The organism is Kitasatospora sp. NPDC018058 (assembly GCF_044327205.1).
Lineage (GTDB): Bacteria > Actinomycetota > Actinomycetes > Streptomycetales > Streptomycetaceae > Kitasatospora.
In genome coordinates, this window is sequence record NZ_JBIRFA010000042.1 from 1 (window position 1) to 56658 (window position 56658).

52 protein-coding genes and 1 tRNA gene (1 of these 53 only partly in view) are annotated in these 56658 nt (G+C 71.8%); 18 read left to right on the forward strand and 35 right to left on the reverse strand.

Going from position 1 to position 56658, the window contains the following annotated elements:
• Nucleotides 1-235 precede the first annotated feature (235 nt).
• Nucleotides 236-2920, reverse strand: a complete 2685-nt coding sequence (polA, locus tag ACH4E7_RS36625; protein ID WP_396253561.1) for a DNA polymerase I — start codon at nt 2918-2920, stop codon at nt 236-238.
• 244 nt (nt 2921-3164) lie between these two features.
• Here polA and ACH4E7_RS36630 point away from each other — a divergent pair, with 244 nt between their 5' ends.
• The 6 genes from ACH4E7_RS36630 (at nt 3165) to ACH4E7_RS36655 (ending at nt 10039) form a co-directional block, all read left to right on the forward strand.
• Nucleotides 3165-3629, forward strand: a complete 465-nt coding sequence (locus tag ACH4E7_RS36630; protein WP_396253513.1) for a PaaI family thioesterase — start codon at nt 3165-3167, stop codon at nt 3627-3629.
• Nucleotides 3630-4246: 617 nt separating this feature from the next.
• Nucleotides 4247-5488 carry a branched-chain amino acid ABC transporter substrate-binding protein gene (locus ACH4E7_RS36635; RefSeq protein WP_396253514.1) on the forward strand — a complete coding sequence of 414 codons (1242 nt, stop codon included), beginning with the start codon at nt 4247-4249 and terminating at the stop codon, nt 5486-5488.
• Between the two features lie 111 nt (nt 5489-5599).
• Complete coding sequence (locus ACH4E7_RS36640; protein WP_396253515.1) at nt 5600-6529, forward strand: branched-chain amino acid ABC transporter permease; 930 nt, start codon at nt 5600-5602, stop codon at nt 6527-6529.
• Between the two features lie 5 nt (nt 6530-6534).
• On the forward strand, nt 6535-8466 hold the full coding sequence (locus ACH4E7_RS36645; RefSeq protein ID WP_396253562.1) for a branched-chain amino acid ABC transporter permease: 1932 nt from the start codon (nt 6535-6537) through the stop codon (nt 8464-8466).
• A gap of 8 nt (nt 8467-8474) precedes the next feature.
• The gene (locus ACH4E7_RS36650) at nt 8475-9326 is read left to right on the forward strand and encodes an ABC transporter ATP-binding protein (protein WP_396253563.1); all 852 of its coding nucleotides are present in this window, start codon (nt 8475-8477) and stop codon (nt 9324-9326) included.
• Nucleotides 9323-10039 carry an ABC transporter ATP-binding protein gene (locus ACH4E7_RS36655; protein WP_396253516.1) on the forward strand — a complete coding sequence of 239 codons (717 nt, stop codon included), beginning with the start codon at nt 9323-9325 and terminating at the stop codon, nt 10037-10039. The genes ACH4E7_RS36650 and ACH4E7_RS36655 overlap by 4 nt, the downstream gene beginning before the upstream one ends.
• Before the next feature lie 54 nt (nt 10040-10093).
• Here ACH4E7_RS36655 and ACH4E7_RS36660 read toward each other — a convergent pair whose 3' ends face one another.
• Nucleotides 10094-10750 carry an ANTAR domain-containing response regulator gene (locus tag ACH4E7_RS36660; RefSeq protein ID WP_396253517.1) on the reverse strand — a complete coding sequence of 219 codons (657 nt, stop codon included), beginning with the start codon at nt 10748-10750 and terminating at the stop codon, nt 10094-10096.
• A gap of 94 nt (nt 10751-10844) precedes the next feature.
• On the opposite strand from ACH4E7_RS36660, the gene ACH4E7_RS36665 reads away from it, so the two are divergent.
• Both ACH4E7_RS36665 and ACH4E7_RS36670 read left to right on the forward strand, forming a co-directional pair.
• A tRNA-Leu gene (locus ACH4E7_RS36665) sits at nt 10845-10930 on the forward strand.
• A gap of 101 nt (nt 10931-11031) precedes the next feature.
• Nucleotides 11032-11820 carry a helix-turn-helix domain-containing protein gene (locus ACH4E7_RS36670; RefSeq protein ID WP_396253518.1) on the forward strand — a complete coding sequence of 263 codons (789 nt, stop codon included), beginning with the start codon at nt 11032-11034 and terminating at the stop codon, nt 11818-11820.
• A 46-nt stretch (nt 11821-11866) separates the two neighbouring features.
• Here ACH4E7_RS36670 and pyk read toward each other — a convergent pair whose 3' ends face one another.
• Entirely contained in the window at nt 11867-13297 is a 1431-nt protein-coding gene (pyk, locus tag ACH4E7_RS36675; protein ID WP_396253519.1) for a pyruvate kinase, read from the reverse strand.
• Nucleotides 13298-13577: 280 nt separating this feature from the next.
• Between pyk and ACH4E7_RS36680 the strand changes: the two genes are divergently transcribed.
• The 4 genes from ACH4E7_RS36680 (at nt 13578) to ACH4E7_RS36695 (ending at nt 18966) form a co-directional block, all read left to right on the forward strand.
• A complete protein-coding gene (locus tag ACH4E7_RS36680) occupies nt 13578-14675 on the forward strand; it encodes a substrate-binding domain-containing protein (RefSeq protein ID WP_396253520.1) in 1098 nt (365 codons plus the stop codon).
• Nucleotides 14672-16324 (forward strand): extracellular solute-binding protein, encoded by a 1653-nt coding sequence (locus ACH4E7_RS36685; RefSeq protein ID WP_396253521.1) that lies wholly within the window; start codon nt 14672-14674, stop codon nt 16322-16324. The genes ACH4E7_RS36680 and ACH4E7_RS36685 overlap by 4 nt, the downstream gene beginning before the upstream one ends.
• Nucleotides 16311-16817 (forward strand): hypothetical protein, encoded by a 507-nt coding sequence (locus tag ACH4E7_RS36690; protein WP_396253522.1) that lies wholly within the window; start codon nt 16311-16313, stop codon nt 16815-16817. The genes ACH4E7_RS36685 and ACH4E7_RS36690 overlap by 14 nt, the downstream gene beginning before the upstream one ends.
• Nucleotides 16818-17130: 313 nt before the next feature.
• Nucleotides 17131-18966, forward strand: a complete 1836-nt coding sequence (locus ACH4E7_RS36695; RefSeq protein ID WP_396253523.1) for a bifunctional metallophosphatase/5'-nucleotidase — start codon at nt 17131-17133, stop codon at nt 18964-18966.
• A 394-nt stretch (nt 18967-19360) separates the two neighbouring features.
• Here ACH4E7_RS36695 and ACH4E7_RS36700 read toward each other — a convergent pair whose 3' ends face one another.
• The 19 genes from ACH4E7_RS36700 to hisI all read right to left on the reverse strand — a co-directional run bounded on the left by ACH4E7_RS36700 (nt 19361) and on the right by hisI (nt 40062).
• Nucleotides 19361-20818 carry an aldehyde dehydrogenase family protein gene (locus tag ACH4E7_RS36700; protein WP_396253524.1) on the reverse strand — a complete coding sequence of 486 codons (1458 nt, stop codon included), beginning with the start codon at nt 20816-20818 and terminating at the stop codon, nt 19361-19363.
• 48 nt (nt 20819-20866) lie between these two features.
• Complete coding sequence (locus tag ACH4E7_RS36705) at nt 20867-21739, reverse strand: helix-turn-helix domain-containing protein (protein WP_396253525.1); 873 nt, start codon at nt 21737-21739, stop codon at nt 20867-20869.
• A gap of 394 nt (nt 21740-22133) precedes the next feature.
• Nucleotides 22134-23594, reverse strand: coding sequence for a glutamate synthase subunit beta (locus ACH4E7_RS36710; RefSeq protein ID WP_396253526.1), 1461 nt, complete (start codon nt 23592-23594; stop codon nt 22134-22136).
• Nucleotides 23587-28188, reverse strand: a complete 4602-nt coding sequence (gltB, locus tag ACH4E7_RS36715; RefSeq protein ID WP_396253564.1) for a glutamate synthase large subunit — start codon at nt 28186-28188, stop codon at nt 23587-23589. The genes ACH4E7_RS36710 and gltB overlap by 8 nt, the downstream gene beginning before the upstream one ends.
• 463 nt (nt 28189-28651) lie before the next feature.
• The gene (locus tag ACH4E7_RS36720) at nt 28652-29374 is read right to left on the reverse strand and encodes a VIT1/CCC1 transporter family protein (RefSeq protein WP_396253565.1); all 723 of its coding nucleotides are present in this window, start codon (nt 29372-29374) and stop codon (nt 28652-28654) included.
• 162 nt (nt 29375-29536) lie between these two features.
• Entirely contained in the window at nt 29537-30565 is a 1029-nt protein-coding gene (lgt, locus tag ACH4E7_RS36725; protein WP_396253527.1) for a prolipoprotein diacylglyceryl transferase, read from the reverse strand.
• A 176-nt stretch (nt 30566-30741) separates the two neighbouring features.
• Nucleotides 30742-31605, reverse strand: a complete 864-nt coding sequence (locus tag ACH4E7_RS36730) for a DsbA family protein (protein WP_396253528.1) — start codon at nt 31603-31605, stop codon at nt 30742-30744.
• A 65-nt stretch (nt 31606-31670) separates the two neighbouring features.
• Complete coding sequence (locus tag ACH4E7_RS36735; RefSeq protein WP_396253529.1) at nt 31671-32189, reverse strand: MauE/DoxX family redox-associated membrane protein; 519 nt, start codon at nt 32187-32189, stop codon at nt 31671-31673.
• 138 nt (nt 32190-32327) lie between these two features.
• A complete protein-coding gene (locus ACH4E7_RS36740) occupies nt 32328-32573 on the reverse strand; it encodes a hypothetical protein (RefSeq protein ID WP_396253530.1) in 246 nt (81 codons plus the stop codon).
• A gap of 209 nt (nt 32574-32782) precedes the next feature.
• Nucleotides 32783-33607: a tryptophan synthase subunit alpha gene (gene trpA, locus ACH4E7_RS36745; RefSeq protein ID WP_396253531.1), complete on the reverse strand. Its 825-nt coding sequence runs from the start codon at nt 33605-33607 to the stop codon at nt 32783-32785.
• A 2-nt stretch (nt 33608-33609) separates the two neighbouring features.
• Nucleotides 33610-34860, reverse strand: a complete 1251-nt coding sequence (gene trpB / locus ACH4E7_RS36750) for a tryptophan synthase subunit beta (RefSeq protein ID WP_355673187.1) — start codon at nt 34858-34860, stop codon at nt 33610-33612.
• A 52-nt stretch (nt 34861-34912) separates the two neighbouring features.
• Nucleotides 34913-35062 carry a tryptophan biosynthesis modulator TrpM gene (gene trpM / locus ACH4E7_RS36755; protein WP_355673186.1) on the reverse strand — a complete coding sequence of 50 codons (150 nt, stop codon included), beginning with the start codon at nt 35060-35062 and terminating at the stop codon, nt 34913-34915.
• Between the two features lie 9 nt (nt 35063-35071).
• Nucleotides 35072-35878 (reverse strand): indole-3-glycerol phosphate synthase TrpC, encoded by an 807-nt coding sequence (gene trpC / locus ACH4E7_RS36760; RefSeq protein ID WP_355673185.1) that lies wholly within the window; start codon nt 35876-35878, stop codon nt 35072-35074.
• 182 nt (nt 35879-36060) lie between these two features.
• Entirely contained in the window at nt 36061-36501 is a 441-nt protein-coding gene (locus ACH4E7_RS36765; protein ID WP_396253532.1) for a DUF2752 domain-containing protein, read from the reverse strand.
• 105 nt (nt 36502-36606) lie between these two features.
• On the reverse strand, nt 36607-36885 hold the full coding sequence (locus ACH4E7_RS36770) for an HGxxPAAW family protein (protein ID WP_396253533.1): 279 nt from the start codon (nt 36883-36885) through the stop codon (nt 36607-36609).
• A 132-nt stretch (nt 36886-37017) separates the two neighbouring features.
• On the reverse strand, nt 37018-37608 hold the full coding sequence (locus ACH4E7_RS36775; RefSeq protein ID WP_396253534.1) for a TIGR02234 family membrane protein: 591 nt from the start codon (nt 37606-37608) through the stop codon (nt 37018-37020).
• Nucleotides 37605-38096, reverse strand: coding sequence for a Uma2 family endonuclease (locus ACH4E7_RS36780; RefSeq protein WP_396253535.1), 492 nt, complete (start codon nt 38094-38096; stop codon nt 37605-37607). Before ACH4E7_RS36780 ends, ACH4E7_RS36775 begins: the two co-directional genes overlap by 4 nt.
• A gap of 20 nt (nt 38097-38116) precedes the next feature.
• Entirely contained in the window at nt 38117-39640 is a 1524-nt protein-coding gene (locus tag ACH4E7_RS36785; protein WP_396253536.1) for an anthranilate synthase component I, read from the reverse strand.
• Nucleotides 39641-39690: 50 nt separating this feature from the next.
• Nucleotides 39691-40062: a phosphoribosyl-AMP cyclohydrolase gene (gene hisI, locus ACH4E7_RS36790; RefSeq protein ID WP_355673179.1), complete on the reverse strand. Its 372-nt coding sequence runs from the start codon at nt 40060-40062 to the stop codon at nt 39691-39693.
• 148 nt (nt 40063-40210) lie between these two features.
• On the opposite strand from hisI, the gene ACH4E7_RS36795 reads away from it, so the two are divergent.
• From ACH4E7_RS36795 to ACH4E7_RS36805, 3 genes are all read left to right on the forward strand, one after another.
• Nucleotides 40211-40792 (forward strand): hypothetical protein, encoded by a 582-nt coding sequence (locus ACH4E7_RS36795; RefSeq protein WP_396253537.1) that lies wholly within the window; start codon nt 40211-40213, stop codon nt 40790-40792.
• Nucleotides 40793-40801: 9 nt separating this feature from the next.
• Entirely contained in the window at nt 40802-41446 is a 645-nt protein-coding gene (locus ACH4E7_RS36800) for a TIGR03085 family metal-binding protein (protein WP_396253538.1), read from the forward strand.
• A 202-nt stretch (nt 41447-41648) separates the two neighbouring features.
• Nucleotides 41649-42428: a VOC family protein gene (locus tag ACH4E7_RS36805; RefSeq protein WP_396253539.1), complete on the forward strand. Its 780-nt coding sequence runs from the start codon at nt 41649-41651 to the stop codon at nt 42426-42428.
• A gap of 53 nt (nt 42429-42481) precedes the next feature.
• On the opposite strand, the gene hisF is transcribed toward ACH4E7_RS36805, so the two are convergent.
• Genes hisF through hisD form a run of 8 tightly spaced genes read right to left on the reverse strand, consistent with a single transcriptional unit; the run spans nt 42482 to nt 48352 of the window.
• Nucleotides 42482-43252: an imidazole glycerol phosphate synthase subunit HisF gene (gene hisF, locus ACH4E7_RS36810; RefSeq protein WP_396253540.1), complete on the reverse strand. Its 771-nt coding sequence runs from the start codon at nt 43250-43252 to the stop codon at nt 42482-42484.
• Nucleotides 43249-43695 (reverse strand): RidA family protein, encoded by a 447-nt coding sequence (locus ACH4E7_RS36815; protein WP_396253541.1) that lies wholly within the window; start codon nt 43693-43695, stop codon nt 43249-43251. Before ACH4E7_RS36815 ends, hisF begins: the two co-directional genes overlap by 4 nt.
• Nucleotides 43692-44417: a bifunctional 1-(5-phosphoribosyl)-5-((5-phosphoribosylamino)methylideneamino)imidazole-4-carboxamide isomerase/phosphoribosylanthranilate isomerase PriA gene (gene priA / locus ACH4E7_RS36820; protein WP_380609355.1), complete on the reverse strand. Its 726-nt coding sequence runs from the start codon at nt 44415-44417 to the stop codon at nt 43692-43694. Before priA ends, ACH4E7_RS36815 begins: the two co-directional genes overlap by 4 nt.
• Nucleotides 44418-44439: 22 nt before the next feature.
• Entirely contained in the window at nt 44440-45075 is a 636-nt protein-coding gene (hisH, locus tag ACH4E7_RS36825; protein WP_207815371.1) for an imidazole glycerol phosphate synthase subunit HisH, read from the reverse strand.
• A 39-nt stretch (nt 45076-45114) separates the two neighbouring features.
• Nucleotides 45115-45267, reverse strand: a complete 153-nt coding sequence (locus ACH4E7_RS36830; protein ID WP_396253566.1) for a hypothetical protein — start codon at nt 45265-45267, stop codon at nt 45115-45117.
• Entirely contained in the window at nt 45264-45857 is a 594-nt protein-coding gene (hisB, locus tag ACH4E7_RS36835) for an imidazoleglycerol-phosphate dehydratase HisB (protein WP_380609353.1), read from the reverse strand. Before hisB ends, ACH4E7_RS36830 begins: the two co-directional genes overlap by 4 nt.
• Nucleotides 45858-45863: 6 nt before the next feature.
• Nucleotides 45864-47048, reverse strand: coding sequence for a histidinol-phosphate transaminase (locus ACH4E7_RS36840; protein ID WP_396253542.1), 1185 nt, complete (start codon nt 47046-47048; stop codon nt 45864-45866).
• Nucleotides 47045-48352, reverse strand: coding sequence for a histidinol dehydrogenase (gene hisD / locus ACH4E7_RS36845; RefSeq protein WP_396253543.1), 1308 nt, complete (start codon nt 48350-48352; stop codon nt 47045-47047). Before hisD ends, ACH4E7_RS36840 begins: the two co-directional genes overlap by 4 nt.
• Before the next feature lie 90 nt (nt 48353-48442).
• Between hisD and ACH4E7_RS36850 the strand changes: the two genes are divergently transcribed.
• The 3 genes from ACH4E7_RS36850 to ybaK all read left to right on the forward strand — a co-directional run bounded on the left by ACH4E7_RS36850 (nt 48443) and on the right by ybaK (nt 51332).
• Nucleotides 48443-50020 (forward strand): oxidoreductase, encoded by a 1578-nt coding sequence (locus tag ACH4E7_RS36850; protein ID WP_396253544.1) that lies wholly within the window; start codon nt 48443-48445, stop codon nt 50018-50020.
• Nucleotides 50021-50092: 72 nt separating this feature from the next.
• Nucleotides 50093-50821, forward strand: coding sequence for an LON peptidase substrate-binding domain-containing protein (locus tag ACH4E7_RS36855; protein ID WP_396253545.1), 729 nt, complete (start codon nt 50093-50095; stop codon nt 50819-50821).
• Between the two features lie 16 nt (nt 50822-50837).
• A complete protein-coding gene (gene ybaK, locus ACH4E7_RS36860) occupies nt 50838-51332 on the forward strand; it encodes a Cys-tRNA(Pro) deacylase (RefSeq protein WP_396253546.1) in 495 nt (164 codons plus the stop codon).
• A gap of 115 nt (nt 51333-51447) precedes the next feature.
• On the opposite strand, the gene ACH4E7_RS36865 is transcribed toward ybaK, so the two are convergent.
• The 5 genes from ACH4E7_RS36865 to ACH4E7_RS36885 form a co-directional block, all read right to left on the reverse strand.
• Nucleotides 51448-52191, reverse strand: coding sequence for a hypothetical protein (locus ACH4E7_RS36865; RefSeq protein WP_396253547.1), 744 nt, complete (start codon nt 52189-52191; stop codon nt 51448-51450).
• A 54-nt stretch (nt 52192-52245) separates the two neighbouring features.
• On the reverse strand, nt 52246-53055 hold the full coding sequence (locus tag ACH4E7_RS36870; protein WP_396253548.1) for an ABC transporter permease: 810 nt from the start codon (nt 53053-53055) through the stop codon (nt 52246-52248).
• A complete protein-coding gene (locus tag ACH4E7_RS36875; RefSeq protein ID WP_396253549.1) occupies nt 53052-54050 on the reverse strand; it encodes an ABC transporter ATP-binding protein in 999 nt (332 codons plus the stop codon). The genes ACH4E7_RS36870 and ACH4E7_RS36875 overlap by 4 nt, the downstream gene beginning before the upstream one ends.
• A 97-nt stretch (nt 54051-54147) precedes the next feature.
• Nucleotides 54148-55410: an NYN domain-containing protein gene (locus ACH4E7_RS36880; protein ID WP_396253550.1), complete on the reverse strand. Its 1263-nt coding sequence runs from the start codon at nt 55408-55410 to the stop codon at nt 54148-54150.
• A 276-nt stretch (nt 55411-55686) separates the two neighbouring features.
• On the reverse strand, nt 55687-56658 hold the 3' portion of the coding sequence (locus tag ACH4E7_RS36885) for an aspartate-semialdehyde dehydrogenase (protein WP_396253551.1). The gene runs 57 nt beyond the window's last position; 972 of the gene's 1029 nt are visible here — the last part of the coding sequence; the start codon falls outside the window, past its right edge; its stop codon occupies nt 55687-55689.

The window sequence follows — 56658 nt, forward strand, 5'->3', positions numbered from 1 at the left end:
CCTACGACCCCGACACCCACCAGGCCAACAGCAAGATCAAAACGACTCCCGAGACCACTCTGGCGGCATAGGGGTTGACTCAGGAAACTCATCGCCGTTCCCCCGGCCACGCCGCCGCGCCCACTGCACAGCGGACCGCCAGATCGTAGCGGCGGGCCCGGCCACCCCCCGTGTCCGGGCCCGCCGCCGGTGACCACCCGGCCTCACCGCGTCACCGCATCGCCTTGTCACCGCGTCAGTGCGCGGCGGCCTCCCAGTCGGCGCCGACGCCGACGGAGACGTCCAGCGGGGCGCGCAGCGGGTAGGCGCCGGCCATCTGCTCGCGGACGATGGCCTCGACCTGCTCGCGCTCGCCGGGGACCAGCTCCAGGACGATTTCGTCGTGGACCTGGAGCAGCATCCGGCTGGTGAGGCCGGCGGCGCGCAGGGCCTCGTCCACCCGGAGCATGGCGATCTTGACGATGTCGGCGGCCGAGCCCTGGATCGGGGCGTTGAGGGCCATCCGCTCGGCCATCTCGCGGCGCTGGCGGTTGTCGCTGTTGAGGTCCGGCAGGTAGCGGCGGCGGCCGAGCAGGGTCTCGGTGTAGCCGGTCGCGCGGGCCTCGTCGACGACGCGGCGCAGGTAGTCGCGCACGCCGCCGAAGCGCTCGAAGTAGGTGTCCATCAGGCCCTGGGCCTCGGCGGGCTTGATGCCGAGCTGCTGCGAGAGCCCGTACGCGGACAGCCCGTAGGCCAGGCCGTAGGACATCGCCTTGATCTTGCGGCGCATCTCGGCGTCGACCGCGGCGCCGGGGACCTCGAAGACCTGGGAGGCGACGGTGGTGTGCAGGTCCTCGCCGGAGGCGAAGGCCTCGATCAGCGCCTCGTCCTCGGACAGGTGCGCCATGATCCGCAGTTCGATCTGCGAGTAGTCGGCGGTGAGCAGCGACTCGTAGCCCTCGCCGACGATGAAGGCGCGGCGGATCGCGCGGCCCTCCTCGGTGCGGACCGGGATGTTCTGCAGGTTCGGGTCCTGCGAGGAGAGCCGGCCGGTGGCGGCGACCATCTGGTTGAAGGTGGTGTGGATCCGGCCCTTGGACGAGACCGTCTTGAGCAGGCCCTCGACGGTGGTGCGCAGCTTGGCCTGGTCGCGGTGGCGCAGCAGGATGACCGGCAGCTCGTTGTCGGTCTGGGTGGCCAGCCAGGTGAGCGCGTCGGCGTCGGTGGTGTAGCCGGTCTTGATCTTCTTGGTCTTCGGGAGGGCGAGTTCGCCGAAGAGGATCTCCTGGAGCTGCTTGGGCGAGCCGAGGTTGAACTCGTGCCCGGCGGCGGCGTGCGCCTCCTCGACGCAGCGCTGGATCTCGGCGGCGAACTGCGACTCGAGCCGGGTCAGCCACTCGCGGTCGGCGGCGATGCCGTAGCGCTCCATGCGGGCGAGCAGGGCGGCGATGGGCAGTTCCATGTCGTGCATCAGCCCGGCGGCGCCGACCTCGGCGAGGCGGGTGTCGAAGAGCGCGGCGAGGTCGAGTACGGCGCGGGCCTGGAGCATGAGCGCCTGGGCGTGCGCGGTTTCGTCCTCCTCCGGTGCGTCGAAGGCGAGTTGGCCGCTCTCGGCGGCGGGGGCCGGGGTGAGTGAGCGGGCCAGGTACTCCTCTGCGAGCACCTCCAGGGTGAAGGTGCGGCGGCCGGGCTTCTCCAGGTAGGCGGCGAGGGCGGTGTCGGCGACGACGCCCTCGACGGTCCAGCCGCGCTCGGCGAAGGCGCGCATGACCTGCTTGGCGATGTGCAGGGCCTTGGGGGCGGCCGGGTCGGCGAGCCAGCCGGCGAAGGCCCGCTCGTCCTCCTCGGCGAGCAGCGCCGGGTCGAACCAGGCGGCGGACTCCCCTGCGGCGAGGGCGACTTCGGTGACCTCGCCGGTGCCGAGCGCCCACTGGTAGACGGCGGCCAGGGCGACGGTGGTCTTGCCGTCACAGGCGTGCTCGCGCAGCCAGGCGGCCAGCGTGCCCGGGTCGGTGAGCAGTTCGCCGTCGACCTCGACGCCGGGGGCGAGTTCGGCGGCCTCCTCCTCGCCGGTGGTCGGGTCGATGCCGAAGACGCGGTCGCGGAAGTTGGCGTTGCGGAACTCCAGCGACTCCATCAGGGTGCCGACGGCGGTCTTGTCGAAGGCCTGGCGGGCCAGGTCGGCGACGCCCAGCGGGAGTTCGACGTCGCGGACCAGCTCGGTGAGCACCCGGTTGCGCTTGACCGAGTCGAGGTTGTCGCGCAGCTTCTCGCCGATCTTGCCCTTCACCTCGTCGGCGCGGGAGACGAGTTCGTCGAAGGAGCCGAACTGGTTGACCCACTTGGCGGCGGTCTTCTCGCCGACGCCGGGGATGCCGGGCAGGTTGTCGGACGGGTCGCCGCGCAGGGCCGCGAGGTCGGGGTACTGGCGGGGGGTGACGCCGTACTTCTCGGTCACCTTCTCCGGGGTGAAGCGGGTGAGCTCGGAGACGCCCTTGGTCGGGTAGAGCACGGTGATGTGGTCGGTGACCAGCTGGAGCGAGTCGCGGTCGCCGGTGACGATGTCGACGTCGTAGCCGGCCGCCTCGGCGGCGGTGGCCAGGGTGGCGATGATGTCGTCGGCCTCGAAGCCCTCGACGGTGAGCCGGGGGATGTTCATGGCGTCGAGCAGTTCGCCGATCAGGCCGATCTGGCTGCGGAACTCGTCCGGCGTCTTGGCGCGGTTGGCCTTGTAGTCGGGGAACTCGACGGAGCGGAAGGTCTGCCGGGAGAGGTCGAAGGCGACGGCGAGGTGGGTGGGGGCCTCGTCCCGGACGGTGTTGGCGAGCATCGAGGCGAAGCCGTAGACCGCGTTGGTGGGCTGTCCGGTGGAGGTGTTGAAGTTCTCCACGGGCAGGGCGTAGAAGGCCCGGTAGGCCATCGAGTGCCCGTCGAGCAGCATCAGCCGGGGTCGCGGGCCGGCCCCGCCGCCACCCGTCGCGCCCTTGTCCGTACTCTGCGTAGCCACGTCAACGTCCGTTCCTGCCGATTCCACTACCGGCCACCGATCCTATGGCCCGGCACCGACAAAAGGGGCACCGGCGAAACCCGCGCCCGGGCGGCGGCGCGGGCACTACCAGCGAGTAGGACGGTCGTACGATCACAGGCAGCACGACCCGTGACCCCCGAGCGGCAGGAGTTTCCCCATGACCGACGCGGCCCCCGACACCGCCCCCGTCCTGAAGGTCCCGCAGGACGTACTGGACCACTTCGCCAAGCTCGGGGTGGCCCCGGAGACCTTCTCCGGCGGCCACCTCGGCGAGAAGCTCGGCATCCGGATCGTCGAGGCCTCCGGCGACCGCGTGGTCGGCACCATGCCGGTGGAGGGCAACCAGCAGCCGTACGGGCTGCTGCACGGCGGCGCGTCGGCGGCGCTGGCCGAGACGCTGGGCTCGATCGGCGCGATGCTGCACGCGGGCCCCGGCCGGTACGCGGTGGGCGTGGACCTCAACGCCACCCACCACCGTTCGGCCACCTCCGGCCTGATCACCGGGGTGGCGACAGCGGTGTTCAAGGGCCGCACCGCCGCTACCTACGAGATCGCGATCACCGACGACACCGGCAAGCGGATCACCAGCTGCCGACTGACGTGCATGCTGCGCGACTTGTGATCCCGCGGTAATCCCGCGCGATACCGGAGCGACAAAAACCCTACGACCACTAACAGTTACGGCCGGGACACCATCAAATCCCTTCCCCGCCCCCTTGTTTGACCTTCCGCCGCCCTGGGCAGGCGTTGGTCTGGACAAGGGGGCGGCGGCATGTCCGGGGGCGGTTGACGCGACCCCCGCACTTGTGACGCTGCGTAACAAGTAGGGAATCCCGGCAAACGGCGGCTCCACGGCCCCCAGTCGCCCCGGAACCCCGCCGCCACACCCTCCCTGTCCGAAATTCGGACGCGCACGGCCGAAAGCAGCACACCGGACGCTCACGTCCGATTATCGACGACGCCAGCCGCAACCCCCATTTCTGGCCCTTACATGGCTCTACCAGCGAGTAAGCGCCCGACAGTTCAGGGTCGGTCGAGCCGGAACGACCACATGCTGAGACAATTGCTCCGTGTGCTCATAACAAGAGAATCACAGCCTGCTCACACCACTGCCCGAGCCGCCCAACGAGGCCTAGAGTCACGGCCAGTCACCGCGCCATCCGGAATGGACCCGGCCCTCCGCGCACCCCGGCTCCCGCCACTCAGGCGCGGGCGCCTCCTGAACCGAAGGGGACCCTCGTGCGTCATCGTTCTGCAGTTGTCGTGAGCATTGCCGTGATCGGCGCCCTCAGCCTCAGCGCCTGCGGCTCCCGCGGGTCCAAGTCCGGCGACGGCGCCGGCAGCAAGGACAACAGCGCCTCCACCACCGTCGTCATCGGCGTCGACGCCCCGCTCACCGGCGACCTCTCCGCCCTCGGCCTCGGCATCCGCAACTCCGTGGACCTCGCCGTCAAGAAGGCCAACGAAACCAACGAGGTCCCCGGCGTCAAGTTCGAGATCAAGGCCCTCGACGACACCGGCAAGCCCGCCCCCGGCCAGCAGAACGCCACCCAGCTGGTCGCCGACGACAAGGTCCTCGGCGTCGTCGGCCCGCTCAACTCCAGCGTCGCGCAGTCCATGCAGCAGATCTTCGACGACAAGAACCTGGTCGAGATCTCCCCCGCCAACACCGGCGTCGCCCTCAGCCAGGGCGAGAAGTGGGCCAGCGGCGACAAGAAGCGCCCCTTCAAGTCCTACTTCCGCACCGCCACCACCGACGCCGTCCAGGGCCCCTTCGCCGCCCAGTTCCTCTACAACGACGCCAAGAAGACCAAGGTCTTCCTCATCGACGACCAGAAGACCTACGGCGCCGGCCTCGCCGCCACCTTCAAGGGCGAGTTCACCAAGCTCGGCGGCACCCTCGCCGGCGAGGAGCACGTCAACCCCGATGACCGCGACTTCGCCGCCATCGTCACCAAGGTCAAGAGCTCCGGCGCCGACGCCGTCTACTACGGCGGCGAGTACCCCGCGGCCGGCCCGCTCTCCCTCCAGCTCAAGGAGGCCGGCGTCAACATCCCGCTGATGGGCGGCGACGGCATCCAGAGCGGCGACTTCATCAAGCTCAACCCCAAGAGCCAGGGCGACTTCGCCACCGCCGTCGGCCTGCCCGTCGAGTCCCTCGACACCGCCAAGAAGTACATCGCCGACTACAAGGCGGCCAACTACAAGGACGCCTACGAGACCTACGGCGGCTACTCCTACGACAGCGCCTGGGCCATCATCCAGGCCGTCAAGAACGTCGTGAAGGACAAGGGCAAGCTCCCCACCGGCGCCGACGCCCGCACCGCCGTCCGCGACGCCGTCCAGAACGTCTCCTTCGACGGCGTCACCGGCAAGGTCTCCTTCGACGAGTTCGGCGACACCACCAACAAGCAGCTCACCGTCTACACCGTCAAGGACGGCAAGTGGGCCGTGGAGAAGTCCGGCACCTTCAGCGGCTGACGGGCCCCGGAAACAGCTCCACCAGCGCGCGGGGGCGCCACGAGTGCCCCCGCGCGCCCCCACATCCACCACCCACGCGGACACCCCCGAACGCACTACGGAGGCCCAGCGGTGCACGACCTACCGCAGCAGCTGGCCAACGGCCTGATCCTCGGCGCCCTCTACGGACTCGTCGCGATCGGCTACACGATGGTCTACGGCATCGTCCAGCTCATCAACTTCGCCCACGGCGAGATCGTCATGGTCGGCGGCTTCGGCGCCCTGACCGCCTACCTCGCCCTCCCCGGCGGCACCACCCTGTGGCTGGCCCTACCACTCATGCTGATCGCCGGCATCCTGGTCTCCACCCTCACCGCCGTCGCCGCCGAGCGCTTCGCCTACCGGCCGCTGCGCAACGCCCCCCGGCTCGCCCCGCTCATCACCGCCATCGGGCTGTCCATCTTCCTGCAGCAGCTCGTCTTCTCCTTCTACCCCGACGCCAAGAAGGCCCGGGTCTTCCCCAAGATCCCCGGCGACCCCTTCAGCCTCGGCTCCGTCACCATCCAGCGCAGCGACCTCTTCCTGATCATCGCCGCCCCGCTGTGCATGCTCGCCCTCGGCTGGTTCGTCACCCGCACCCGCTCCGGCCGCGCCATGCAGGCCACCAGCCAGGACCCCGACACCGCCAAGCTGATGGGCATCGACACCGACCGCATCATCGTGCTGGCCTTCGCCATCGGCGCCGCCTTCGCCGCCGTCGCGGCCGTCGCCTACGGACTGCGCAGCGGCCAGGTCGACTTCCGCATGGGCTTCATCCTCGGCCTCAAGGCCTTCACCGCCGCCGTCCTCGGCGGCATCGGCAACATCTACGGCGCCATGCTCGGCGGCATCGCCCTCGGCCTCGCCGAAGCCCTCGCCACCGGCTACATCCAGCACCTGCCCGGCATGGACCTCTTCGGAGGCGGCGCCTGGAAGGACGTCTGGGCCTTCGTACTCCTCATCCTCGTGCTCCTCGTCCGGCCCCAAGGCCTGCTCGGCGAGCGCGTCGCGGACAGGGCGTGACCACCATGACCACCACCAGCACCGAGACCACCCCGGTCATCCCCCTGCCGACCCGCGCCGCCGTCGCCCTCACCGGCCTCGGCGCCCTCGCCACCGCCGTCTCCGCCGCCATGTCCTGGACCTGGACCAGCGACTTCCCCGGCGACCTCACCCACTTCGGCTCCCCCGCCGGCCTGCAGTGGCTCGCGATCGTCGCCGGCGTCCTCACCCTGCTGCTGCTCCTCGCCGTCCAGGGCACCCCCGGCCTGCGCTGGGCCGCCCCCGCCCGCAGCAACAACGCCGTCCTCTACGCCGCCACCGGCGCCCTGGCCGTCGCCGCCTACTCCGTCGCCGCCATCTCGGTCGAACTCGGCGGCCTGGCCAACCTCGAACCCGGCGGCTGGGTCCTCGCCGCCGGCGGCCTGATCACCGTCCTCGGCGCCCTCGGCCTCCCGCTCGACCGCCGCACCCACGTCCCGCTGCGGATCCTCGACAAGCGGCTCTTCCTGCTCGTCCCCGCCGCCCCGATCGGCTGGTTCGCCGCCCACGCCATCCCCGACGACCAGCCGGTCGCCCCGGTGATGACCGCCCTGTCCGGCGCCCTCGCCATCGCCACCGGCGCCGTCCTGCTGCTCCAACTCGGCCACCTCGCCAACAGCCGGCTGCGCCTGGGCAAGATCGACCGCCCGCTGGACGCGCCGCGCCAACTCCCCTCCTGGGTCGAGGTCCTGATCATCGTGCTGGCCTTCGGACTCGGCCTCTACGCGATCACCTTCGGCATCGACACCGAGTACGGCGAACTCTTCACCGGCTACCTGCTGCTGGCCGGCTTCGTGGCCGCCGCGCTCGGCAGGTCCGGCCTGCTCGCCCGACTGCGCGCCCTGACCGTCAAGCACCGCCCGGTCACCACCGGCGCCGCCTTCGCCGCCGCGGCCAGCTTCCCCTTCACCCAGAGCAGCGACCAGTACACCTCGGTCGCCACCAACATCCTGATCTTCGCCACCGTCGCCCTCGGCCTCAACATCGTCGTCGGCCTGGCCGGCCTGCTCGACCTCGGGTACGTCGCCTTCCTCGGCGTCGGCGCCTACGCCGCCGCCCTGGTCTCCGGCTCCCCCGCCTCACCCATCCACGTCCAGTTCCCGTTCTGGGCCGCGATGCTCACCGGCGCCGTCGTCTCGATGATCTTCGGCGTGCTGATCGGCGCCCCCACCCTGCGGCTGCGCGGCGACTACCTCGCCATCGTCACCCTCGGCTTCGGCGAGATCTTCCGCATCACCATGCTCAACCTCAACGGCACCACCGGCCCCAAGATCACCAACGGCTCCAACGGCATCCCGCGCATCCCCGACCTGGAGATCCTCGGCTTCGACCTCGGCAAGACCCACACCGTCGCCGGCATCGAACTCGGCCGCTTCTCCAACTACTACCTGCTGATGCTGCTCGTCACCGCCCTCGTCGTCCTGGTCTTCGCCCGGGTCGGCAACTCCCGCATCGGCCGCGCCTGGGTCGCCATCCGCGAGGACGAGACCGCCGCCGAGGCCATGGGCATCAACGGCTTCCGCCTCAAGCTCCTCGCCTTCGCCATGGGCGCCTGCCTGGCCGGCCTGGCCGGCACCGTCCAGGCCCATGTCAGCTACACCGTCACCCCTGACCAGTACACCTTCGCCGAAGCCCTGCCGCCCAACTCCGCCTTCCTGCTCGCCGCCGTCATCCTCGGCGGCATGGGCACCATCAGCGGCCCGCTGGCCGGCGCCACCCTCCTCTTCCTCATCCCCAAGAAGCTCGAATTCCTCTCCGACTACCAGCTCCTCGCCTTCGGCGCCGCCCTCATCGTCCTGATGCGCGTGCGCCCCGAAGGCCTCATCCCCAACCGGCGCCAGCAGCTGGAATTCCACGAGGCCGCCATCCCGGCCCAGCCCACCGGCGAGCCGACCGCACTCACCAAGGCAGGGGCGTGACCCACGCGATGACCACCGCTGCTGCTCCCCTGAACGCGACGCCCCAAGGCGTCAAGCCCCTCCTCGAAGTCACCGGCGTCACCATGCGCTTCGGCGGCCTCACCGCCGTCAACGACGTCTCCCTGACCGTCGGCGAGGGCGAGATCATCGGCCTGATCGGCCCCAACGGCGCCGGCAAGACCACCTTCTTCAACTGCCTCACCGGCCTGTACGTCCCCACCGAGGGCACCGTCCGCTACCGCGACACCCTGCTGCCGCCCAAGCCCCACCTGGTCACCCAGGCCGGCATCGCCCGCACCTTCCAGAACATCCGGCTCTTCGCCAACATGACCGTCCTGGAGAACGTCCTCGTCGGCCGCCACACCCGCACCAAGGAAGGCATCTTCTCCGCCATCCTGCGCGGCCCCGGCTACCACCGCGCCGAAGCCGAGAGCCGCGCCAAGGCCATGGAACTGCTCGCCTTCACCGGCCTCGCCGACAAGGCCGACCACCTCGCCCGCAACCTCCCCTACGGCGAACAGCGCAAGCTGGAGATCGCCCGCGCCCTCGCCTCCGACCCCGGGCTGCTCCTGCTGGACGAGCCCACCGCGGGCATGAACCCGCAGGAGACCCGGGCCGCCGAGGAGCTCGTCTTCGCCATCCGCGACAAGGGCATCTCGATCCTCGTCATCGAGCACGACATGCGCTTCATCTTCAACCTCTGCGACCGGACCGCCGTCCTGGTCCAGGGCCAGAAGATCGTCGAAGGCGACCGCGAGACCGTCCAGAACGACGAACGCGTCATCACCGCCTACCTCGGCGCCCCGCTCGAAGGCACCACCCCGGCCGCGCCGGAGACCGTTACGGAGACCGACCAGTGACCGCACTCCTCGAGGTCGAGGACCTCCGCGTCGCCTACGGCAAGATCGAGGCCGTCAAGGGCATCAGCTTCACCGTCAACCAGGGCGAGGTCACCACCCTGATCGGCACCAACGGCGCCGGCAAGACCACCACCCTGCGCACCCTCTCCGGCCTGCTCAAGCCCACCGCCGGCCGGATCACCTTCGACGGCCAGGACCTGAGTACGGTGCCCGCGCACAAGATCGTCGCCCTGGGCCTGGCCCACTCCCCCGAGGGCCGGCACATCTTCCCCCGGATGACGATCGAGGAGAACCTCCTCCTCGGCGCCTTCCTGCGCACCGACACGGCCGGCATCACCGCCGACGTGGAACGGGCCTACGGCCTCTTCCCCATCCTCGGCGAACGCCGCAAGCAGGCGGCGGGCACGCTGTCGGGCGGTGAGCAGCAGATGCTGGCGATGGGTCGGGCGCTGATGTCCCAGCCCAAGCTGCTGATGCTGGACGAGCCCTCGATGGGGCTCTCCCCGCTGATGATGCAGAAGATCATGTCCACCATCGTCGAGCTCAAGTCGAGCGGTACGACCATCCTGCTGGTCGAGCAGAACGCCCAGGCCGCCCTGTCGCTGTCCGACCGCGGTTACGTCATGGAGACCGGCCGCATCGTCCTCTCCGGCACCGGCACCGACCTGTTGCACGACGAGTCGGTCCGGAAGGCCTACCTCGGCGAGGACTGACATACGTCGAAGGGCCCGGCGGAATCATCCGCCGGGCCCTTCCCCATGTCCGTGTTACTCGGACTTGCCCTCTTCCGCCTTCTTGCGGTCCTGGGCCTCGCCCTCCTCGATGACCGCCTCGGCCACCGCCGCCATCGTCATCCGCCGGTCCATCGAGGTCTTCTGGATCCACCGGAACGCGGCCGGCTCGGTCAGCCCGAACTTCGTCTGCAGCACGCCCTTCGCCCGGTCCACCAGCTTCCGGGTCTCCAGCCGCTGGGTGAGGTCCCCGATCTCCTTCTCCAGCGCCCGCATCTCGGTGTACCGCGACACCGCCATCTCGATCGCCGGCACCAGGTCCGACTTGGAGAACGGCTTCACGATGTACGCCATCGCCCCGGCGTCGCGGGCCCGGTCCACCAGCTCCCGCTGCGAGAACGCGGTCAGCATGAGGACCGGCGCCAGGTGCTTCTCGTGGATCTGCTCAGCCGCGGAGAGCCCGTCCAGGACCGGCATCTTCACATCGAAGATCGCCAGGTCCGGCTTCAGCTCCTCGACGAGCCGCACCGCCGTCTCCCCGTCCCCCGCCTCGCCGACGACGGTGTACCCCTCCTCTTCGAGCATCTCCTTCAGGTCGAGGCGGATCAGCGCCTCGTCCTCGGCGATCACAATCCGAGTGATCTGGGGCGAATCGGTCTCAAGCGGCTGTGCCTGCTCGTCGGCGGTGCTCACGGGGCTCCTAGTTCCGGCGGGGTCCTGCAGTAATTGAGGGTACCTAGCAGCGGCCAACCACACACAGCCGGTATGCTCTGTCGGGACTGACCCCGCCGGGTTGGTGGAACGGCATACACGGATGTCTCAAACACATCTGCCCGAGAGGGCTTGCGGGTTCGAATCCCGCACCCGGCACCAGAATCTTCCTTATGTTCCCAGATCGCAGGGAATTCACCTCATCTAGTGGACCACGCCCAAAGCGTCCACCATCCGACTTGACTCGCCTCACTCTGGCGCACATGACCACTCTCTCCGTGCGCGAACAGGCTGTCCACCTCCTGCGTCGAGGCATCAGCAATGCCGAGGTCGCCCGCCGCCTCCGCGTCCCGAAGGGCACAGTCTCATGGTGGAAGCACCAGGACCTCGCCAAACGCAACGAGCTCCCCGGCCGTAAGCGCTCTGCGTGTATGCACTGCTACGGCGACGAGCTGAACCGCCCCGCCTACGCCTACCTACTTGGCCTGTACCTCGGTGACGGCCACATCCTGCTACCCAACGAATACCGCAGGACCCAGAGTCTCCAGATCACCTGTGACGACAAGTGGCCGGGCATCACGGACTCCGTCGAACAGGCCATGCGCCAGGTCCTCCCAAACAACAAGCCCTGCCGGGTACGGCGCACCGGATGCCACGACGTCAAGGTCTATTCGAACCACCTGACCTGCCACTTCCCCCAGCACGGCCCCGGCAAGAAGCACGAGCGCACCATAGCCCTGGAACCCTGGCAGCAGGAGATCGTCGATGCGCATCCCTGGGAGTTCCTGCGCGGCCTTATCCACTCCGACGGCACCCGGATCACCAACTGGGCGACCCGCACGGTCGGCGGCATCACGAAGCGCTACGAGTACCCGCGTTACTTCTTCACCAACACCTCGACCGACATCATCGGCCTCTTCGCCGCCACCCTCGACGCCGTCGGCGTCCAGTGGAAGGCCTCGCTCCCGCGCCCCACGGGCCAGGTCAACATCTCCATCGCCCGCAAGGACTCCGTCGCCCTCATGGACGCCCACATCGGCCCCAAGTACTGACGGCGGTGCGGCCCTCCCCTGGAAGGGCCGCGCCGCGCAAGGAGCGTCAGACGTCCAGCGTCCCCACGTGGTGGACGCGGACGAGGTTGGTGGAGCCGGCGAGGCCGGGCGGGGAGCCTGCGGTGATGACGACGATGTCGCCCTTCTGGCAGCGGCCCAGCGACAACAGCGCCGCGTCGACCTGTTCGACCATCTGGTCCGTCGTCGGGGCGAACGGGCCGAGGAAGGTCTCGACGCCCCAGGTGAGGGCGAGTTGGCTGCGCACCGCCGGTTCGTAGGTGAAGGCGAGCACCGGGATCGGCGAGCGGTAGCGGGTCAGCCGGCGGGCGGTGTCGCCGGACTGGGTGAACGCGATCAGGTACTTCGCGTGCAGGAAGTCGCCGATCTCGGCGGCCGCGCGGGCGACGGCGCCGCCCTGGGTCCGCGGCTTGCTGCCGGCGGTCAGCGGGGGCAGTCCGGCCGCCAGGATGTCGTTCTCGGCGGCCTCGATGATCCGGCCCATGGTCTTGACCGTCTCGACCGGGTACTTGCCGACCGAGGTCTCCCCGGAGAGCATCACCGCGTCCGTCCCGTCCAGGACGGCGTTGGCGACGTCGGAGGCCTCGGCGCGGGTGGGCCGGGAGGCGTTGATCATCGAGTCGAGCATCTGGGTCGCGACGATGACCGGCTTGGCGTTGCGCCTGGCGAGCTTGATGGCGCGCTTCTGGACGAGCGGGACCTGTTCGAGGGGCATCTCCACGCCCAGGTCCCCGCGGGCCACCATGATGCCGTCGAAGGCGTCCACGATGGAGTCCAGGTTCTCGACCGCCTGCGGCTTCTCGATCTTGGCGATGACCGGGACGTGCCGCCCTTCCTCGGCCATCACCCGGTGCACGTCCTCGATGTCGCGCCCGCTCCGCACGAAGGAGAGCGCGACCAGGTCGGCCCCTGTGCGCAGCGCCCATCGCAGGTCGGCGACGTCCTTGTCGCTGAGTGCGGGGACGGAGACGGCGACGCCGGGGAGGTTGAGGCCCTTGTGGTCGGAGACGAGCCCGCCCTCGATGACGAGACATCGCACCCGGGGTCCGTCGACGGCGACGACCTCCAGGGTGACACGTCCGTCGTCGACGAGGATGCGTTCGCCCCGGCCGACGTCGCCGGCGAGGCCGGCGTAGGTGGTGCCGCAGTTGTCCTTGTCCCCCACGACGCCCTTGTCGGTGGAGATGGTGAACTCGTCGCCGCGTTCGAGAAGTACCGGCCCGTGGGCGAAGGTGTCGAGCCGGATCTTCGGGCCCTGAAGGTCGACGAGGACGCCGACGCTCCGGCCGGTCTCGTCGGCGGCCTTGCGGACGCGGCGGTAGCGTTCCTCGTGTTCGGCCTGGGTGCCGTGGCTGAGGTTGAATCGGGCGACGTCCATCCCGGCGTCGACCAGGGACTTGATCTGGTCGTACGAGTCCGCGGCGGGCCCGAGGGTGCAGACGATTTTTGCTCGGCGCATACAGCTGAGGGTAGGTATTACCGGCGCGTAACCACGACGCGGGTCCGGGCCGCGGGATGACCGTTACGGAAAGGCGAGTTGAACAATCTGACGCACCCTCGGACCGGTGTGCGACGGCCGTACTGACACCCCCTCCGGATCCTCCGTCGATGCGATTCCGTGAAGCGGTGTTCACCCCCGGTTCACCGTCCCTTCCGTCCGTGCTCCCTGCCCGGCGGGACGCTCGTCACCTCCGGGTGACCACCCGGACGAGGGAGCGGACGAGGGGGAGGCGCTCGGCATGAGACGCGCTCTGGGGGTGCTCGCGGCCTTAGTGCTGTTGGGCGGGGTGACGTACGCACTGATCCCGGACGACGGGACGGACCCGAAGAAGCCGGTGACGGTGACCGGACTGATCGGCTCGGAGAAGCGCGCCTTCTTCGAAAGCCCTGAGGTGAAGGCCGAGTTGGCCAAGCAGGGTCTGGAGGTGCACACCGACTCGACCGGCTCGTGGACGATGAGCGAGCAGGCGGGGAACAGCTCCGTGCTGGACTTCGCGTTCCCGGCGAGCACCGCGCCGGCCCGCGAGATCCAGCGCAACTGGGGGCAGCAGGACTCCCCGCTGGTGCCGTTCTACTCGCCGCTGGTGGTGGTGGCGCACGCGCCGGTGGCGCAGATCCTCAAGGACAACAAGCTGGCCGCCCAGGACGCTGATTCGGGCGTCTGGACGTTCAAGATGGACGAGTACGTCAAGGACCTGAGGGCGAACAGCAAGTGGCAGGACCTGGCGAAGACCGAGGGCCACGGTGAACTGTCCGGCCCGATCTTCGTCACCGCCACCGACCCGGAGAGCTCCTCCTCGGGTGCGCTGTACATCGCGCTGCTGTCGTTCGTCCTGAACAACGACCTGGTGGTCTCCGACGACGCGGGCGTCGACGCCGCCCGGACCGTCCTGCACCGGGCGACCGCGCTGCAGGGCGGCCAGAAGAGCAGCAGCGACGAGCCGTTCCGGGACTTCCTCGCGGGTGTCGGCAATCCGCTGATCTTCGGCTACGAGTCCCAGGTCGCCGCGATGGCGGTCCAGGGCCAGCCGACCGGGGACATGGTGGTGATGTACCCGGACACCACCGCCTACTCCGACCACACCATCATCGCCCGCACCGAGAACGGGCGGAAGCTGGCCGGCCTGCTCCAGAACGACGAGGCGCTGCGCGCCCTGGAGGTGAGGTTCGGCTTCCGCCCGCAGGCCAGTAGCGGCGCCTTCGCGGATCGGGTGAAGGACATCAGGCAGCCGGTCTTCGCCCAGGACCTGAACGCGGCGAAGGTGAAGCAGTCGCCCGTGCCGTCCCTGGACAACCTGCTCAAGCTGACCGCCGCGGCGAAGGGGAGCCCGAAGTGAACGTCCGGATGAAGCACCGCGGTTGGGCGGCGGCGGCGCTGGCGGCCGTGCTCGCGGCGGCCTCCGCCTGCACCTCCTCCGGCCCCGCGCCCGCCCCGAACCCCAGCCCCACGCCCAACGAGAGCGCCCGTCCCGGGGTGCTGCGTATCCTGGCGGGCAGTGAACTGCAGGACCTGGCCCCGATCCTGGACGAGGCCAGGAAGGCCACCGGGGTGACGGTGCAGTTCGCCTGGACGGGCACCCTGGACGGCGCGGACGCCGTCTCCTCGGGCCGGGCGGACGGCAAGTACGACGCGGTCTGGTTCCCGTCCAACCAGTACCTGCGCCTGGACCCGACCGGGAAGTCCAAGGTGCTCTCGGAGACCCCGGTGATGGTCTCGCCGGTGGCCGTCGGCGTGCGCTCCTCCGTGCTGAACGACCTCGGCTGGGGCGACGGTTCGAAGGTCACCTGGGCGCAGATCGGCGACGCGGCCGCGGCCGGGAAGCTGTCGTACGGGATGTCCGACCCCTCGCGTTCCAACTCCGGCTTCTCCACCCTGGTCGCGGTGGCGGCCGCCTTCTCCGGCGCGGGGGCGGCGCTCACCGAGGAGGACGTGCAGAAGGCGACCCCGCAGCTGAAGCAGTTCTTCACCGGCCAGAAGCTGACCTCCGGCTCCTCCGGCTGGCTGGCGCAGGCGTACACCAAGGCCGAGCCCGGCAAGGTCGGCGCCCTGGTCAACTACGAGTCGGTGCTGCTGTCGCTGAACAAGACGCTGCCGCCCGAGCAGCGGCTCACCGTGGTGCGCCCGCAGGACGGCGTGGTCTCGGCGGACTACCCGCTGTCGCTGCTGTCCTCGGCGGCGCCGAGCGAGCGCGATTCCTTCCAGAAGCTGACCTCCTACCTGCTGAAGCCGGAGGTGCAGCAGCGCATCTCCGAGGTGACGCTGCGCCGCCCGGTGACGGCCGGCACCGCCCCGGCGGCCGGGCTGCCCGCCGACCGCCGTCGCGAGCTGCCGTTCCCGGGCACCAGGGCGGTCGCGGACGGCCTGCTGGCCTCGTACCAGAACGAGCTGCGCCGCCCGTCCCGGACGGTGTACGTGTTGGACACCTCGGGTTCGATGGAGGGCTCCCGGCTGGCCTCGCTGAAGGCGGCGCTGAGCCGGCTGACCGGCACGGACGACACCCGCGGGGTGCGTCGTTTCCGGGACCGCGAGGAGGTGACGCTGATCTCCTTCGCCTCCAGCGTGAAGTGGGCCAAGACGCACGCCGTCCCGGCCTCGGGCGGCCAGCCGGGCCCGCAGGCGGAGCTGGCGTCGATCAACGCGGACGTGCAGTCGCTGTCGGCCTCGGGCGGCACCGCGCTGTACGACTCGCTGGAGGAGGCGTACCGGGTGATCGAGCGTCAGCAGAAGGCGGCGAACGACGACCGGTTCACCTCGATCGTGCTGATGACCGACGGGGAGAGCAACGAGGGCGCCACGGACGGCGATTTCAAGCGCTTCCACGACGGGCTGCCGGCCGCCGAGAAGTCGATCCCGGTGTTCCCGATCAAGTTCGGCGAGGCGGCGGTCGGCCAGCTGCAGGGGGTCGCGGACATCAGCGGCGGCAAGCTGTTCGACGGCGGCGGCTCGCTGGACGGGGTGTTCGAGGAGATCCGTGGCTACCAGTGACGGGTTCGGCCGGCAGGCGCTGCGCTACCTGGAGTCGGCCCGGAACCTGGTCGGCTGCGCGGGCGGGGCCGTAGGCCTGGGACTGCACTTCGCCGGGCTGGGCGGGGCCTGGTGGCCGGGCGTGGTGGCCGGGTTGTACGGGGCCGGCGCACTGCTGACCCCGGGCCCGTCGGACCCGTCACCGCCCCCGCCACCGCCCCCGCCACCGCCGCCTCCGAAGCCGGACGAGCCGAGGCCCGAACTGGACGCGCTCGCCGCCTACCTGGACACGGTCCCGCTGCCGCCCTCCGCCGGGGTGGACGCCCTGCTGGCCGCGCTGCGCGAGGCCGGCCCCGGCCCGGTGGCGGAGCGGATCGTCCGGCACGGTCTGCCGGTCGCGGTGGACGGCTACCTGCGGGCGCGCACCTGGCTGCCCTGGGCGAGCCCGGACGCGCCGGACCCGGCAGCGGAGCTCGGCCGCGAGGTGAAGCAGCTCTCCTCCGACCTCGGCTGACCGGACGCGACCGACCCGACGGCGACCGGCCCGGGTCCGGTTGGCCGGAACCCGGCCAACCGGACCCCGAGTGGCCCGATTTCGACCGTCCCGCCCGTATACCACCCCCTTTCCCGCCCACCTCGGTCACGAACGAGTCGCCAAGATCTCACCTGTTGGAAACGTCCAGGGGCTACCCATCGCACCGGCCCGCACGGCAGACTTCTACGCGCGTCCTTCTACGCGCGTCACCGCATCGCGCGCGCGTCACGCACCTCGTACGTACACACGTTGACGGTCCATCCGCCGTCGTTCCCACTCGGGAGAGTCGTCCATGTCCCTGAACCGCCGTGACTTCGTCACCCGGTCCGCAGCCACCGCCGCCGGCGCCGCCCTGGCCGGCGGAGCCGTCGTCGCCGCCGCCCCCGCCGCCGCGGCCGCCGAGCCGGACACGGCGGCCGCGAAGGGCAACAAGCACCAGCCCCGCCGCCAGGCCTTCACCGTCATGGGCACCACCGACCTGCACGGCCGGGTGCTCAACTGGGACTACTTCACCGACGCCGAGTACGTCGACAAGGCCCACAACGCGGTCGGCCTCGCCAAGATCTCCACCCTGGCCAACCAGGTGCGCGAGGAGAAGGGCTGGGACCGCTGCCTGCTGATCGACTCGGGTGACATCATCCAGGGCACCCAGCTGACCTACTACTACGCCCGGGTCGAGCCGATCGCCACCGACGGCGACAACGTGCCGGACCACCCGATGGCCGTCGCCATGAACCTCATGGGCTACGACGCCGCCGCGCTCGGCAACCACGAGTTCAACTACGGCATCCCGACCGTGAAGGCCTTCGAGGACCAGCTGGAGTTCCCGCTGCTGGGCGCCAACGCGCTGCACGCGAAGAACGAGAAGCCGGCCTTCAAGCCGTACGTGATCAAGGAGGTGTGGCTGGACGAGGACACCCCGCTGAAGGTCGGCATCCTCGGCCTGACCAACCCGGGCATCGCGATCTGGGACAAGGCCAACGTCAGCGGCAAGATGGTCTTCCCGGGCATCGTGGAGACCGCCGCCAAGTACGTGCCCCGGATGAAGGCGGCCGGCGCGGACGTCATCGTCGTCTCCGCCCACTCCGGCATCGACGAGCCGACCACCTACGGCGACCAGCTGCCCTGGCCCGAGGACGCCTCCGGCGAGATGGCCGAGACCGTCCCGGACATCGACGCGGTGCTGGTGGGTCACACCCACAAGGAGGTCGCGCAGCGCCTCATCGTCAACAAGAAGACCGGCAAGACCGTCGTGCTCTCCGAGCCGCTGTGCTGGGGCCAGCGCCTGAGCTGCTTCGACTTCGAGGTCGAGTTCGTCGACGGCCACTGGAAGGTCGCCTCGGTCTCCTCCCGGGTGCTGAACTCCAACTCCGTGCCGGAGAACCCGGAGATCTCCAACGCCATCGTCGGCCAGCACAAGAAGGTCGTGGCGTACGTCAACCAGAACATCGGCACCAGCAAGATCGAGCTGTCGATCGCCGAGGCCCGGTTCAAGGCCACCCCGATCATCGACCTGATCGGCAAGGTCCAGGCCGACGCTGTGAAGGCCGCGTTGGCGGGCGGGCAGTACGCCAACCTCCCGGTCCTGGCCCAGGCCGCCCCGTTCAACCGGACCGCGCTGATCCCGGCCGGCCAGGTCAAGCTGCGCGACGCGGCGGGCCTGTACATCTACGAGAACACCCTGGAGGCCCGCATCCTGACGGGCGCCCAGCTCAAGGACTACCTGGAGTTCTCGGCGAAGTACTACTACCAGCTCGCCCCGGGCGCCCCGGTCGACAAGGACGCCATGACCGGCGCCGAGACCACCCCGGACTACAACTACGACTCGGTCTACGGCCTGAGCTACGACATCGACATCGCCCAGCCCAAGGGCCAGCGGATCGTCAACCTCAGCTTCCAGGGCAAGCCGATCGACCCGGCCGCGCAGTTCGTGTTCGCCGTCAACAACTACCGCGCCAACGGCGGCGGCAACTTCCCGCACGTCGCCAACGCCAAGCTGGTCTGGTCGAACTCCGACGAGATCCGCAACACGATGATCGCCTGGGTCAAGGCCAAGGGCGTCATCGACCCCGCCGACTTCTTCACCAACTCCTGGCGCCTGGTCCGCGCCGGCCAGCCGGTGTTCTAGTCGCACCGTTCCTACTGACTGTGCATGAGTTGCACGGCCGGACGCCCCGAACGGTCTTGGGTGTCCTGGTCTCCCGCGTTCGCTCCCCCGGTCGGCGGCGCGCATCGTGTGCGCGGTCCGGGTAGGGGAGGGCGGGTTCCCTCGCGCTCCCGGTCGCCGGTTCGGGCCTGGGCGGTCCGATGCCCACCGCGATCGCTCTGGTCGTGGTGGGGCGGTGCCGTCCGACGCCTGATCCGGTGTCCGAGGGCGCGTCGTCCGATCGCCACGGCCGCCGCCTGGTGACGGGTGACGGGGCGCGAAGGCCTTCAAGCGGGAGTTCGGCCAGGCCCCCGGCGGCTACCGCCGGGGGCCCGCGCCGCATAGCATCGGCGCGCCGTGCGATTCCGGGGAAGGCCTAGAACGGGAACGGCGCCCGCCCGTGCTGCACCGAGATCCACTTCACCGTGGTGAAGGCGTCCACCGTGGACTCCCCGTTGAGCCGCCCGACCCCGGAGTTCTTCTCCCCGCCGAACGGCACCCCCGGCTCGTCCGCGATGGTCCCGCCGTTGACGTGGATCATGCCGGTGTCGATCCGCTGGGCGACCCGCACGCCGCGCTCGAGGTCCGCGGTGTGCACCGCGCCGCTGAGCCCGAAGGGCGTGTGGTTGGCCAGCCGGACCGCCTCGTCCTCCCCGTCGAAGGGCACCAACAGCACGACCGGGCCGAAGATCTCGCGCTGCAGGATGGGCGCGTCCTCGGCCAGGTCGGTGAGCACCGTCGGCGCCATCAGGCTGCCGGTGGTGGCGCCGCGCAGCAGCGCGGTGGCGCCGTCGGCGATGGCCTGGTCGACCTGGGCGCCGATCGCGTCGGCCTGGACGGAGTTGATCAGCGGGCCGATGTGGGTGGCCGGGTCCTTGGGGTCGCCGACGGTCAGCGAGGCGACCTTGGCGACGAACTTCTCGGTGAACTCGGCGAGCACGGCGCGGTCGACGAGCACCCGGTTGGCGGCCATGCAGACCTGGCCCTGGTGGACGAAGCGGCTGAACACGGCCGCGTCCACGGCGTAGTCGAGGTCGGCGTCGTCGAGCACGATCAGCGCGCTGTTGCCGCCGAGCTCCAGCACCGAGCGCTTGAAGTGCGCGGCGGCCACGGTGGCGACGTGCCGGCCGACCTGGTCGGAGCCGGTGAAGGAGATCACCTTGGGCACCGGGTGCTCGATGAAGCTGTCGCCGATCTCCGCGATGTCGGTGATCACCACGTTCAGCAGGCCGGCCGGCAGGCCCGCGTCCTCGAAGATCCTGGCGATCAGGCTGCCGCCGACCACCGGGGTCTCCTGGTGCGGCTTGAGGACGACGCCGTTGCCGAGCGCGAGCGCCGGGGCGACGGCCTTGAGGGCGAGGAACAGCGGGAAGTTGAAGGGGCTGATCACGCCGACCACACCGACCGGCAGCCGGTAGAGCCGGTTCTCCTTGCCCTGCGCGGGCGAGGGCAGCAGCCGGCCCTCCGCGGCCACCGACAGGTGCAGGCACTCGCGCAGCATGTCCTTGACGAGGGACAGCTCGAAGCCCGCCTTCAGTGCCGTGCCGCCGAGCTCGGCCGTGATCGCCCGGACGATCTCCCCCTCGCGCTCCTCCACCAGCCGCAGCGCGCGCTCGAAGACGAGCCGGCGCTGGTACGGGTTGGTGGCGGCCCAGCCGCGCTGGGCGCGCTCGGCGGCGCGGTAGGCCCGGTCGACCTCGGCGACGGTGGCGACGGTGATGGTGGCCAGCTTGTCGCCGGTGTAGGGGTCGACGTCGACGATGTCCCAGGACCCGCTGCCGCTGCACCATTCGCCGTCGATGTACTGCAGCGCCAACTCGGAGAAGTACGACATCTGATCCCTCTCATGCCCGACCTGATGGGACCTCATCGTACTGACGTATCACAGCTCTTGGCGTACGGAGTGCAGAAGGTCGCGGGTCTGTTCGGGGCCGAGGCTCTCGGCCAGCAGCCCCTCCATCGCCTGGCGGTACGAGGCCACCTCGGCGGGCTTGTCCACGTAGAGCGCGGTGGTGAACTGCTCCAGGTAGACCACGTCGGCGAGCTCGGCCTCGGCGAAGCCCAGCACGCTGAAGGCGCCGCTCTCGGCGGCCAGCCCGGCGGTGCCGAGCGGTAGCACCTGCAGCTGCACATGGGGCAGTTCGGCGACTTCCAGCAGCCGGTCGAGCTGGCCCCGCATCAGCCCGGGACCGCCCCAGGGGCGGCGCAGCGCGGCCTCGTCCAGGACGGCGAGCAGCCGGGGCGCGTGCTCGTCGGTGAGCAGGTCCTGGCGCTTGAGCCGTACCTCGACCCGGCGCTCGATCTCCTCGTCCGAGACGCCGTGGCCCTGGCAGCCGGCGGTGATCACGGCGCGGGCGTAGTCGGCGGTCTGCAGCAGCCCGTGGACGAACTGGACCTCGTAGCTGCGGATCTCGACGGCGGCTTCCTCCAGTCCCAGGTAGTTCTGGAACCAGGCGGGCAGCACGTCGCCGTACTCGTGCCACCAGGAGCTGGCGTTGGCGTCCCGGAGCAGCCCGAGGACGGTGGCGCGTTCCTGCTCGGCCTCGATGCCGTAGAGGGTCAGCAGGTCGGCGACGTCGCGCTCCTTGAAGCCGACCCGGCCGAGTTCCATCCGGCTGATCTTCGATTCGGAGGCGCGGATCGAGTAGCCGGCCTCCTCGCGGCTGACGCCTCTGGCCTCACGGAGCTTGCGCAGCTGGGTGCCGAGCAGCAGACGCCGAACGGTGGCGCCTCCGCCTGCCTGAGTCGTGCCCATCGAAGTCAACCTCCGCACTCGCGCAGCCCCCCGGCCGTCGGCGGCAGTCTGCCACCTGGCACCGACGAACAACAGCCCGTCCCGGGGCACTTTCCGGCCGCTGTGCGAAGCCTGGGAGAACGCTGTGAACCAACCCTCGGTGCACGGAGGGAAGGGCAGGTGGGAAGGGTGGTAAGAACCGGGTGAGGGCTCGCGGGAACGCGCGCGGGAAGTGCCCGGGAACGCCCGCGGGAAGGCGTGCGGGAACGCGACGGCGCCCGCCCTCCAACTGGTCGGGGAAGAGGGCAGGCGCCAGGAGACCGCGTTGGCCCGGCGACTCTGGCGGGGGCAGCGGGTTGAGCTCCCGGCGATGCGGCGCCGGGGGTTCAGGGGGCCGGTCGGACCGTCAGGACCGTCAGACCACCAGCGGGCGGTCCGTGGGTCGGATCGGGGCGGGAAGCGGGGTCTTGCCGCCCAGGTACTTGTCCACCGCGGCAGCGGCCGAACGGCCCTCCGCGATGGCCCAGACGATCAGCGACTGGCCGCGGCCGGCGTCTCCGCAGACGTACACGCCATCGACATTGGTGGCGAACCGGCCGTCGCGGGCTATGTTACCGCGCGCGTCGAGGTCCACGCCGAGCTGCTCGACCAGACCGTTCTTCACGTCCGTCCCGGTGAAGCCCATGGCCAGGGTGACCAGCTGGGCGGGGAGGACCCGCTCGGTGCCCGGCACCGGCTCGAACCGGCCGTCCTTGAACTCGACCTCGACCAGGTGCAGTTCCCGGACGTTGCCGTCCTCATCGCCGCTGAAGTGGGTGGTGTTCACGGAGTAGATCCGCTCGCCGCCCTCCTCGTGCGCGGAGGTGACCTTGTAGGTCATCGGCATGGTGGGCCACGGCTGGTGTCCGGGCCGCTCCTCGCCGGGCCGCGGCATGATCTCCAGCTGGGTCACCGACAGGGCGCCCTGCCGGTGGGCGGTGCCGACGCAGTCCGCGCCGGTGTCGCCGCCGCCGATCACGACCACGTGCTTGCCCTTGGCGCTGATCGGCGAGTCGACGAGGTCGCCCTCCTGCACCTTGTTGGCCAGCGGCAGGTACTCCATGGCCTGGTGGATGCCCTTGAGTTCGCGTCCGGGCACCGGCAGGTCGCGCGCCGTGGTGGCACCGGCGGCGACCACGACGGCGTCGAAGCGCTCGCGCAGCTGCTGCCCGGTGATGTCCTCGCCGATGTGCACGCCGGTGCGGAACCGGGTGCCCTCCGCCCGCATCTGCTCGATGCGGCGGTTGATGTGGCGCTTCTCCATCTTGAACTCGGGGATGCCGTAGCGCAGCAGGCCGCCGATGCGGTCGGCGCGCTCGTACACCACCACGGTGTGCCCGGCCCGGGTGAGCTGCTGGGCGACGGCCAGGCCGGCCGGGCCGGAGCCGACGACCGCGACCGTCTTGCCGGACAGGCGCTCCGGGACCTGCGGGGTGACCCCGCCGCGGTCCCAGGCCTTGTCGATGATGGTGACCTCGACGTTCTTGATGGTCACCGCGTCCTGGTTGATGCCGAGGACGCAGGCCGACTCGCAGGGCGCCGGGCACAGCCGCCCGGTGAACTCCGGGAAGTTGTTGGTGGCGTGCAGCCGCTCGATGGCGCCGGACCAGTCGTCCCGGTAGGCCAGGTCGTTCCACTCGGGGATGAGGTTCCCGAGCGGGCAGCCGTTGTGGCAGAACGGGATGCCGCAGTCCATGCAGCGGCCGGCCTGCTCGGTGATGATCGGCAGGAGGCTGCGCTCGACGTAGACCTCGTTCCAGTCCTTGATCCGGACGTCGACCGGGCGGCGCTCCGCCAGCTGCTTGGGCGTGGTCAGGAAGCCCTTGGGGTCAGCCATGTGCCGCCTCCATCATCTTGCGAGTGGTCTCGGCCTCGGAGAGGCCATCGCGCTCAGCGGCGTCCTTGGCCGCGAGCACGGCCTTGTAGTCGGTCGGCATGATCTTGGAGAAGCGGGAGACCCCGCTGCCCCAGTCGGCCAGGAGCTCGGCGGCGACGGTGGAGCCGGTCTCCTCGTAGTGCTGCTGCACGGTCTCGCGCAGCCACTCGCGGTCGTCGGCGGTGGGGGCCTCGATGCCCACCATGCCGTCGTTGACGTTGGCGGGGCGCAGGTCCAGGACGTACGCGATGCCGCCGGACATGCCCGCCGCGAGGTTGCGTCCGGTCCCGCCGAGGATGACGACCCGGCCGCCGGTCATGTACTCCAGGCCGTGGTCGCCCACGCCCTCGACGACCAGTGTGGCGCCGGAGTTGCGGACGGCGAAGCGCTCACCGGCCTTGCCGCGCAGGTGGATCCGGCCCGAGGTGGCGCCGTAGCCGATGGTGTTGCCGGCGATCACGTGGTTCTGCGCGTCGTTGCCGATGGCCGCGGCCTCGCGGGCGGGGCGGACCACGATGACGCCGCCGGAGAGGCCCTTGCCGACGTAGTCGTTGGCGTCGCCCTCCAGTCGCAGGGTGATGCCGCGCGGCACGAAGGCGCCGAAGGACTGCCCGGCGGAGCCGGTGAAGGTGACGTCGATGGTCCCCTCCGGCAGGCCCTCGCCGCGGTACCGCTTGGTCACCTGGTGGCCGAGCATGGTGCCGACGGTGCGGTTGACGTTGCGGATCGGCAGCTGGACGCGGACGGTCTCGCCGCGCTCCAGGGCGTCCTCGGCCAGCTCGATCAGCTGGTTGTCCAGGGCCTTGTCCAGCGCGTGGTCCTGGGTGGTGGTGCGGTGCCGGGCGGCGCCCTCGGGCAGCGCCGGCACGTGGAACAGCGGGGCCAGGTCGAGCCCGGCGGCCTTCCAGTGGTCGATCGCGGCCCGGGCGTCGATGTGCTCGGCGTGGCCGACGGCCTCCTCGATCGAGCGGAAGCCCAGCGAGGCCAGGATCTCCCGGACCTCCTCGGCGATGAACTCGAAGAAGTTGACCACGAATTCGGGCTTGCCGGAGAAGCGCTCGCGCAGCACCGGGTTCTGGGTGGCGACGCCGACCGGGCAGGTGTCCAGGTGGCAGACGCGCATCATGATGCAGCCGGAGACGACGAGCGGGGCGGTCGCGAAGCCGAACTCCTCGGCGCCGAGCAGCGCGGCGATCACCACGTCGCGGCCGGTCTTCAGCTGGCCGTCGGTCTGGACGACGATGCGGTCGCGCAGTCCGTTCAGCAGCAGGGTCTGCTGGGTCTCGGCGAGGCCGAGCTCCCAGGGGCCGCCGGCGTGCTTCAGCGAGGTGAGCGGCGAGGCGCCGGTGCCGCCGTCGTGGCCGGAGACCAGGACCACGTCCGCGTGCGCCTTGGACACACCGGCCGCGACCGTGCCGACGCCGACCTCGGACACCAGCTTCACGTGGATGCGGGCCGCCGGGTTGGCGTTCTTGAGGTCGTGGATCAGCTGCGCCAGGTCCTCGATCGAGTAGATGTCGTGGTGCGGCGGCGGCGAGATCAGACCGACGCCCGGGGTGGAGTGCCGGGTCTTGGCGACCCACGGGTAGACCTTGTGGCCGGGCAGCTGGCCGCCCTCGCCGGGCTTGGCGCCCTGGGCCATCTTGATCTGGATGTCGTCCGCGTTGACCAGGTACTCGGAGGTGACGCCGAACCGGCCGGAGGCGACCTGCTTGATCGCCGAGCGGCGCTCGGGGTCGTAGAGGCGGTCCGGATCCTCGCCGCCCTCACCGGTGTTGGACTTGCCGCCGAGGCGGTTCATCGCGATGGCGAGGGTCTCGTGCGCCTCGCGGGAGATCGAGCCGTACGACATGGCGCCGGTGGAGAAGCGCTTGACGATCTCGGAGACCGGCTCGACCTCCTCGACCGGGATCGGCTCCCGGCCGAGGCCGTCCAGCTGGAACAGGCCGCGCAGCGTCATCAGACGGGCGGACTGCTCGTTCACCCGGTCCGTGTACTGCTTGAAGATGTCGTACCGGCGGTTGCGGGTGGCGTGCTGCAGCCGGAAGACGGTGTCCGGGTCGAACAGGTGCGGCTCGCCCTCGCGGCGCCACTGGTACTCGCCGCCGATCTCCAGCGCGCGGTGCGCGGCCGGGATGCCGGAGGCCGGGTAGGCCTTGGCGTGCCGGGCGGCGGTCTCCTTGGCTATCTCGTCCAGGCCGATGCCGCCGAGCTTGGTGGTGGTGCCGGCGAAGTAGCCGTCGACCAGGTCCTGGGCGAGGCCGATGGCCTCGAAGACCTGGGCGCCGCGGTAGGAGGCGACGGTGGAGATGCCCATCTTGGACATCACCTTGAGCACGCCCTTGCCGAGCGCCTTGATCAGGTTCCTGATCGCCTTCTCGGCCTCGACGCCCTGGATGAAGACGTTCTGGGCGACGAGGTCCTCGACCGACTCCATGGCCAGGTACGGGTTGACCGCGCCGGCACCGTAGCCGATCAGCAGCGCGACGTGGTGCACCTCGCGGACGTCACCGGCCTCGACCAGCAGCGACACCCGGGTGCGCTGCTTGGTGCGGATCAGGTGGTGGTGGATGGCGGAGGTGAGCAGCAGCGAGGGGATCGGGGCGTGCTCGGCGTCGGAGTGCCGGTCGGAGAGCACGATGATCCGGGCGCCGTCGGCGATCGCGGCGTCGGCCTCGGCGGCGATCTCGGCCAGCCGCGCGGCCAGGCCGTCGCCGCCGGTGGTGACCTTGTAGAGACCGGACAGCGTGACGGCCTTGAGGCCGGGCTGGTCGCCGTCGGCGTTGATGTGGACCAGCTTGGCCAGCTCGTCGTTGTCGATCACCGGGAAGGTGATGCCGACCGAGCGGCAGGACGCGGCCTCGGCGGTCAGCAGGTTGCCCTCGGGGCCGAGGTTGGACAGCAGCGAGGTGACGAGCTCCTCGCGGATGGCGTCCAGCGGTGGGTTGGTGACCTGCGCGAAGAGCTGCACGAAGTAGTCGAACAGCAGTCGCGGCTTCTCGCTGAGCGCGGCGATCGGCGAGTCGGTGCCCATCGAGCCGAGCGCCTCGGCGCCGGTGCGGGCCATCGGCGCCAGGATGACGCGCAGCTCCTCCTCGGTGTAGCCGAAGGTCTGCTGGCGGCGGGTGACCGAGGCGTGGGTGTGCGCGATGTGCTCGCGCTCGGGCAGCTTGGCGAGCTGGATCTGCCCGGCGGCGACCCACTCCTGGTAGGGGTGCTCGGCGGCGAGGGCGGACTTGATCTCCTCGTCCTCGACGATGCGGCCCTCGACGGTGTCCACCAGGAACATCCGGCCGGGCTGCAGGCGGCCCTTCTTGGCCACCTTCTCCTGCTCGATGTCGAGCACGCCGACCTCGGAGGAGAGGACGACCAGGCCGTCCTCGGTGATCCAGTACCGGGCGGGGCGCAGGCCGTTGCGGTCGAGCACGGCGCCGATCTGGGTGCCGTCGGTGAAGGTGACGCAGGCCGGGCCGTCCCAGGGCTCCATCAGGTTGGAGTGGTACTGGTAGAAGGCGCGGCGGGCCGGGTCCATGGTGGCGTGGTTCTCCCACGCCTCCGGGATCATCATCAGCACCGAGTGCGGCAGCGAGCGGCCGCCGAGGTGGAGCAGCTCCAGGACCTCGTCGAAGGAGGCGGAGTCGGAGTGGTCCGGGGTGCAGACCGGGAAGATCCGCTCCAGACCCTGCCCGTTCTTGTTGGCCGGGATCAGGTCGGTGGCGAGCTGGGACTCCCGGGCGCGCATCCAGTTGCGGTTGCCCTTGACCGTGTTGATCTCGCCGTTGTGCGCGACGAAGCGGTACGGGTGGGCGAGCGGCCAGCTCGGGAAGGTGTTGGTGGAGAAGCGCGAGTGCACCAGGCCGACCGCGGACGCGTAGCTGCGGTCCGACAGGTCGGGGAAGAAGGGCTCCAGCTGGCCGGTGGTCAGCATGCCCTTGTAGACGAGGGTGCGGGCGGACAGCGACGGGAAGTAGACCCCGGCCTCGCGCTCGGCGCGCTTGCGGACCACGAAGGCGATCCGGTCCAGCTCGATGCCGGCCTTCTCGCCGTGCGAGATGAAGAGCTGGCGGAAGCGCGGCATCACGCTGCGCGCGGTGGCGCCGAGCAGGTCCGGGGTGACCGGGACGTCGCGCCAGCCGAGGACGGTCAGGCCCTCCTCGACGGCGATGGCCTCGATCTGCGCGGCGGCGGCCGCGGCGGCGTCGTCGGCGTCCGGCAGGAAGGCGATGCCGACGGCGTAGGAGCCGGCCGCCGGGAGGTCGAAGGAGACCTTGCCGCGCAGGAAGGCGTCCGGGACCTGGGTCAGGATGCCCGCGCCGTCACCGGAGTCCGGCTCGGCGCCGGTGGCGCCGCGGTGCTCCAGGTTGCGCAGGACGGTCAGCGCCTGCTCGACGATGGTGTGGTCGGCGATGCCGGTCAGCGTGGCGACGAAACCGACGCCACAGGCATCGTGCTCGTTTCGCGGGTCGTACAGGCCCTGAGCAGCAGGTCGCGCATCCGGCACGAGCGCGTACGGCTGGCGGGCGGCGCCGGCCTGAGGCTCGTTGGCGGAGTGCATGGATGCAGACAGCATCGGCTCTCCCGTCGTCGTCTTTCGGCAAGTTGGTGCAAGTAGGGACGACGTTGGCCCTGATGCGATGGTGCGGGTTCGTGCAAGTTACATGATGCCCAGGATCCCGAGAAGCGGAAATATCCCGTCCACATGGCGGACGGATGCGCAGGTCAGGGGCGTGAAAGAGAGGACGTGCCACAGTGCACGTCCCGACGATTGTGCCCAACCACCCACGGCCTGAAACAGGGGCGAAACCGGATCGCCACACAAGCCGATCATGAGTGCCTGCGATTCCAACCCGGGAGCCCGGCTCGCGGATGCGAATCCGCGGCTCCGAGGCCCGGATGATGAGACTATGCCGGGCACTGCGAGACGCCCATGTGTGAAACGTCACGCACTGCCCGGCATAGTCATGCACTGCTACTCGCCCGCTCTCCTCCGGGCTCCGCTCTTCGGCTCGGGGCGGGGGTCATCCCACATGCCCGCCGATCAGCCAGCCGAGCAGGTACGTCACCCCGGCCGCGGCGCCGCCGAGCACCAGCTGTCGCAGTCCGCTGAACCACCAGCTGCGCGCCGTCACCCTGGCCACCACCGCCCCGCAGGCGAACAGGCCGATCGCCGCGAGCGCCAGCGCGGGCAGCAGCGTGGTCGCCCCCAGCAGGTACGGCAGCAGCGGCAGCAGCGCGCCGAGCGCGAAGCACAGGAACGACGAGCCGGCCGCGACCAGCGGCGAGGGCAGGTCGTGGGGGTCGATGCCCAGCTCCTCGCGGGCGTGGATCTCCAGCGCCAGCTCCGGGTCGCGGGACAGCTGCCGGGCCACCTCGTGGGCGAGCTCCGGCTCCACCCCGCGCGAGACGTACAGCTGCGCCAGCTCCGCCAGCTCGCCGTGCGGGTTGCGGCTCAGCTCCAGCCGCTCGACCTCGATCTCGGCCTGCACCAGCTCCCGCTGCGAGGCCACCGAGGTGTACTCCCCCGCCGCCATCGAGCAGGCACCGGCCGCAAGGCCCGCCAGCCCGGTCAGGATGACCGTGCCGTTGGACGCCGCCCCGCCGACCACACCGGTCATCAGCGCGAAGTTGGACACCAGGCCGTCCACGGCACCGAACACCGCGGGCCGCAGCCAGCCGCCGTTGACGTCCCGGTGGTGGTCCGCCGCAGGTATCCGCGGGTGGTGGGCGGGCTCGGCTTCCAGGGTGGTCGCAGTCACGGTTCTTCCCCTCCGTCTTTGTTCGTCGCCTCGACCGTAGCCCGCGTGACCTGGGCATTTCCAGCAAAGTAAGGCTGTCCGAACAGCACTGAGGCCACCCTTCGCAAGCCTCGCGAAGGGTGGCCTCAGTGACGGGGAATCCCCTGGTCAGATCGGGTTCTCGGCGTCCTCGCCGGTCTTCTCGGCGACTGCGGCGGCCGGTTCGGCGGCCACGTTTTCGTCCAGCGGTCGGGACGGCTTCTCCTCAGCCGCCTTCACCTCGGCCGTCTTCCCGGCCGTCTTCTCAGCCGTCCTGCCGGCCGTCTTGTCGCCCGCCTTGTCCTCGGCCCCGTCGTCCGCCGTCTCGTGCGCCGCCGGGTCGATGCTCGCCGGGTCCTCACGGCCCGGCCGCACCTTGCCGACGATCACGAAGTACGCCACGGCGCCGATGAACACCACGATCGAGGTCCAGTCGTTCAGCCGCAGGCCGAAGTAGACGTGCGCCTCGTCGATCCGCAGCCACTCGGTCCAGAACCGGCCCACCGTGTACGCGGCCACGTACAGCGCGAACGCCCGGCCGTGGCCCAGCTTGAACCGGCGGTCCGCCCAGATCACGAGCAGCGCGACGGCCACGTCCCACACCGACTCGTACAGGAAGGTCGGGTGGAAGACCCCGCTCACGACCTCGCCGTCGGGCAGGGTCTTGTGGATCTCCAGGCCCCACGGCAGCGTGGTCGCCCGGCCGTACAGCTCCTGGTTGAAGTAGTTGCCCCAGCGGCCCAGCGCCTGCGCGAGCGCGATGCCCGGCGCGATGGCGTCGGCGTACGCGGGCAGCGGCACGCCCCGGCGGCGGCAGCCGATCCAGGCGCCGACCGCGCCCAGCGCGACCGCGCCCCAGATCCCGAGGCCGCCCTCCCAGATCTTGAGGGCGTTCCAGGGGTTCTTCCCCTCGGCGAAGTACAGCTGGTGGTCGGTGATCACGTGGTAGAGCCGGCCGCCGACCAGGCCGAACGGCACGGCCCAGACGGCGATGTCGCCGACGGTGTGCTTGGCACCGCCCCGGGCGACCCAGCGCTTGCTGCCGAGCCAGACGGCGACGACGACACCGAGGATGATGCAGAAGGCGTAGGCGCGCAGCGGGATCGGTCCGAGGTAGAGGACGCCCCGCGACGGGCTGGGAATGTAGGCGATATCCATGGCAGTTCCGACGCTACAGGGTCCGACGCCCCGGTCGGACACCCCTGGGGTCACAGAAATCGAACAACGGACGCCGCCGCCGCCTCCGGACGGGGAGGGGGCGGCGGCGCGGCCGAGGGGCCCGTCTTCGAACTCCCGCCTGCGGGACGACACGAGTTCGTGGACCGGCCCCGGGCTCAGCCCGCGGTGGGCGACGGGTTGTTGGCCTCCGAAGCGGCGCTGGTCGGCGCCGGGGTCTGCCCGTGCGAGCCCGCCGTGCCCAGCTGCTTGCCCTGGTTCGCGGCGTCCACCCACTTCACCAGGTTCGCCGGGGTGATCTCCTCGTCGCCGTTCTTCGGGAAGATCGGCTGGCCGTTGAGCAGCACGGTCGGGGTGGACTTGTAGCTGGACTTGTCGAAGTCCTGTTGCAGCGAGGACACCCAGCCGCCGTACGTGCCGCCGTTGACGCAGGACTGGAACTCAGGCGTGTCCAGACCGCTGACCTGCTTGGAGAGGTTGAGCAGGACCGCCTTGTTGCCGAAGGCGTCGTTGGTCTCGTCCGGCTGGTTGCGGTACAGCACGTCGTGGAGGTCCCGGAAGTGCCCGGCGTCCTGGGCGCAGGCGAGCGCGTTGGCGCCGGTCTTGGAGCCCTTGCCCGGCACGGCCCGGTCGATGAACGACACGATGTGGTAGTTGGTGTAGATCTTCCCGGCGTCCTCCAGCTGGTCGATGGTCGCCGAGAACTCCCGCTCGAAGATGCCGCAGGCGGGGCAGCGCGGGTCCTCGTAGACGGTGAGGACGGAGGGCGCGTTCCCCGCGCCGACCGGGATGACCAGGTTCTTGTCGCCGATGGTGCCGGCCGGGGCGGCGGTCGGGGTCTCGGGCTTGGAGCGCTCGTTCTGCACCACGACGCCGGTGATCACGGCGGCGGCGATCACCACCAGCACGGCCCCGCCCACCATCAGCTTCTTCCTGCGCTTGGAGGAGGCCTGATCGGCCGCCCGCTGCGCCTGCATCCGCTCGCGGGCGGTGCGCTTGCCTTCTCGGTTCTTCTCGCTCATTGCCTTGACATCCACGGTCGGGGCCTTCGTCTGGTGCGGGGGTGGGGGTGGACGGGGCCGGACGGTCAGCTGGCCAGCCAGCCGTCGGCCGAGAACCGGGTACGGGGCCGCCACAGCAGCCACCCGGCGAGCAGCAGGAACCCGGTGTCGCGGAGGATCTCCTGCAGGTACTCGGTCTGCGAGGCGTCGACGTGCCCGCCGCCGCCGAAGCAGCCGCAGTCGATCGAGATGCCCCGCGCCCAGGCCGAGGCGATCCCGGCGATGAAGGTGAGCAGCAGCAGCGCGGAGACCCCGGCGACCAGCCGGACGCCGAGGCCGATCACCAGCAGCAGGGCGAGCGCCAGCTCCAGGAAGGGCAGGCCGTAGCCGATCGGCTTGACCAGGCCCTCGGGCAGGATCTCGTAGGCGCGGACGGCCTGGGCGGCCTCCGCCGGGTCGGCGATCTTGGCCAGCCCGGCCCAGCCCCAGACCACGGCGAGGGCGAGCCGGACGACCAGACCGACCCACTCGCTCCAGACGGGCACCGACCGCCGCGCCGCCGCCGTGGGCGCCGCGTCGCCGGGCTGCGCTGCCAGGCCGGCCATCAGGGAACCCCCCTTGGGAAACTCGTTCACATCCTGATGAACCGTAAGGAATGAAGGGCGGTTCCTCCGCTTTCACGAATTAAGCCGTATGAGTGACATCTGATAACGGTCTGTCCGATTCCGGCGAACGCCCGTACGTCAGTGGCACCCCGGCATCCGCCCCGGGTCGAACAGCTCGGGGCGCCCCTCGCGCTGGGTCCGGGCGGCCCGCTCGGCTGCGCCCCAGCGGGCCGCCTCGGCGCAGGCGACCGCGTCCCGCTCGGCCCGCTCGGCACCCCGCTTGGCCAGCGCCTGCCCCACTTCGGTGTGCGCGCCGACGGCGGCGCCCAGGGCCAGCGCGGCGGCCGCCGCTCGCAGCAGCAGGGCCCGATGGAGACACGCCACGGCTCACCCCTTCGCTCGCTCCCGGCAACCCCCGTGCACGTCGTTCGTGCATTCGTCCCTCCACTCAACGCCCGTCAACCCCGGCTGGTGCGTGTCACCGCCGCTGTTCACTCGTTCGGGGCCGCCGCGCCGCTGACGGCGGGTGAGCCGGGCACGAAAAAACGGCCCGCCACCCCCGAGGGGTGGCGGGCCGTCACCGCACGTCCGTGTCAGCGCCTGCGCACGCCCGCCGCCAGCTCACCGGCCAGCGCCCGCACCGCGTCCAGCGCCGCCGCCTCGTCGTCGCCGGCGTCCAGGATCCGCTTGACGAAGGCCGACCCCACGATCACCCCGTCCGCGAACCGGGCGACCTCCGCCGCCTGCTCCGCGTCGGAGACCCCGAGCCCGACGCAGACCGGCAGGTCCGTGGTGGCCCGGGTACGGGCGACCAGGTCCTCGGCCAGCGAACCGACCGCCGACCGGGTACCGGTCACACCCATCACCGCGGCCGCGTACACGAAGCCGCTGCCGGCCGCCGTGACCTCCGCCAGCCGGGCGTCCTTGCTGCTGGGGGCGACCACGAACACGGTGTCCAGCCCGTGCTCGTCCGCCGCCTTGCGCCACTCCTCGGACTCCTCCACCGGCAGGTCCGGCAGGATGCAACCCGCCCCGCCCGCCGCGGCCAGGTCGGCGGCGAAGCGCGCCACGCCGTAGCGGTCGACCGGGTTCCAGTACGTCATCACCAGTACCGCCGCCGTGGGGTGCGCGGTGGCGACCTCCTGGACGGTGCGCAGCACGTCCTTGATCCGCACACCGCCGCGCAGCGCGATGTCGTCGGCGGTCTGGATGACCGCGCCGTCCAGGACCGGGTCGGAGTGCGGCAGGCCGACCTCGACCACGTCGCAGCCGCCCTCGATCAGCGCGTTGACCGCGCGGATGCCGCCGTCGACGGTCGGGAAGCCGGCCGGCAGGTAGCCGATCAGCGCGGCGCGGCCCTCGGCCTTGGCGGCCGCCAGACTGCCACTGAGCTTGCTGGCACTGGGCTTCGAAGCCATGGTCACTTACCCCCATCGGCCGCGTCGCCGGCCGGCTCGTCGTACAGCCCGAAGTACTGGGCCGCGGTGTGCATGTCCTTGTCGCCGCGCCCGGAGAGCGAGACCAGGATGGTGGCCTCCGGTCCGAGCTCGCGGCCCAGCTCCAGGGCCCCGGCGAGCGCGTGGGCGCTCTCGATGGCCGGGATGATGCCCTCGGTACGGGACAGCAGCCGCAGCGCCTGCATCGCGGCGTCGTCGGTGACCGGGCGGTACTCGGCCCGGCCGGTGTCCTTCAGCCAGGCGTGCTCCGGGCCGACGCCCGGGTAGTCGAGGCCGGCCGAGATGGAGTGCGACTCGATGGTCTGGCCGTCCTCGTCCTGCAGGACGTAGGTGCGGGAGCCGTGCAGCACGCCGGGGTCGCCCTTGGTGAGGGTGGCCGCGTGCCTGGGGGTGTCGGCGCCCTCGCCGGCCGCCTCGCAGCCGATCAGGCGCACGTCGGCGTCCGGGATGAACTCGTGGAAGATGCCCATCGCGTTGGAGCCGCCGCCGACGCAGGCGACGACCGCGTCGGGCAGCCGCCCGGTGCGGTCCAGCACCTGCCGGCGGGCCTCGACGCCGATGATCCGGTGGAAGTCGCGGACCATCATCGGGAAGGGGTGCGGCCCGGCGACGGTGCCGAACAGGTAGTGGGTGGAGTCGACGTTGGCGACCCAGTCGCGGAAGGCCTCGTTGATGGCGTCCTTGAGGGTGCGGCTGCCGGACTTGACGGCCACCACCTCGGCGCCGAGCATCCGCATCCGGGCGACGTTGAGCGCCTGGCGCTGGGTGTCGACCTCGCCCATGTAGATGGTGCAGTCGAAGCCGAACAGCGCGCAGGCGGTGGCGGTGGCCACGCCGTGCTGGCCGGCGCCGGTCTCGGCGATGATCCGGGTCTTGCCCATCCGCTTGGTGAGCAGGGCCTGGCCCAGCACGTTGTTGATCTTGTGCGAGCCGGTGTGGTTGAGGTCCTCGCGCTTGAGCAGGATGCGCGCGCCGCCCGCCTCGGCGGAGAAGCGGTGCACATCGGTCAGCGGGCTCGGGCGGCCGGTGTAGTCCTTCAGCAGCGCGTCGAGTTCGGCGGTGAAGGCCGGGTCGGCCTTGGCCTTCTCGTACTCCTCGGCGACCTGCTCGACCGCGGCGACCAGCGCCTCGGGGATGAAGCGGCCGCCGTACGCGCCGAAGTAGCCGCGAGCGTCCGGCACCTGGGCACCGGGCAGGTAGTCCTTTTCGGACATGGTGGATTCCCTCGGGGAGATGTGGATGACGGTGACGTCCGATCGGCTGGCTTCAGCCGAGCGTCACACGCCATCGCCTCCCCGGCACCTGCCCCGGCTCGCAGCCGATCACGTACCGCACCCGACGCCCCAGCACCCGGCGTGCGGGCGCGCGGCAGCCGCGCGGGCGGCAGCCGGGGGCGAGTCGGGTGGCGATCTTCATCGGGTCGTGTCAGTCCTTGTGCCGCACGGCGGGGTGGGCCCCGGCCGCGACCAGGTCGGCCACCGCGGCGCGCGGGTCCTTGCCGGTCACCAGGGACTCGCCGACCAGGACGGCGTCGGCGCCCAGGTTGGCGTAGTTGATCACGTCCAGCGGGCCGCGCACACCGGACTCGGCGATCCTGACGATGCCGTCCGGGATGGCGTGCGCGACGTTCTCGAAGGTGTTGCGGTCCACCTCGAGGGTCTTGAGGTTGCGGGCGTTGACGCCGATGATCCGCGCCCCGGCGTCCACCGCGCGCCTGATCTCCTCCTCGTCGTGCACCTCGACCAGCGGCGTGAGGCCGATCGACTCCGCGCGCTCGATCAGCGACACCAGGGCCGGCTGGTCGAGGGCGGCGACGATCAGCAGGGCGAGGTCGGCGCCGTGCGCGCGGGCCTCCCACAGCTGGTAGGCGGTGACGATGAAGTCCTTGCGCAGCAGCGGGGTGTCCACCGCGGCACGGACGGCGTCCAGGTCGGCCAGCGATCCGCCGAAGCGGCGCTGCTCGGTCAGCACGCTGATCGCGGCGGCACCGCCGGCCGCGTAGTCGCGCGCCAGGGCGGCCGGATCGGCGATCGCGGCCAGTGCGCCCTTGGACGGGCTGGAGCGCTTCACCTCGCAGATCACCCGGACCCCGTCGCCCTTGAGGGCGGCGACGCCGTCCTTGGCCTCCGGGGCCTTGGCCGCGAGCGCCTTCAGCTCGTCCAGGGAGACCCGGGCCTGCCGCTCGGCGAGGTCCTCACGGACCCCTTCGATGATCGAGTCGAGCACACTCACTCAGGAGCCCCCATCGTTTCTGCCAGTTGGCTCATCCGAGCCGGACGGGCTGGGGCCCGTCGACTCTTCGATGGTATCGGCACCCGGTATGAGCCGGCGCATCCGCCCGGAACGCGTCTCGCGGAACGGGACGCTCCGCCCGGCGGCCGTCGACTCCGGCTCCACCGGGCCCAAGGGCCCGGTCAGACCAGCGGCGGTGCCAGCCCGGCTCCGACCGGCGAATTGCGCGCCACTTCGAACACCAGCACCAGCAGGAGGATCAAGGCCCAGCGCCGGGCCCCGACCGAGACCCTCGGCGGCGGCCCGCCGGTCAGCGCGGCCCAGCCCCAGCGCAGCCAGAGCACCGCCAGGACGCCGAACAGCAGCACCGCCACGGCGTTGTCGTGCAGGGCGCCGGTGAGGTCCCCGTGGGTGAGCGCGTGGACGCAGCGCAGGCCACCGCAGCCGGGGCACCACCAGCCGGTGGCGACCAGGAAAGGGCAGTCGGGGTAGTGCCCGGGGGCGTTCGGGTCCACCGCGGCGACGTACGCGGAGGGGGCGGCCACCGCCGCCAGCGCGGCCAGCGGCGGGCCCAGTCGGCGCAGTACGGGCGGCGGGGCGGAGGCGGTGGGGGCGGCGTTCACGCCCCGATTGTGCCCGCGCCGGGCCCAGACAGAACGAAACGGCGGGCGTGGCGCGCCCGCCGTTCGGTTGTGCGATTTCGGTTGTGCGATAAGGAGTACCGGTCGTCAGGCGGCGACGGTGGCGGCACGGGCCTCGAGGGCCGCCTTGCGGGCCGCGGTCTGCTCCTCGACCGACTTGTACACGTTGCTGCTCGCCTGCTTGCCCATGCCGGCCATCGCCATGGCCTTGCCGACGATGCCGCCCACCACGACGACCGCCAGGCCGGCCCAGACCAGCAGCGGCGACGGCAGGATCATCGCGACACCCGCGATGCCGAAGCCGACGAAGGAGATGACGACGCCGGTCCAGGCGGCGGGGGTGTGGCCGTGTGCTGCTGCTGCCATCGATGGTGCTCCTAGGCTCTCGGGGCCCGGCCGGGCCTGCGGGGCCGCCGGCGGGTTGACGGGTTCCATTGTGCCGGGCCACACACGGGCACCCCAAAGCGGGTGGCGGGTCTATCGCGTCACACGTGCTGTTCAGACAGCGGTGGGATCCTCGCCGCGGTCCAGGGCCTTCCACAGGTCGCCCGGTGTGTCGGTCCTCGCAGGCGCCTTGCGGGTGGGCGCCTCGTAGCGGCTGCCCATGGCGGGCCAGCCACGGCCGTAGCGCAGGGTGATCAGCCCGGCCAGGGCCAACAGCAGCCCGCCGACCAGGGCGACCCAGGGCCAGGCGGTGTGCGAGACCTCGGTGGCCGTCGAGCCGGCCAGCGCCAGCTTGCCGGCGGCGGCGGAGTCCAGGGCGGCGGAGTCCGAGGCCCCGGCCAGCGAAGCGGCGGCCGCGCCGAGCCCGGCCAGCAGGGTCAGCGCGCCGACCGCGAGCCGGCCGACGCCGCGCACCGCGAACACCGCGACGGCCGCGGCCAGGCCCACCAGGGCCAGCCCGCCGGGCAATTCGGAGATCTTGCCGCCGGTGACGGACACGTCCAGGGTGCCGGCCCGGCCCTCGGCCCAGACCCGCCCGGCCGCGGTCAGCACCAGCACGGCGCTCAGCACGGTCAGCAGCAGCATCACGCCGAGGGTGCGGCGGCCGGGGGCGGCGGGGGCAGGGGTCTGGTCTGCAGCGGTCACCCGTCCACTATCCCCCGGCCGACGTCCGGGTCCGTACCCGGGGTGGGGAAGTCGTCCGTCCGCAGCACCACCGTCCGGCCGCCCAGCGGCAGGAACAGGTCGTTGCCGAACGGCACCCGCTCGGCCTCCCGGTACACCCCGCCCGCATCCGGCGCGGTGTGCACGGTGCAGACCGCCGCCGCCGGGTCGACCACCACGTACAGCGGCACCGCGCTCTGCGCGCAGGCCCTCGTCCAGGCGTGGTCCCGGCCCGGGTGCGCCACCTCCAGCACCGCCTCGACGTCGGCGGCGCGGTACCGGCCCCGAGGGCCGCGGCCGGCCCCGGGGTCGAGCACCGCGAGGTCCGGGGCGATCGGACCGGGCGCGTCCGGGAAGTCGATCACTACGCCGGAGAGCACCCGGCCGGGGCCGACCAGCTGCTCCCCGAACTGCACGGCGGCGCCGAACACGATCGCCCAGCGCAGCTCGTCATACGGCACCTCGGGCATCCCGGCCGTCTCCTCACGCCTCAGGACAGTTCCGGCCTCCGCAGCGTATTGGCGGTGGCGACGGCCCGCAGCACGGCGGCCGCCTTGTTGCGGCACTCGGTGTCCTCGCCGTGCGGGTCGGAGTCGGCGACGACACCGGCGCCCGCCTGCACGTACGCGGTGCCGTCGCGCAGCACCGCGGTCCGGATCGCGATCGCGGTGTCCGAGTCCCCGGCGAAGTCCAGGTAGCCGACGCAGCCGCCGTACAGGCCGCGCCGGGTGGGCTCCAGCTCCTCGATGATCCGCATCGCCCGGGGCTTGGGCGCGCCGGAGAGGGTTCCGGCCGGGAAGCAGGCGGTCAGCACGTCGAAGGCGGTCCGCCCGGGGGCGACCCGGCCGGTGACGGTGGACACGATGTGCATCACGTGGCTGTAGCGCTCGATCTGCATGAAGTCGACCACCTCCACGCTGCCCGGCTCGCAGACCCGCCCGAGGTCGTTGCGGCCGAGGTCGACCAGCATCAGGTGCTCGGCCCGCTCCTTGGGGTCGGCCAGCAGCTCGGCGGCCAGCGCCGCGTCCTCGTGCGGGGTGACGCCGCGGTGCCGGGTGCCGGCGATCGGGTGCAGCATCGCCTCGCCGTCGGTCACCTTGACCAGCGCCTCCGGGCTGGAGCCGACCACGTCGAAGCCGCCCTCGACACCGCCGTCCGGCCCGGGGAAGCGGAACAGGTACATGTACGGGCTGGGGTTGGTGGTGCGCAGCACGCGGTAGACGTCCAGCGCCGAGGCCGGGCACGGCGCCTCGAAGCGCTGCGAGGGCACGACCTGGAAGGCCTCGCCGGCCCGGATCCGCTCCTTGATCTCCTCCACGGCGGCCCGGTACGGCTCCCCGCCGAACGGCGAGCGCACCTCGCCGGGGCCGGCCGGGGTGAAGGTGGCCAGGCCCGGGTCGACCGGCTTGAGCAGGTCTGCCTCCATCGCGTCCAGCCGGGCCACCGCGTCCGCGTGGGCCTCGTCCACACCGCTGGCCAGGTCGTTGTGGTTGACGGCGTTGGCGATCAGCAGCACCGTACCGTCCACGTGGTCCAGCACCGCGAGGTCGGTGGCCAGCAGCATGGTCAGCTCGGGCAGCTTGAGGTCGTCCGGGTTGAGGTCGGGCAGCTTCTCCAGCCGGCGGACGATGTCGTAGCCGAGGTAGCCGACCAGGCCGCCGGTCAGCGGGGGCAGGCCGTCGTCGGCGTGTCGCGGGGTGTGCAGCGCCTCCAGGGCGGCGCGCAGCACCTGCAGCGGGTCGCCGGTGGTCGGGATGCCGACCGGCGGGGTGCCGAGCCAGCGGGCGTTGCCGTCCTCGTCGGCGGTCAGCGTGGCGGCGCTGCGCACGCCGACGAAGGAGTAGCGGGACCAGCTGCGGCCCTGCTCGGCGGACTCCAGCAGGAAGGTGCCGGGCCGCTCCTCGGCGAGGCTGCGGTACAGGCCGATCGGGGTGAGGCCGTCCGCGAGGAGCCTGCGGGTGACCGGGATCACCCGGGTGTCGACGGCGAGCTTGCGGAAGGCTTCGAGGTCCATGCGGGGCGGCACCTTCTGGAGTTGTGGACGGGGGTCGACGGGGGTCGGGGTCAGGAGAGCGGGAGCACGTCGGCGTCGAAGCAGGTGCGGTCGCCGGTGTGGCAGGCCGCGCCGGTCTGGTCGACCTTCACCAGCAGGGTGTCGCCGTCGCAGTCGAGCGCCACCGACTTGACCGCCTGCACGTGGCCGGAGGTACCGCCCTTGACCCAGTACTCGCGGCGGCTGCGGCTCCAGTAGGTGCAGCGGCCGGTGGTGAGGGTGCGGTGCAGTGCCTCGTCGTCCATCCAGCCGAGCATCAGCACCTCGCCGGTGTCGTACTGCTGCGCGATGGCCGGGAGCAGGCCGTCCCCGGTGCGCTTGAGACGAGCGGCGATCGCGGGGTCGAGGGCGGTGGAGCCGGGGGCGGCGGGTGTGGTGGACATGCGGCCATTGTGTCAGTCCGGACTCGGCGGCCGGGCCGGGCGTCCGAGGAGCGGGCCGTACCGGACGAGTGGTTCTGGGACGCCCCGTTCGGGGCGATTTCGGTCAACCGCCTGCCGGGCGAGGCCCGGGTGGGCCATCCTCGTGGCCATGACCTCCGAGCAGCCGCCGCCCGCAGCCGCCGCCTCCCGTCCGCCCCGGGGCCTGGTGATCGCCGTCGTCGCCGTCCTGGCCGTGCTGCTCGCGGTGGTGGCCACCGTGCTGCTCTGGCCGGAGGACGGGAAGCCGGCCGCGGCGCCGCCCCCGCCGAACCCCACGGCCACCCCGACGCCGCCCCCCACTCCCACGCCGACGCCCACCCCGACCAAGCCGCAACCGCCGTACGCCTTCTTCCCGGTCGGCACCTGCTTCGACCACCCCCAGCTGAGCCCGGTGATCACCAAGGCCGAGGAACGGCCCTGCACCGGCGACCACGACGGCGAGGTCATCGCCGACCTCAAACTCGCCGACGGACTGAGCGGCGAGATCCCGATCGCCCTCGCCATGCGGGACGGCTGCAAGGAGGCCGAGACCGCCGCCAAGGCCCGGCAGGCCGACGGAAAGACCTACTACCCGCGGCAGTTCGGCCCAGCCATGGTCAACTACCAGCAGGGCTGGCGGGATTACACCTGCACCCTGACCGCGAGCAACAAGCAGGGTGGCCCCAAGCTGACCGGCCGGCTCCACCCCTAGGCTGAGTCCATGTCGAACCACGCCCTCGCCGAGCGCCACCGTCTCGCCCAACTCCTCACCGCCGCCGAGCCCGACGCCCCCACCCTCTGCGCCGGGTGGACCACCCGGGACCTCGCCGCCCACCTGGTGATCCGTGAGCGCCGCGCCGATGCGGCGGCCGGCATCCGGGTCGGCGCCCTGGCCGGCTGGACCCAGCGCGTGCAGGACGGCTATGCCGAGCGACCCTACGAGGAACTGGTCCGCCTCTTCCGCGCCGGGCCGCCGATGTACTCCCTCTTCGCCCTGCCCGGCGCCGACGAGGCGGCCAACACCATCGAGTACTTCGTCCACGCCGAGGACGTCCTGCGGGCCGGCGACGACTGGACCGCGCAGCCCGTCCCGCCCGGCCGCGCCGAAGCCCTCTGGCGGCGCCTCCCGATGATCGCCCGCCTGGAGGCGGGCCGCCGCTCCCCCGTCCGCCTCACCCTCAGCCGCCCCGACGGCCAGTCCCTCACCGTCGGCCCCTCCGGCGCCCCCACCGTCCGCCTCACCGGCGAACCGGGCGAACTGGTCCTCTTCACCTACGGCCGCGGCGCCCGCACCACCCTCACCGTCGACGGCGCCCCCGACGCCATCGAGGCCCTGCGCCACGTCCTGCCGCTGCCTGCGCGGTAGGACGGAAGAAATTCGGATACAAAGGTAGGAATCCCCGCGGCGCCCCTCCTCGCCCCTTCGTCGACACGCCCGACCCGCGACCCAGCCCCGTCCCGGCTGCGAATGCCGGTCGCCGGGTGCAGACTCGCAGGTGGCCGGGGAGGGGCGTGTGCGCGCCCCCACGGACCGCCCCGGTCACTCTCCGTCGAAGGGGCACCACCTCATGCTCACCACCGACTTCCCCATCGGCTCGCCCTGCTGGATCGACCTGGGCAGCCCGAACATCCCGGCCACCGCCGAGTTCTACGGCAGGGTCTTCGGCTGGACCTTCCAGGAGGTGCCCGAGGCCGGCGGCTACGGCTTCCTGCAACTGAACGGCAGGACGGTCGGCGCCATCGGCAACCTCGACCAGGGTGCGCGGTCCGCCTGGACGACGTACTTCCTGACCGCCGACGCGGACGCCACCGTCAAGGCGGCCGAGCAGGCCGGCGCCACCGTCCGCGTCCCGCCGACGGACGTGATGCAGGAAGGCCGGTTCGCGGCGCTCACCGACCCGCAGGGCGCCGAGTTCGCCATCTGGCAGGCGGGCGACTCCCGGGGCCTGGATGTCGTCTCCGAGGACAACGCGCTGTGCTGGTCCGAGCTGCACACCCGGGACCAGGACGGCGGCTCAACCTTCTACAAGTCCCTGTTCGGCTGGCGGGTGGAGAACTTCGAACCGTCCCCGGGGATGAGCTACCGGGTGGTCTCCACTGCCGAGGGCGACCAGCGGCAGGCCGGCTTCGGCGGCATCGCCCCGGTGATGCGCGAAGACCAGCCCTCCGCCTGGACGCCGTACTTCGCCGCCAACGACGTGGACGCGCTGGTCGCCAAGGCGACGGCGGCGGGCGGCTCGGTGATGATGCCGGCCGCCGACATGGACAACGTCGGCCGGATCGCCTGGCTGGCGGACCCGAACGGCGCGCCCTTCGCCCTCATCAAGGGCGAGCCGCAGGAGTCCTGAGCACGCGCGAGGGCCCGCCGAACCGGACAGCGGGCCCTCCCGTGACGAACAGGTCAGCGGACCGGGTGCCCGGCCTCCCGCAGCGCGTTCTTGACCTCGCCGATCCGCAGGTCCCCGAAGTGGAACACGCTGGCCGCCAGCACCGCGTCCGCGCCCGCCTCGACGGCCGGCGCGAAGTCGCCGAGCTTGCCCGCCCCGCCGGAGGCGATCACCGGCACCGAGACGGCCTTGCGCACGGCGCGGATCATCTCCAGGTCGTAGCCGTCCTTGGTGCCGTCCGCGTCCATCGAGTTGAGCAAGATCTCGCCGGCCCCCGACTCGGCCGCGCGGCCCGCCCATTCGACCGCGTCCAGGCCGGTGCCCCGGCGCCCGCCGTGGGTGGTGACCTCGAAGCCGGACGGCGTCTCGGTGCCTTCGGGGCAGCGCCGGGCGTCCACCGAGAGCACCAGCACCTGCCGCCCGAAGCGCTGGGCGATCTCGCGGACCAGCTCCGGCCGGGCGATGGCCGCGGTGTTGACGCCGACCTTGTCGGCGCCGGCCCGCAGCAGCTTGTCGACGTCCTCGACGGCCCGGATGCCGCCGCCGACGGTCAGCGGGATGAACACCTGCTCGGCGGTGCGGCGGACCACGTCGTAGGTGGTCTCCCGGTCGCCGGAGGAGGCGGTGATGTCGAGGAAGGTCAGCTCGTCGGCGCCCTCGGCGTCGTAGAGCTTGGCCATCTCGACCGGGTCGCCGGCGTCGCGCAGGTTCTGGAAGTTGACGCCCTTGACCACCCGCCCGGCGTCCACGTCCAGGCAGGGGATGACTCGTACTGCGAGGGTCACGGCTGTTTGCCTTCCAGGGTCTTTGCCAGCCCGGCACGGTACGCGTCGATCTCGACCTCGACCAGCATCCGGGAGTCGATCAGTCCCTCGACCACCACCATGGTGGCCACCGGGCGTGCGGCGTCGAAGAGTTCGCGGTGGGCGCGGCCCACCTCCTCGGCGTCGCGGACGTGGGTGATGTACATCCGGGTGCGGACCACGTCGTCCGCGGTCAGACCGTACGCGGCCAGGGCCGAGAGCCCGACGCCGAACGCGGCGAGGGTTTGCCGGTACGGGTCGCCCTCGTGCTCGGTCCGGCCGTCCACCCAGGCGGTGGAGCCGGCCACGTGCACGTGGTCACCCGCGGCGACCGCCCGGGAGTAGCCGAACTCCTCCTCCCAGGGGGAGAAGCCGCCGACCCGGCCGCGCACGACCTGACCGCGTACGATCCGACCATCCGTCATCCTGAAACCGCCTCCAAGGCCTCTTCGAGGGTGAACTTCTGCTCGTAGAGTGCCTTGCCCACGATGGCGCCCTCGACACCCTCGCCGACGAGCGTGGCGATGGCGCGCAGGTCGTCCAGCGAGGAGACGCCGCCGGAGGCGACCACCGGGCGGTCGGTGGCGGCGCAGACGTCGCGCAGCAGCTGCAGGTTGGGGCCGGTCAGGGTGCCGTCCCGGTTGACGTCGGTGACGACGTAGCGGGCGCAGCCCTCCTGGTTGAGGCGCTCCAGCACGTCGAAGAGCTGGCCGCCGTCGCGGGTCCAGCCGCGGCCGCGCAGGGTGGTGCCGACCACGTCCAGGCCGACGGCGATCTTGTCGCCGTGCTCGGCGATGGCCTTGGCGACCCACTCGGGGGCTTCCAGGGCGGCGGTGCCGAGGTTGACCCGGGTGCAGCCGGTGGCGAGGGCGCGGGCGAGCGACTCGTCGTCGCGGATGCCGCCGGACAGCTCGACCTTGATGTCCAGCTGGCCGGTGACCTCGCGCAGCAGCTCGTAGTTACTGCCCGTCCCGAAAGCGGCGTCGAGGTCGACCAGGTGCAGCCACTCGGCGCCGGCGTTCTGCCAGGCGAGGGCGGCGGCCAGCGGCTCGCCGAAGGAGGTCTCGGTGCCGGAGGCGCCCTTGACCAGGCGGACGGCCTGGCCGTCCCGGACGTCGACGGCGGGAAGCAGTTCGAGGCGACTCATCAGTTACACAACTCTCAGGCGGTCAGAGGGTGTTGACCCAGTTGGTCAGCAGGGCGGCGCCGGCGTCACCGGACTTCTCGGGGTGGAACTGGGTGGCCCACAGCGGGCCGTTCTCGACGGCGGCGACGAACGGCTGGCCGTGGGTGGCCCAGGTGACCAGCGGCGGGTTGATCCGCGCGCTGTGGGTCTCCAGCTCCCAGTGCCGCACCCCGTAGGAGTGCACGAAGTAGAAGCGGGTCTCCGGGTCCAGGCCGGCGAACATCCGGCTGCCCTCGGGCACGTCCACGGTGTTCCAGCCCATGTGCGGGACGACGGGGGCGTCCAGCGGCTCGACGGTGCCCGGCCACTCGTCGCAGCCGGCCGTCTCCACGCCGTGCTCGACCCCCTTCTCGAAGAGGATCTGCATGCCGACGCAGATGCCCATGACCGGGCGGCCCCCGGCGAGCCGGCGGCCGATGATCCAGTCCCCGCGGACCGACTTCAGTCCGCGCATGCAGGCCTCGAAGGCGCCCACGCCGGGAACGAGCAGGCCGTCCGCAGCCATCGCGGTGTCGTAGTCGGAGCTGACCGTGACGTTCGCCCCGGTCCGTTCCAGGGCGCGCTGCGCGGAGCGGAGGTTGCCGGAGCCGTAGTCGAGGACGACGACGTTCTTGCCCATGTGTTCAGGTGTCCAGTCTCTCAGCGGCGGGCGGCGGGTCTACAGGCGCATGAGGCCGGAGGCCAGGCACATCACGGAGCCGAAGGCCAGCACCAGGATGACGCCCTTCGGCAGCTTCTGCTTCCAGAAGGAGATCACTCCGCCGGCCAGGAAGAGGCCGACGAAGAGGAGGATCATCGCGGACTTGCTCACAGCGCACCCTTGGTCGACGGGAGGATTCCGGCCGCGCGCGGGTCGCGCTCGGCGGCGTAGCGCAGCGCCCGGGCCAGCGCCTTGAACTGGCACTCCACGATGTGGTGCGCGTTGCGCCCGTACGGGACGTGCACGTGCAGCGCGATCTGGGCCTGGGCGACGAAGGACTCCAGGATGTGCCGGGTCATCGTGGTGTCGTAGCTGCCGATCATCGGCGCCATGCCCTCGGGCTCGGTGTGCACCAGGTAGGGCCGGCCGGAGAGGTCCACGGTGACCTGGGCGAGGGACTCGTCCAGCGGCACCGTGCAGTTGCCGAAGCGGTAGATGCCGACCTTGTCGCCGAGCGCCTGCTTGAAGGCGGCGCCGAGCGCGAGGGCGGTGTCCTCGATGGTGTGGTGGGTGTCGATGTGCAGGTCGCCGTCGGTCTTGACGGTGAGGTCGAACAGACCGTGCCGGCCGAGCTGGTCGAGCATGTGGTCGTAGAACCCGACGCCCGTCGAGATGTCGGTCCTGCCGGTGCCGTCGAGGTCTATCTCGACCAGGACGGAGGTCTCCTTGGTGGTGCGCTCGACGCGTCCGATGCGGGACATACGGGGTTACAGCTCCTGACTGGCAGCGCGCGCGGAGCGCGCTCGATCAAGGGTGGGGGTGGGCCTGGGCCCCTCCTGCCCGATGGCGGGCAAGGAGGGAGGGAGGGCGGTGCGGACGGCGTCCAGGAAGGCGTCGTTCTCGGCGGGCGTGCCGGCGGTGACGCGCAGCCACCCGGGGACGCCGTTGTCACGGACCAGGACACCCTGGTCGAGGATGGCCTGCCAGACGGCGTGGGCGTCGGCGAAGCGGCCGAACTGGACGAAGTTGGCGTCCGAGTCGGTCACCTCCAGGCCCGCCGCCCGCAGCGCGTCGACCAGCCGGTCGCGCTCCTCCTTGAGCCGCCCGACGTACCCGAGCAAGGTGTCGGTGTGCTCCAGGCAGGCCAGCGCGGTGGCCTGGGTGACGGCCGACAGGTGGTACGGCAGGCGCACCAGCTGGACGGCGTCGACCACCGCCCGGTCGGCGGCCAGGTAGCCCAGGCGCAGGCCGGCGGCGCCGAAGGCCTTGGACATGGTGCGGCTGACCACCAGGTTGGGGCGGCCCTCGATCAGCGGCAGCAGAGAGGCGCGGTGCGAGAACTCGACGTACGCCTCGTCCACCACGACCAGGCTGGGCCGGGCGGCCTGCGCGGCCTCGTACAGCCGCAGCACGGTGTCGGCCGACACCGCCGTCCCGGTCGGGTTGTTCGGCGAGCAGATGAACACCACGTTCGGCCGGTGCTCGGCGATGGCGGCGAGCGCGGCGTCCACGTCGATGGTGAAGTCGTCATTGCGCGGGCCGGAGATCCAGGCGGTGCCGGTGCCCCGGGAGATCAGCGCGTGCATCGAGTACGAGGGCTCGAAGCCCAGCGCGCTGCGGCCGGGGCCGCCGAAGGTCTGCAGCAGCTGCTGGAGCACCTCGTTGGAGCCGTTGGCGGCCCAGACCTGCTCGCGCGTGACCGGGTGGCCGGTGGTGCGGGTCAGGTACGCGGCCAGGCCCTCGCGCAGCTCGACCGCGTCCCGGTCGGGGTAGCGGTTGAGGTTGCGGGCGGCCTCGGCGACCCGCTCGGCGATCCGGGCCACCAGCTCCTCGGGGAGCTGGTACGGGTTCTCGTTGGTGTTCAGCTGGACGGGCACGTCCAACTGCGGTGCGCCGTACGGGGACTGGCCGCGCAGCTCATCCCGGATCGGGAGGTCGTCAATAGCGGTCACGAGCCGGGAACCGTCCAATCGAACCGAGCCTTGATGGCGTCACCGTGACCGGGCAGGTCCTCGGCGTTGGCCAGGTTGACCACGTGCGCGGCGACATCCGCCAGCGCGTCCCGGTCGTACTCGACGACCTGGACGCCGCGCAGGAAGGTCTGCACCGACAGCCCGGAGGAGTGGCAGGCGCAGCCGCCGGTCGGCAGCACGTGGTTGGAGCCGGCCGCGTAGTCGCCCAGCGAGACCGGGGTCCAGCGGCCGATGAAGATCGCGCCGGCGTTGACCACCTTGGCCGCGACCGCGTGCGGGTCGCGGGTCTGGATCTCCAGGTGCTCGGCCGCGTAGGCGTTGACCACGGCGAGGCCCTGGGTCAGGTCGTCGACCAGGATGACGCCGGACTGCCGGCCGCCGAGCGCCTCGGCGACCCGCTCGCTGTGCTTGGTCTTCGCGACCTGCACGGCGAGCTCGGCCTCGACCGCGTCGGCCAGCGCCAGGGAGTCGGTGACCAGCACCGAGCCGGAGGTCGGGCCGTGCTCGGCCTGGCTGATCAGGTCGGCGGCCACGTCGCCGGGCAGCGCGCTGTCGTCGGCGAGGACGGCGATCTCGGTCGGGCCGGCCTCGGAGTCGATGCCGATCCGGCCGGCGAACAGCCGCTTGGCGGCGGCCACGTAGATGTTGCCGGGGCCGGTGACCATGGTGACCGGGGCGCACTCCTCGGTGCCCAGGGCGAACATCGCCACCGCCTGGGCGCCGCCGACCGAGTAGACCTCGTCGACGCCGAGCAGCGCGCAAGCCGCCAGGATGGTCGGGTGCACCCGGCCCCCGAACTCCTTCTGCGGCGGGGAGGTGACCGCGATGCCCTGGACGCCCGCCTCCTGGGCCGGCACCACGTTCATCACCACGGAGGACGGGTAGACCGCCAGCCCGCCCGGCACGTACAGGCCGACCCGCTCGACCGGCACCCAGCGCTGGGTGACCGTGCCGCCCGGCACCACCTGGGTGGTGTGCCCGGTGCGGCGCTGGTCCGCGTGCACGGCCCGGGCGCGGCGGATGGACTCCTCCAGCGCGGCCCGCACCTTCGGGTCCAGCGTCTCCAGGGCCTCGGTGAGCTGCTCGGCCGGGACACGGGTCGACTCCAGCCGGACGCCGTCGAAGCGCTCGGTGATCTCGATCAGCGCCGCGACCCCGCGATGGCGCACGTCCTCGGCGATCGGCCGCACCTTCTCCAGGGCGGCCGCCACGTCGAACTCGGCACGGGGCAGCAGGTCACGCGGGTCGTCGAGCGAGCCGCGGAGGTCGATTCGAGAGATCACGCCACCCAGTGTAAGGAGTGGCCGGAACCGCTGGTCCCGCATTTCAGTCCGTGATACGAAAGGCGAGACGACCGGGGGACGGGGTAAACCATGGCGGATTGCGCTCCAGAGGGCTGGACCGAGACCGAGCGGGAACTCTGGGAGGCCTTCCACCAAGGGGATGTGTTCGACCGCCGAAGTGGCCAATCCGACATCGACGACCCCTTCGGGGACACCCCGTGGGGGCCCGGGCGGACGGTCAGCGCCGAGGCGCTCGCCCACCTGCTGCTGGCCGGCCCGGAGGCGGCGCCCGGGCGTGTCGCCTCGCTGCGGATGAGCGGGGTGACCGTCACCGGCGCGCTCAACCTGGCCGGCGGCCACATCGACCGCTACGTCGAACTGCGCGGCTGCCGCTTCGAGCACAAGATCCTCATCTCGGAGGCCTCGGCCACCACCCTGCGCATGGTCGACTGCCTGATCCCCCGGCTGGAGGCCTCCCGGCTCGCCACCACCGGCGACCTCCATCTGGCCCGCTGCCGCATCCCCGAGGGCGTCCGGCTCACCGACGCCAAGATCGGCACCGACCTGCTGCTCAACCTGGCCGTCATCGGCGGCGACCGCTACGGCCGCGCGGTGTCCGCCGACGGGATGACCGTCCACCAGGACTTCGAGGCCGAACGCCTGGAGACCCACGGCGAGTTGAGCGTCCGGACGGCCCGAATAGGCGGCCGCTTCTCGCTCCGCGGCGCCCAGCTGTACGCCGACCCGCAGAACCGGGTCTGCCTCAACGCGGTCCGGCTCAACGTCGGCCACACCCTGTACCTGACCAGCTCCGCCGACGGCGGCTGGTTCGGCTCCCGCAGCTACTACGGCTCCGGCTACGGCCAGAACCCCCCGCCCGACGCCCCCAGCACCCCCTTCCGCGCCTACGGCCAGGTGCGCCTCTCGGACGCCCGCTTCGAGGCCGCCTGCCTGATCTCCGGCGAATTCCACCTGGAGGGTGACGACGAGCTCTCGCTGCGCCGCATCCACACCCCCGAGCTCCGCTTCACCTGCAAGATCCGGCCCACCGGCATGGTCTCGCTGTCCCGCGCCCGGGTCGGCAACCTGGTCGACTCCCCGGAGGCCTGGCCGCTCGGCAAGCACCTGCGACTGACCGGCTTCGTCTACGAGAACCTGCGCCCGGTCGGCCAGTTCACCGTCCAGCAGCGGATCGCCTGGCTCGAGGGCTCCGCGGTCGAGTTCCAGCCGGAGTCCTACGAGCAGCTCGCCAGCGCCCTGCGCCGCGACGGCGCCGACGACGACGCCCGGCAGGTGCTGTACGCCAAGCAGCGCCGCTGCCAGGAGACCCTGCCGCTGCCCGCCCGGTTCTGGGGCCGGGTCCAGGACGTCACCGTCGGTTACGGCTACCGTCCCGGCCGGGCGGGCCTGTGGCTGCTGCTCGCCTGGGCGCTGGGCAGCGTCTGGTTCGCCACCCACCAGCCGAAGCCGCTCAAGGCCGACGAGCACCCGCACTGGAACGCGGTGCTGTACACCCTCGACAAGCTGCTGCCGATCGTCGACCTCAACCAGGGCGCCTGGAACCCCGGCGGGACCTCCCAGTGGATCTCGGCCGGGCTGGTCGTGGTCGGCTGGCTGCTCGCCTCCACCGTCGTGACGGGCGCCAGCAGGCTGCTGCAGCGCGGCTGACGCCGTGGACGCACCGGCGGACGGCGTTAACCGGGCGACAAGGCCCGGGCTCGGGGAACTACGCTGTCCGCCGTGACAGAACGGCTGCCGCTCTTCCCGCTGAACACCGTGCTCTACCCGGGCCTCGTGCTGCCCCTGAACGTCTTCGAGGAGCGCTACCGCCGTCTCGTCGCCGACCTGCTCGAACAGCCCGAGGACGCGCCGCGCCGCTTCGGCGTGCTCGCCATCAAGGACGGCCGCGAGGTCGCCCCGGTCCGACCCGAGGAGGGCCCGGCCGGCCCGCTCGACGGCCTGGGCACCGTCACCGGCGACCCGCTGGAGGCGCTGTTCCACGTCGGCTGCGTCGCCGACGTCTCCTCCGCCCAGAAGCAGTCCGACGGCCGCTACGAGCTGCTGGTCACCGGCACCACCCGGTTCCGGCTGCGCTCGGTGGACGTCACCGGTCCGTACCTGACCGGCGAGATCGAGCCGATCGAGGAGCAGTCCGGCGAGGGCTCCGGCGCCCTGGCCTCCGAGGTCGAGCGGGCGTTCCGGGTGTACCAGAAACGCCTGGCCGGGGCGAAGGAGGCCACCACCATGGGCCGCCCGCAGCTGCCCGACGACCCGCAGGTGCTCTCCTACCTGGTAGCCGCCGCCTCGGTGTTCGAGACCCCGGTCAAGCAGCGGCTGCTCGCCTGCCCCGACACCGCCCAGCGGCTGCGCACCGAACTCGACCTGCTGCGCCGTGAGAGCGCCGTCCTCAGCTGGCTGCCCTCGCTCCCCGCGGTCGACCTCACCCGCCAGTCCTTCAGCCCCAACTGACGTAAGGCACCCCCGTATGGCCAAGAAGCCCAAGAAGGGCGGCCAGGGCACCCCGGCCACCATCGCCCTGGAGACCGCCGCCGTCGCCTTCACCGTCCACGCCTACGAGCACGACCCGGCCGCCGCCTCCTACGGCGGCGAGGCCGCCGAGGCCCTGGGCATCGCCCCCGACCGGGTCTACAAGACGCTGGTCGCCGACGTGGACGGCACCCTGACCGTCGGGGTGGTCCCGGTCGCCGGGCAGCTCGACCTCAAGGCCCTCGCCGCCGCCGTCGGCGGCAAGCGCGCCGCGATGGCCGACCCGGCCGCCGCCGAGCGCAGCAGCGGCTACGTCCGCGGCGGCATCTCCCCGCTCGGCCAGCGCCGCCCGCTGCGCACCGTGATCGACGCCAGCGCCCTCGGCCACCCCACCGTCTACGTCTCGGCGGGCCGCCGGGGCCTGGAGGTCGAACTGGCCCCCGCCGACCTGATCGCCCTCACCAAGGCCGACACCGCCCCCATCGCCCGGTAGAGCCCCCGGAAAGCCCCGGGAAAGCCCGGGAGAGCCCCGGGAACAGCGTGAGGCGGAAGGTCCCGGCCCGTACCCGACCGCACACCTTCCGCCTCGTCGGCCCCGCCCGAGGAACTCAGCTCTGCGCCCGGTCCTCCGGAGCCGCGTCCACCGGACCCACCCCTGCCCCGTACGAGCCCGCCGGAGTCCCCCAGTACGGCGGCGGGTCCTCCTCGCGCTTCCCGAACGCCGCCGACAGCGCCAGCAGCACCACCATCGCGGCCATCGGCCACACCAGCAGGGCGCCCAGCGCCCCCAGGTCGATGCTCGCGTCGAAGTGCCCGCCGTTGCCGACCCGCCGGGCCTCCCCGATCAGGTTGTCGCTCGGCCCGAGCCAGCGACCGAGCCGCCAGGCGCCGATCGACCCGAGCAGCCCGCCGACGGCCAGCCCCAGCGCGACCGCGATCCCGCCGCCGCGCTTGCGGGTCACCAGGAAGGCCCCGAGCGCGGTCAGGAACCCCGCGCCCAGCGCGATCAGCACGAACACGCCGTCGGCGCCCGCCCGCTGCTCGCCCTCCGGGTCCGCGTAGAGGATCCGGTCGCCGTCCACCAGCAGCGGCACCTTCGGCGCCAGCCAGGCCCACAGCCCGGCCATCACCAGCCCGACCAGCAGACAGACGACCACGACGCCCGCCCCGATCCGCAGCTCCGCCGGCAGCGGGTGCTCCACCACGGGCGGGGCCGCCAGCAGCCCCTCGGGCGGCTCCGTCGGCAGTTCCTCGTCCGAGACCGGCGGCGGCGCGAACGGGTCGGGTACGGCACCCGGCTCCGCCTCCACGTCGGCGTGGGCGGGATCCGGAGGTGTGTTCGGTACGGTCACAGGCCCCATCGTTTCACGACAGCCGCCCGAACGGCCCCACCCCCCGGGTACCCGCTACCGCGCGACCGCCCGCCGGTACGCCCAGGTGGCCAGGGCCAGCGACACCACGCCGACCGCCGCGCAGACCCCCAGGTCCGCCGCGACCATCGCCCAGTCCGGGTCCGGCGCGAAGGTCCGGGCGAAGGCCTCCACCCCGTACGTCGAGGGCAGCAGGTCCCGCAGCCACAGCACCGGCTGCGGCAGGTGGTCCACCGGCAGCACGCCCAGCAGCAGGGCCGCCGACATGCCGAGCTGCCCCAGCATCGTCGCGATCTCCTGCCGCGGCGCCAGCAGCCCGCAGGCCGCGCCCAGCCCGGACAGTGCGGCCCCCGCCAGTGGCACGACCGCCAGCAGCACCCACAGCTGCCCCAGCGGCAGTCCGAACATCACCGCGCCGATGCCCGCCGTGACCAGCGTCCCCGGCAGGGTGAACGAGGCGTACGCGCCGGCCACGCCGAGCACCACCGAGGCGGCCGGCACCGGCAGCGTCCCGTAGTGGTCCAGGCCCCCGGTGGCCCGCAGCTTCCCGAAGTACTGGGCGAGCAGGTTGAGCGCGACGAAGGCCACCACCAGCACGCTCGACCCGGCGACCACCGACCGCGCCGCCGAGGTCTGCCCGGCGTCCACGACGCCCCGCATCATCACCAGGATGCCGACGGACTGGAAGGTCGCCACGAACAGCAGCGGGATCCGCGCCACCTTGGCCCGGGCCAGCTGCGCCCGGTACACCGCGGCGAGCGAGGGCAGCAGCCGGGCGCCGGGGGCCAGCGGGGCGGGCCCGGCGGTCGACCGGTCGGTCCGCGGGGGCACCGAGAGCAACGTCACTTGGCCAGACCTCCGTGGCGGCCGCCCAGCTTGAGGTAGGCGTCCTCAAGGCTCGGGGTGGCGAGGGTGAAGTCGTCGAGGGCGGCGAAGGCCGGGCCGGTGGTGACGGCGGCGACCAGTTCGCGGGCCTGCTCGGGGGTGGTGCGGACGGTCCAGCGGCGCCCGGTGCGCTCGGCCCGTTCGGCCAGCGCGGCGACGGCGGGCACGCCGACCGGCGCCTCGTCCCGCCAGACCAGGTCCAGCCGGACGTCGCCGTCCACCAGCGCCTTGAGCCCGCCGGGCGTGTCGCAGGCGATCACCCGGCCCTCGTCCACCACGGCGACCCGGTCGAGCACGGTCTCCGCCTCGATCACGTTGTGGGTGACCAGCAGCACCGTCGTCCCGCGCTCGGCCCGCCGCCGGTCCACGGCCGACCAGACGGCCCGCCGGGCGACCGGGTCCATGCCCGTCGTCGGCTCGTCCAGGACGAGCAGCGGCCGCTCCCCCACCAGGGTGGCCGCGAAGCAGGCGAGCCGGCGCTGCCCGCCGGAGAGCTTGGCCAGCGGCCGTGCGGCGATCGGCTCCAGCCCGAGTTCGGTGAGCACCTCCGCCGCCTCGGCCCGGGCCTGCGCCCGGGTGAGGCCGCGCAGCCGCCCGGTGGTCTCGGCGGCCAGCACCACGGTCAGTTCGTCCAGCGCGGTGGACTCCTGCCCGAGGTAGCCGAGCAGTCGGGCGGCCCGCTCCGGGTGCCGCACGATGTCGTGCCCGAGCAGTTCGACCGAGCCGGAGTCCGGCCGCAGCAGCCCGGTGAGCTGGCGCACCAGCGTGGACTTCCCGGCCCCGTTGGGTCCGAGCAGCCCGAAGATCTCACCCTGCCGGACGGTCAGGCTGATCCCGTCGTTGGCCCGGACCTCGGTGGCGGCGGCGCCGCGGCCGGTGCGGTAGGTGCGGACCAGGTCGCGCACGGCGACGCACGGCGGGGTGTCCTGGGGTGCTCGCCCGGCCGTCTCGTTCACGACCGGAGACTCTACGCGCTCACACGGGCGAACCGGACAAGGGGGCCTGATCACCGGAAACCACCGGGACGCCCTACGGGACGGGCTACGGGACGGCCTAGTCGTCGACCACCATGGAGCCGCCCGGCACCCGGGCCGCCAACTCCTTCCAGAAGCCCGCCCGGATGGCGTAGCGGTCGTGCTCGTCGATCTGGTCGTCCTTGTGCGCGAGCAGCCCGAAGCGGGCCGCGTAGCGCAGCAGCTCGCCGTCGACCCGGTGCGGGATGCGCGGGTAGTCGGGCCAGAGCAGGGTGAGCCGTTCGAGGTCGCCGAGCCGGTCGCTCCAGCGCCGGGCGAAGACCTGCCCGACCTCGTGGGCGTCGCCGCCGATCGAGGTGATGTCCTCCTCGCGGTCGGCCCAGCGCTGCTCGGCGGTGGTCAGCTGGGCCAGGGTCGGCAGGCCGTCCCCGGCGGTGACGGACGGCTCCGGCGCGGGCCGGTCCACCCAGCCCCGGTCGGAGGACCACCGCAGCACCGGCCCGCCCGCCGCGTGCCCGGCGGCGGAGCCGTTGACGTGCCCGTTCGCCGCCGGGGTGACCGGCGCGACGGCGGCGACCCGCCCGGCCAGGTCCTTCGGCGTGGGCACCACCCGCAACGCCGCGGCCGGCTGCGGCCGCCCGTTCGCGGCGGGCGCCTCGGGCGCCGGGGCGCCGGCGGCCGGGTGGACCACCGGCGGCACCACGGTCGGCAGCGAGGCGGGCGGGGCCGCGAGGATCTTGGCGATCTCCTGCCGGGCGCCGCCCGCCCCGGGCGCCGGGAACACGGTGGAGCTGTCCCGCAGCGAGAAGGACCCCTCGATCCACTCGCGGTCCAGCACCCGCCGTTCGTCGGCCTCGCCGACCAGGTCCTCGGACTGGTTGAAGTCCCCGTCGGCGGCCTGCAGCGCCCACAGGTGCACGGCCACCCCGTGCTCCTTGGCGGTCATCATCCCGGGCAGGAGGTCCCCGTCCCCGGTGATCAGCACGACGTCCGCGCAGGCCCGGTTGCGCGCCAGCTCGGAGAGTTCGGCGTGCATCGCGGCGTCCACGCCCTTCTGCACCCAGCGCCCCTCGGCCCGGGTGAGGGCGCCCAGCCGTACGGTGACCCGGGGCAGGACGCGCAGCCGCCGGTGCTCGGGCATCGGGCGGCGGTCGGGGGCGGCGTCGAACCAGTAGATCCGCAGCAGCGGCAGCCCGGTCTCAGCCTCCGCACGCTCCCGCAGGGCGCTGATCAGCGCGGTGTGGTTCACGGTGACCTTGGAGCGGGAGGGGTCACCGGCGAGCAGGCTGGCGGCGGCGCCCAGCAGGTATCCGGCGTCCACCAGGACGACACAGCGGTCCATCTGCGCACCTCTTTCCGCTCGCCCTCGAAGGTCGGTCAGGGTGGGCGGTCCGCCCGTCGTCCGGGCGTGGTGGGGTGAGGGGCCCCCGGTGGCCGCCCGATCGTTGGGTCACCTTTTCCCCCAGGTTCGCGCCCCGAACCTCGGCAGATGTCCCGGTCCCGCAACAGCCGCCCCAATGAGTCGCAAAGAAACACGAAGGCGGGCCCTGATCAACGACAGGGCCCGCCGAACGTCACGGCCGGTTGCTCCGGGTCAGCCCCCGGGCACGGCCGGGTGTCAGCCCTTGAGCTCGGCGGCGACCAGCTCGGCCAGCTGGACGGCGTTGAGCGCGGCGCCCTTGCGCAGGTTGTCGTTGGAGACGAACAGTGACAGGCCGTTCTCCACGGTCTCGTCCGCCCGGATGCGGCCGACGTAGCTCGGGTCCCGGCCGGCCGCCTGCAGCGGGGTCGGGATCTCGGACAGCTCGACGCCGGGGGCGCCGGTGAGCAGCTCGACGGCGCGCTCGGGGCTGATCGGGCGCTCGAAGCGGGCGTTGATCTGGAGCGAGTGACCGGAGAAGACCGGCACGCGCACGCAGGTGCCGGAGACCTTCAGAGCGGGGATGTCGAGGATCTTGCGGCTCTCGTGGCGGAGCTTCTGCTCCTCGTCGGTCTCGTTGGAACCGTCCTCCACGATGGCGCCGGCCAGCGGCACCACGTTGAAGGCGATCGGCCGCTTGTAGACCTTGGGCTCGGGGAACTCGACGGCGCCGCCGTCGTGGGCCAGCGCGGCGGCGCCGTCCACGACCTTGGCGGCCTGGTCCTGCAGCTCGGCGACGCCGGCCACGCCGCTGCCGGAGACGGCCTGGTAGGTGGAGACGACGAGCGCGGCCAGACCGGCCTCCTCGTGCAGCGGGCGCAGCACGGGCATGGCGGCCATGGTGGTGCAGTTCGGGTTGGCGATGATGCCCTTGGGGCGGTCGGCGATGGCCTCGGGGTTGACCTCGGAGACCACCAGCGGGACCTCGGGGTCACGGCGCCAGGCGGAGGAGTTGTCGATGACGACGGCACCGGCCGCGGCCACCTTGGGGGCCAGGGCCTTGGAGGTGGAGCCGCCGGCCGAGAAGATCACGATGTCCAGGCCGGTGTAGTCGGCCGTGGCCGCGTCCTCGACGGTGACCTCGGTGCCCTGCCAGGGCAGCGTGCGCCCGGCCGAGCGGGCCGAGGCGAACAGCCGCAGCTGCTCCACCGGAAAGTTGCGCTCCGCCAG

What these genes read in the sequence shown, in the direction of transcription:
- ACH4E7_RS36800 (WP_396253538.1), top strand. Translation starts at nt 40,802, where the DNA reads ATGTCGAACCACGCCCTCGCCGAGCGCCACCGTCTCGCCCAACTCCTC.
- hisB (WP_380609353.1), bottom strand. Translation starts at nt 45,857, where the DNA reads ATGTCCCGCATCGGACGCGTCGAGCGCACCACCAAGGAGACCTCCGTC.
- polA (WP_396253561.1), bottom strand. Translation starts at nt 2,920, where the DNA reads ATGCTGCTCGACGGGCACTCGATGGCCTACCGGGCCTTCTACGCCCTG.
- trpA (WP_396253531.1), bottom strand. Translation starts at nt 33,607, where the DNA reads ATGGCTTCGAAGCCCAGTGCCAGCAAGCTCAGTGGCAGTCTGGCGGCC.
- ACH4E7_RS36735 (WP_396253529.1), bottom strand. Translation starts at nt 32,189, where the DNA reads ATGGCCGGCCTGGCAGCGCAGCCCGGCGACGCGGCGCCCACGGCGGCG.
- priA (WP_380609355.1), bottom strand. Translation starts at nt 44,417, where the DNA reads ATGAGTCGCCTCGAACTGCTTCCCGCCGTCGACGTCCGGGACGGCCAG.
- ACH4E7_RS36795 (WP_396253537.1), top strand. Translation starts at nt 40,211, where the DNA reads ATGACCTCCGAGCAGCCGCCGCCCGCAGCCGCCGCCTCCCGTCCGCCC.
- ybaK (WP_396253546.1), top strand. Translation starts at nt 50,838, where the DNA reads ATGGCCAAGAAGCCCAAGAAGGGCGGCCAGGGCACCCCGGCCACCATC.
- trpB (WP_355673187.1), bottom strand. Translation starts at nt 34,860, where the DNA reads ATGTCCGAAAAGGACTACCTGCCCGGTGCCCAGGTGCCGGACGCTCGC.
- ACH4E7_RS36730 (WP_396253528.1), bottom strand. Translation starts at nt 31,605, where the DNA reads ATGAGCGAGAAGAACCGAGAAGGCAAGCGCACCGCCCGCGAGCGGATG.
- ACH4E7_RS36805 (WP_396253539.1), top strand. Translation starts at nt 41,649, where the DNA reads ATGCTCACCACCGACTTCCCCATCGGCTCGCCCTGCTGGATCGACCTG.
- ACH4E7_RS36650 (WP_396253563.1), top strand. Translation starts at nt 8,475, where the DNA reads ATGACCACCGCTGCTGCTCCCCTGAACGCGACGCCCCAAGGCGTCAAG.
- ACH4E7_RS36670 (WP_396253518.1), top strand. Translation starts at nt 11,032, where the DNA reads ATGACCACTCTCTCCGTGCGCGAACAGGCTGTCCACCTCCTGCGTCGA.
- ACH4E7_RS36680 (WP_396253520.1), top strand. Translation starts at nt 13,578, where the DNA reads ATGAGACGCGCTCTGGGGGTGCTCGCGGCCTTAGTGCTGTTGGGCGGG.
- ACH4E7_RS36710 (WP_396253526.1), bottom strand. Translation starts at nt 23,594, where the DNA reads ATGGCTGACCCCAAGGGCTTCCTGACCACGCCCAAGCAGCTGGCGGAG.
- pyk (WP_396253519.1), bottom strand. Translation starts at nt 13,297, where the DNA reads ATGCGCCGAGCAAAAATCGTCTGCACCCTCGGGCCCGCCGCGGACTCG.
- ACH4E7_RS36850 (WP_396253544.1), top strand. Translation starts at nt 48,443, where the DNA reads ATGGCGGATTGCGCTCCAGAGGGCTGGACCGAGACCGAGCGGGAACTC.
- lgt (WP_396253527.1), bottom strand. Translation starts at nt 30,565, where the DNA reads ATGGATATCGCCTACATTCCCAGCCCGTCGCGGGGCGTCCTCTACCTC.
- ACH4E7_RS36630 (WP_396253513.1), top strand. Translation starts at nt 3,165, where the DNA reads ATGACCGACGCGGCCCCCGACACCGCCCCCGTCCTGAAGGTCCCGCAG.
- ACH4E7_RS36770 (WP_396253533.1), bottom strand. Translation starts at nt 36,885, where the DNA reads ATGGCAGCAGCAGCACACGGCCACACCCCCGCCGCCTGGACCGGCGTC.
- ACH4E7_RS36700 (WP_396253524.1), bottom strand. Translation starts at nt 20,818, where the DNA reads ATGTCGTACTTCTCCGAGTTGGCGCTGCAGTACATCGACGGCGAATGG.
- gltB (WP_396253564.1), bottom strand. Translation starts at nt 28,188, where the DNA reads ATGCACTCCGCCAACGAGCCTCAGGCCGGCGCCGCCCGCCAGCCGTAC.
- ACH4E7_RS36780 (WP_396253535.1), bottom strand. Translation starts at nt 38,096, where the DNA reads ATGCCCGAGGTGCCGTATGACGAGCTGCGCTGGGCGATCGTGTTCGGC.
- ACH4E7_RS36645 (WP_396253562.1), top strand. Translation starts at nt 6,535, where the DNA reads ATGACCACCACCAGCACCGAGACCACCCCGGTCATCCCCCTGCCGACC.
- ACH4E7_RS36705 (WP_396253525.1), bottom strand. Translation starts at nt 21,739, where the DNA reads ATGGGCACGACTCAGGCAGGCGGAGGCGCCACCGTTCGGCGTCTGCTG.
- ACH4E7_RS36695 (WP_396253523.1), top strand. Translation starts at nt 17,131, where the DNA reads ATGTCCCTGAACCGCCGTGACTTCGTCACCCGGTCCGCAGCCACCGCC.
- trpM (WP_355673186.1), bottom strand. Translation starts at nt 35,062, where the DNA reads ATGAAGATCGCCACCCGACTCGCCCCCGGCTGCCGCCCGCGCGGCTGC.
- hisI (WP_355673179.1), bottom strand. Translation starts at nt 40,062, where the DNA reads ATGTCCACCACACCCGCCGCCCCCGGCTCCACCGCCCTCGACCCCGCG.
- ACH4E7_RS36880 (WP_396253550.1), bottom strand. Translation starts at nt 55,410, where the DNA reads ATGGACCGCTGTGTCGTCCTGGTGGACGCCGGATACCTGCTGGGCGCC.
- hisH (WP_207815371.1), bottom strand. Translation starts at nt 45,075, where the DNA reads ATGGGCAAGAACGTCGTCGTCCTCGACTACGGCTCCGGCAACCTCCGC.
- ACH4E7_RS36815 (WP_396253541.1), bottom strand. Translation starts at nt 43,695, where the DNA reads ATGACGGATGGTCGGATCGTACGCGGTCAGGTCGTGCGCGGCCGGGTC.
- ACH4E7_RS36785 (WP_396253536.1), bottom strand. Translation starts at nt 39,640, where the DNA reads ATGGACCTCGAAGCCTTCCGCAAGCTCGCCGTCGACACCCGGGTGATC.